Origin of the sequence: Micromonospora sp. NPDC049102, assembly GCF_043197485.1 — a bacterium.
Lineage (GTDB): Bacteria > Actinomycetota > Actinomycetes > Mycobacteriales > Micromonosporaceae > Micromonospora.
In genome coordinates this window covers 172695-227880 of the sequence record NZ_JBICTE010000002.1, presented here as the reverse complement: position 1 = coordinate 227880, position 55186 = coordinate 172695, and the positions used below count along the sequence as shown (strand labels likewise).

Here is a 55186-nt window from a genome sequence, read left to right as displayed (position 1 = left end):
CCGTCCCGAGGTGATTCGGCCGACTCGGCTTGCCGGCGGGAAGCCGGCGCAGCCCGTACGGTGGTGGGAGCCGTGCCCCGAGACCCCGGGAGGGACCATGGGTCAGCCCGATGAGGACTTCACCCCCGGCGACCACCTCGCCGCGGACGAACGCGATCCGGAGGTGGAGCCGGCCGACGCGGTCGAACAGGCCATGACGGTCGACCCGGTCCACGCCGACGTCGAGCCGCAGCGCGGCATGGAGGTCGACGACTGGGACGCCATGGAGCAGGCCCGGGTGGTCACCGGGGACGAGTACGACTACCGCTGACAGCTCACCGAGCGACGTCGACCAACGCCGGGTGACGGTCCGCCCACTCGCCGAGTCGATCCTCCCGGAGCGCTCGCAGGAACTCCGGGGCGAACGTCGGGTCGACGCGCAGGTGACGGTCCCTCGCCGTCGGCCCGACGACCGGCAGACCGAGCCCGACCGGCTCGACCGTTCGCAGCGTGGGAACGAGCCGCAGCAGGTTCAGCACGGCCGCCCGATCGGGTGACACCACGAGGTCCGGGCCGACGACGGTCAGCAGTTTCGCGAGGCGTACCGGATCGGTGAGTACGCCCCGGTCGGTGGCCTGGCGGACGAGACCGGCGGCGAAGAGCCGAGCGTTCCGGTCGCGGTCCTGACTGCCCTCGGGCAGACCGTAGCGTTGGCGGAGCAGGTCGACCGACGCGGCACCGTCGAGACGGTGACAGCCGGCCGGGAAGACCCGCCTGGTGTGGACGGAACGCACCTGGTCGGGCAGGCAGACCGGCACACCTCCCACGGCATCGGTAAGCGTGCTCAGGGCGCGGTACGTCAGCACCACGCCGGCATCCACCTGGATCCCGGTCAGTTCGGCCACCGTACGCCGGGTCAGGTCGTACCCCTTGGTCATCTCCGGCCGGGACGACCCGACGCCGGCCGGGAACGCGGAGTTCAGTTTGTCGGTGCCGTGGCCCGGGACCGACACCCCCAGGTCACGGGGCAGTGACACCAGGTAGGGGCGACTGCGGTCGGCCGGGATGTGTACCAACAGCACCGCGTCGGCCCGCGTCGCCGCCGGCCCGTCGCCGTCGAGGCCGAGCAGCAGGATGTTCAGGGCACCGGGCGGTACCGGCCGGGCGGACTCACCGAGCAGTTCGGCGTCCGGCGGCGGCCCTCCGCGCTCCGGGGTCAGCAGCGGCACCCCGAGCCCCAGCACCCCGAGCAGGGCCAGCGCGGTGCCGCCGGCCTGCCAGCGTCGGCGGCGGCGGCGACGTCGGATGGTCAGTCGGTCGATCGCGGCGCGCAGCGGACCGGTCGGCGGGGTCAGCGGCTCGTGCCGGGCGAAGGCGGCCCGCAGGTCATCCTCGATCATGAGCGAACCTCCACGTACTCGGCCCGGAGCGTGGCGAGGGCCCGGGAGATGGACGAACGGACGGTCCCGACGGCACAGCCGAGAATGTCGGCGATCTCGGCGTCGGGCAGGTCCTCGTAGTAGCGCAGCACGAGGGTGGCGCGCTGCCGACGCGGCAACCGGGACAGCCAGGTCCAGATCTGGTCCCGGTCCACGGCGGACTGGGCGTGGTCGACCGGTGCGGGCAGGGACTCGTCGGGTTCCCCGCGCAGCAGCACCCGGCGCATCCACGAGCCCCGTTTCCAGTCGACGTACTGGTTGGTGAGCATCCGGCGGACGTACCGCTCGGGCGAGTCCGCGCGGGCGACCCGCCGCCAGTTCAGCTGGACCCGGACCATCGTCTCCTGCACCAGATCCTGCGCCTGGTGTGGATCACCGGTGAGCATCACCGCGTACCGCAGCAGCGGGGCAAGTCGCGCGTCCGCGAACTCCTCGTACGTCACTGCACCTCCCGGGGTCCTGCCTCAGATGACGGGAGCGGACGCGCCGAACATTGCGGTGGCGGTGATCAGCCTTTCGGTTCGTCCTGGTCACCAGGCGGTGATCAGGGACGGCGGTGAACCTTAGCGGTTCCTTAAGATCCACGGGCTGCACCTGAATCCCCCTACTGGAGGAATCCCCCTCATGCTCACGCACTCCACCCGGCGCTGGCTCGCCGGACTGGGCGTCGTAGGCGCGTTCGTCGCCGCCTCCGCCAGCCCGGCCTTCGCCGCTCCGGCACCCGAGTTCGACATGTACTTCGAGGACGTCACCGTCGCCGTGGACACGCCTGGCGTCGTGCGGGCGCCGTCGCTGTACAGCAGCGAATCCACCGTGCTGAACGAGGTCACGGTCCGCTACGACTACCGCAGCCTCGCCGGCAAGGTAACCCTGACCGGCGAGCGCGCGGACGACTGCGCGGCGGACGGGGAGGACGTGCTGCTCTGCCGTGAGTCCTTCCCCGTCGCCGTCGACGAGATGTATGGCGGCTTCCCAGGCTCGGTCGTCATCGCGCCGACCGAGAAGGCCGCCAACGGCGACAGCGGCACGCTGAAGATCAGCATCAAGGCCGCCAACAAGGCCGTCGCGGACTACACCTCCCGTATCCGGATCGGCGAGGGCGTCGACCTGCAGGGCGGGCCGGACAGCAAGGCCTCGGCGGCGCCGGGCGGGAAGTTCCAGGCCCCGCTGACGGTGCTGAACGCCGGCACGACCGAGGTCGACGGCGTCGTGGCCCTGATCGACAACGACTACGGCATCCGGACCAAGGAGCGGTTCGACAACTGCCTCTACGTCGAGGACTTCCTGCTCGCCTGCGAGTTCGACCAGAAGATCCCGGCTGGCGGCGCCGTAACGGCGACCCTCAACTACGAGTTGGCAACGGACACCTATGCGCCGGGGAGCGAGGAAGGTTACACCCGGTTCATGACTCCGGCCGACTTCGAGGATCTCATCGGCGTTCGCGAGGAGGCCGGTGCCGAGAAGGCCAAGCGTGGCACCGGAAAGACGCTGGCTCTGACGGCGGTCCCGTCCAAGCAGAGGCGCGCCGTGCAGACCGACACCAACCCCGACAACAACTGGAGCACGCTGGACGTTCAGGTCACCGGAAAGAACGGGGCTGACCTGGCGGCCATCGGCGCCACGCTCGCAGGTAAGAAGGGTGCCGTCCTGACCGTCCCGCTGGGCTTCAAGAACAACGGCCCGGCGACGCTGGACCACCTCCACAGCGGCTCCGACGTGACCTTCGTCGACGTGACGGTCCCGAAGGGCACCACGGCAGTCGAGGTTCCCTTCGAGTGTGCTCCGAGTACCGGTAACGACGCCGAGTGGGACGAGGCGGGCACCCCGGGCGCCGCTGCCTACCGCTGCTACCCGGGCCCCTTCGCGCCGGCTGGCGAGGAGTTGACCGGCGAGTTCACGTTCCGAATCGACCAGGTCATCGCCAACGCCACCGGCACGGTGAAGGTCAACGTGCCCTGCGAGTGCGAGGGCGGCTTCCACGCGGACCTGAAGCCCGCCAACGACACCGCGAAGATCCTCGTGAATGCTGGTGGTCAGGGCGGCGGTGACGGCGGCACCCTGCCGATCACCGGTCAGTCGACCGGCCTGGTCGCCGGCCTCGGCGCGCTGCTGCTCGCCGCGGGCGTCGGCGGCTACCTGGTGGCCAAGCGCCGCCGGACCCGCTTCGTCGCCTGATCCATCCCAGCAGTACGGGTGCCCCGCCGACCACGCTGGCCGGCGGGGCACCGTCGTATACGGCCAGCGGGTGGTAAGCACCGGTCCGGCGCGGCACGGGCACCGGGCTTCGGTACCCTTTGTGGCCGTGGACACAGCTGAGAAGACCCGCGCTCTCACGGAGAGCGTCGCCCTGAACCCGCTCGATCCCAAGGAGCTGTTGCAGACCTTCGGGCTGGTCGGCGTGTGGGTGATCCTCTTCGCCGAGACCGGCCTGCTGGTGGGCTTCTTCTTCCCCGGTGACTCCCTGCTGTTCCTCGCCGGTGTGGCAGCCTCGCCGGTGGCGGACGCCATCTTCGGCGACGGCACCCGGCTCTCACTGGCCGGCCTGCTGATCGGGGGGCCCATCTGCGCGATCATCGGTGCGCAGCTGGGGCACTGGCTCGGCGCACGGTACGGCCGGCGGATGTTCGAGCGGCCCAATTCGCGGCTCTTCAAGAAGGAGTACGTGGAGAAGGCCGAGTACTACTTCCAGAAGTTCGGCCCGGCCAAGGCCGTCGTGCTGGCGCGCTTCATCCCGATCGTGCGGACGTTCCTCAACCCGGTTGCCGGGGCGCTGGGCATGCCGGCCCGACAGTTCCTGCTGTGGAACATCGTCGGCGCCGTGCTCTGGGTGGACGGCATCCTGCTGATCGGCTACCTGCTGGCCGATCGGATCTACCAGGCCATCGGCGACAAGATCGACCGCTACATCCTGCCGGTGGTCGCCCTGATCATCGCGATCTCGGTGTTGCCGATCTTCTTCGAGTTCCTCCGCGACCGGCGGGCCCGCAAGCGCGGCGAGGCGGTCGCTGTCGTCGCGGCGGCCAGCGCGGCGGGTGCGGTCGACGCGGTACGCGAGAAGTTCGACCACGACGAGCACCCGCACGACCGTCGGGGCCACGGCCAGGAGCACTGATCCGAGGTACGACGACGGCCGGCCCCCTGGTGAGGGGGTCGGCCGTCGGCATGTCGGACCCGACCTCCGGCGGTGCGGCCGAGGACGAGCAGGTGTCAGCTACCGGTGGCGCCACCCCTGGTTCGCCACCGGACACCGCCTCGGAACGAGACGGTGCGCAGCCTGCGTCAGCGAGCCTTCTTGGTGGCTCGCTTACGCGGCGGGGTCAGCAGGTCGGCGATCGTCGCGATCGCACTCGGGACCAGCCGGTAGTACGCCCAGACACCGCGCTTCTCCCGCTCCAGCAAGCCGGCCTCGGTGAGGATACGCAGGTGGTGACTGACCGTCGGCTGAGAGAGGCCGAGCGGCGCGGTCAGGTCACAGACGCACGCCTCGCCCTCGGGGGCCGACTGGATCAGGCTGAGCAGCCGCAACCGAGCAGGATCGGCGAGGGCCTTGAGGACCCCCGCGAGACGCTCGGCATCGGCACGTTCGATCGGCTCACCGGCAAGCGGCGAGATCTGAGGCATTGTCATTTCGGCCAACGCAGTTCCCACGTATTCCATCCTTCCACCAGCAGCATCGATCCGCCTGCATATCAGCAGATCCGAATCGGTAAACTTTTACGCCACAAGGCCGAGGTCAGCCAACGTATAGGCCGCCCTGTACGGCAATCCGGCGGCTCGCACCGCGTCGCCGGCGCCTCGATCAACAATAACCGCCACGCCCACGACTTCGGCTCCGGCCTCGCGCAGTGCCTCGACAGCGGTCAACACACTTCCGCCCGTTGTGGACGTATCTTCGACCGCCAACACCCGGCGGCCGGCCACCTCCGGTCCCTCGATCCGTCGCTGTAGACCGTGGGCCTTGCCCGCCTTGCGCACCACGAAGGCGTCCAGGGCACGGCCGGTCGGAGCGGCGGCGTGCAGCATCGAGAGCGCGACAGGGTCCGCGCCCAGGGTGAGGCCACCGACGGCCTCGTACTCCCAGTCGGCGGTGAGGTCGAGCAGCGCCCGACCGACCAACGGAGCGGCACGGTGATGGAGCGTGACACGTCGCAAATCGACGTACCAGTCTGCCTCGCGCCCCGATGAGAGCACCACCCGGCCGTGGACCACAGCCAGGTCGGTAATGAATTTACGCAGGTCGTCGTGGTCCCCCATGGCGATAGAGGTTACTGCGCAACTCTGAACGTCGTGTGGACGGCCCTACCCGATCGGCCCGGCGAGACACCGATGACTGGCGATGTTCGACTACGCTCCGCTACCGGCACGAGAGCGGTGCGCCAGCGTCCGACGGCGGCCTCCACGGCGCGGCGAGGCGCCGTCGGCTCAGCGCTCCTCGCGACCGATCCGGCCACGGGTGTCGCGGGAGACGACCTCGAGGAGCCGGCGGGGTGCGTGCCGCAGGCCGGCGACGGCCACCTTGTACTTCCACGCCGGAACGCTTACCAACTTGCCTTTACGCAGGTCACGCAGGGCTTCGTCGACGACGTCCTCGGCTTGCAGCCACATCCACTCGGGCGTCTTGGACATGTTGATGCCGGCCCGTTCGTGGAATTCGGTGCGCGTGTAACCGGGGCACAGGGCCATCACCCGGACGCCGAAAGGACGCGCCGACTGCCCCACGGACTCACTGAAATTGGTGACCCACGCCTTGCTGGCCGAGTAGGTCGAGCCAGGCATCACCGCGCCGAACCCGGCAACCGAAGAGACATTAATCACTGCCCCATCGCGGCGTTCGGTCATCGGGCGCAGCGCGGCCAGGGTCAATCGCATGACGGCGTGCACGTTGAGTCGCAGCAACCGCGCCTCGTCCTCCGCAGTGGAGCGCAGGAACGGCTTGCTCAGGCTGATGCCGGCGTTGTTGACCAGAAGGTGAATGGGACTGTCGGACGCCAGCCGCTGCTCGACGGTGGCGCAGCCGTCATCGGTCGACAGATCCGCTGACAGCGTCTCGACGTCGTGGCTGTGTCGGGTGCGCAGCTCCTCGGCAATCCCGGCCAGTCGATCCGCGTCCCGGGCGACGAGCACCAGGTGCCATCCGTCGGCCGCCAGCCGCCGGGCGAACGCCGCGCCGATACCGGAGGTCGCACCGGTGACCAGGGCCCGCCGCTCGAGGGTCGTGGATTCGAGCGTCACGGGCGGTCCTCACCTGGGTGGGTACGGGGGCGCGGCCGGCGCCTGCGGAAACGCGGGTGGGACGGACGGCGCGGTGGGTGTCGTGCGACGGTGTCGTCCGAACCAGGCGTTCGCCGCCGGCAGGGCCAGCAGCGTGGCTACCACAAGGTAACCGAGGGCCTGCCCGACCGAAAGTCCGGCATTCAGCGGTATCCACCAGGACGGGTACGCGTCCGAGATCAGGCCCAGCAGCTCGGCGGTGGCCCGCTCGTCCGCCCCCAGCCGGAGCGGCGCGGCACGTTCGCCGACGAGCACCGCCACACTGCAACAGCCCGCGAGCAGGCCGAGCCCGCAGATCACCCAGGTGGCCATTCGCGCGCCGCGTCTGCCCGTCAACAGTCCGAGGGCCAGCCCGGCGAGCACGGGTGCGGACAGCGCGGCCACCACCGCGGTCAGCGCCGCCGACGCGCGCAGCAGGGTCACGATGTCGTCGATCTGCTGCGGGCTGGCCGAGGTGTCCCGGGCGGCGGCGCGGAACGCGTCCACCGTCCGACCCAGCACCGTCAGGTCGACGACGGTGTACGCGAGCGCGCCGACCGCCATCAGCAGCAGCACGGCCGTGGCGAGCAGGACCACGGCGGGCCGGCGGGGCGGTGCCGATTCGGCGTACGACACGACGAATCCCTCCGGTAGGCGTCGGGTTGCAACCTACTCGGAGGGATCGTCGGCGTCGTGCCTATCGGTGGGTCAACTCGTCGACGGCGGGGTCGTGCCGGGGCGGTCCGCCGGCGGCGTGTCGTCCGGCCGGTCCGGGTTGGACGGGTTCGCCGGCGGCGTGGTCGGCGGCTCCGGCGCGGACGTCTGGTCGGGGGTCGACGGGTAGGCCGGCTCCCCGCCCGACGGCTGGCCGGGAGCCGGCGGGTAGCCGGGCTGGCCGGAGGCCTGCGGGTACGCCGGGTAGCTGGCGCCCGGGGTCGGCGGCTCCCAGGCCGCGGCGGGCTTGCGGAAGAACTCGTTCGACTTGGGCAGGGCCAGCAGGATCAGTGCAGCCAGCAGCGCCAGCAGGCTGATCACGCCGAGCAGGAGGCTGACCGGGGTGATCCAGCCGGGCAGCGCCTCGTCGAGGCGTCGCTGGACCTCGTCGGCGCTCGGCATGTCGCTGCCGCTGTTACCACCGGTGGTGAAGCCGCCGGCCGCACCGCTGAGCAGGGTGCCACCCGTGCAGCAGACCATGATGCCGCCGACGATCCAGGTGGTGATCCGGGCGCCGTTACGGCCCTGGTTGTTGAACATGGCCAGTACGCCCAGCACGACCGCCAGCAGGAGGACGAGGATCGCGCTGCCGAGGCCGAAGGCGAAGAAGAAGTCCGCGACCTGATCGGCCCCCTCGGCGGCGCTGCTCGCGTACGCGTCGCGCAGCACGTCTCGCGTCTTGCCGATGGTGGAGAGGGTGATGATGAGACTGATCACCTGGCACGCCAGGAACAGGTAGAGCAGGTAGCTGGAAATCGTCACGGTGGAGGGCCGTTGGCGGGCCGGCGTGCTCGGGGAGTCGACCACGATTCTCCTTTCCTAGAGCGGGCCCACACCGTATCGGCAACCGGCCACTCCGGCATGCCGTGACGAAAGCGGCGCGCCCGTCGGGTCGTTCAGCGAGCGTCGTCGGCGGGTCGGATCGCCAGGTCGGCCGGGTCGACCAGGTCACCGCGCGCGACCCGCCAACCCTCCTCGCCGTACGCCTCGAAGGAGAGCCGGGCGTTCCCACCCGACTGGTAGTCGTGGTAGCGCATCGTGCCCTCGGCCGGCAGGCCGGTCTCGCCGATGGCGGTGTAGCGCGCCTGGCCGGTCTCGGCCCAGGTGAACCGCAGGCCGCCGAGGTCGATTGTCGGCGCGCCGGGGGTGACGGTCGCTCCGGACTCGGCGGTCCAGAGCACCACCTCCAACTCGGGGCCACCGTCGCCCTCCACGGAGAGCCGGTGCGGTGTGCCGGAGGCGTCGTCGAGGAGATGCTGCACCCAGGTCCAGTCCCCCTCGACCAGACGGATGGTGCCGCTCACGACGTACTCAGATTGGTGGATCCGGACGCGATGACCCGGTGCCAGCTGGCGGGTCGGCGGCAGGTCGGTGGGCCGGGCCGCAGCCCGCCGCCGGGCGCGCACGACGACCACGAGCACGACCGCCATGAGTACGACGACGGCCCCCACCAGGAACGCCAGCGACCCGTCCACCCGACCACCTCCCCAGGTACGTCGGCGCAGACGGTAACAACCTGGCGCACCGAAATGAGTCGCGTCGTGACCGAAAGCTCAGCTACCGACGGCAGCCGGCGGATGGCCGGGTGCGGCCATCGACAGTTGCCAGTGTCCAGGAGGCGGGATCGTCAGGCCGCCGCGAGTCGCTGGGTGGCGTAGTCGCCGAGGGTGGAGCGGCCCATGACGCAGCCGACGAAGGTGGTGAACTCGGTGGGATCGTCGCGCAGCGACGCCCAGGCCGCCTGGGCGGCCGTCGGGTCGGCCCGTTCCAGCAGCGTCGCCGCGTACGCCCGGCCGGCGGGCGAGCCCTCGGCGAGCAGGCGATCGAGTTGCCGGCGTACCTCCTCGGGGTGGTCGTCGAGTGCGGTCTCGACGCGGCGGTACGCCTCGGTCACCGGCAGCACCTCACCGGCGAATCCCACGCCACCGAGGGCCAGCGTGTCGGCGGCCATCAACTCGTCCGCCGCGGCACGAAGGTCCCGCTCCCACCTGGACATCCCAAACATGTCCCCATCCTTTCCCCGTCGGCACGCCTCTCACCCTGTTGATCAAGAGGTTTGCGTCATCAGAAGACGTCCCGATGACGCGAACCTCTTGATCGTCAACGTCAGGCGGCCGTCACCGTCAGGGCGTTTCCGGCGGGGTCGAGGTCGACCTTGACCGTGTTGCCGTCCCGGATCGTTCCGGACAGCAGCGCCTTCGCCAGCTGGTCGCCGATGGCCGTCTGGACCAGGCGGCGCAGCGGGCGGGCACCGTAGATCGGGTCGTAGCCGTGCTCGGCCAGCCACCCACGGGCGGACTCGGTGATGTCCAGGCCGAGCCGACGATCCGCGAGACGACGTCGCATCCGGTCGAGCTGGATGTCCGCGATGGACCGCAGGTCGTCCCCGCGCAGCGCGGCGAACACCACGATGTCGTCGAGCCGGTTGAGGAACTCGGGCTTGAAGTGCGACCGGACGACGGCGAGGACACCCTCCCGGCGCTGCTCCTCGGAGAACGTCAGGTCACTGATCACCGACGATCCGAGGTTGGAGGTGAGGATCAGGATGGCGTTGCGGAAATCCACCGTGCGGCCCTGACCATCGGTGAGCCGACCGTCGTCGAGCACCTGGAGCAGCACGTCGAAGACGTCCGGGTGCGCCTTCTCCACCTCGTCCAGCAGGATCACCGAGTACGGCCGGCGGCGTACGGCCTCGGTGAGCTGGCCGCCCTCCTCGTAACCGACGTAGCCGGGCGGGGCACCGACGAGACGGGCGACGGAATGCTTCTCCCCGTACTCGCTCATGTCGATGCGGACCATCGCCCGCTCGTCGTCGAAGAGGAACTCGGCGAGCGCCTTGGCCAGCTCCGTCTTGCCGACACCGGTCGGGCCGAGGAAGAGGAAGCTGCCCGTCGGGCGGTCCGGGTCGGCGACACCGGCCCGAGCCCGGCGTACCGCGTCGGAAACCGCGCTCACGGCCTCGGCCTGGCCGACCACCCGGCCGCCGAGCGACTCCTCCATCCGCAGCAGCTTCGCCGTCTCGCCCTCCAGCAGGCGGCCCGCCGGAATGCCGGTCCAGGAGGCGACGACCGCGGCGATGTCGTCCGAGCCGACCTCCTCCTTGAGCATCGCGCCGTCGGCCTGGAGCTGCGCCAACTCCTCCTCGGCCTGCGTCAGCTCGACCTTGAGGGCGGGGATGCGGCCGTACCGCAGCTCGGCGGCGCGCTCCAGCTCGCCGTCGCGCTCGGCCCGCTCGGCCTCGCCGCCCAGGCGCTCCAACTCCTCCTTGGCAGTGGAGAGCTTGGTGATGTGGCTCTTCTCCGTCTGCCAACGTTCGGAGAGCACGGTGAGCTGCTCGCGCTTGTCGGCCAACTCCTGGCGCAACCGCGCCAGGCGCTCGGCGGAGGCGGCATCGGGCTCCTTGGCCAGCGCCATCTCCTCGATCTCCAGCCGGCGTACCGCCCGCTCGATCTCGTCCACCTCGACCGGCCGGGAGTCGATCTCCATCCGGAGCCGGGACGCAGACTCGTCGACCAGGTCGATCGCCTTGTCCGGCAGGAACCGGTCGGTGATGTACCGGTCGGAGAGCGTGGCGGCGGCGACCAGCGCGGCGTCGGTGATCCGGACGCCGTGGTGCACCTCGTAGCGCTCCTTGAGCCCGCGCAGGATGCCGATCGTGTCCTCGATGGTCGGCTCGCCGACCAGCACCGGCTGGAAGCGCCGCTCCAACGCCGGGTCCTTCTCGATGTGCTCGCGGTACTCGTCCAGCGTGGTCGCGCCGACCATCCGCAGCTCACCGCGGGCGAGCATCGGCTTGAGCATGTTGCCGGCGTCCATCGAGCCCTCGCCCTTGCCGGCGCCGACGACGGTGTGCAGCTCGTCGAGGAACGTGATGACCTGGCCGTTGGAGTTCTTGATCTCCTCCAGGACGGACTTCAGCCGCTCCTCGAACTGGCCCCGGTACTGCGCGCCGGCGACCATCGCGCCGAGGTCCAGCGAGACCAGCTTCTTGTCGCGCAGTGACTCGGGCACGTCACCGGCCACGATCCGCTGGGCCAGGCCCTCCACGATGGCGGTCTTGCCGACGCCGGGCTCACCGATCAGCACGGGGTTGTTCTTCGTACGCCGCGAGAGCACCTGGATGACGCGGCGGATCTCGGAGTCCCGGCCGATGACCGGGTCGATCTTGCCGTCCCGGGCGCTGGCGGTCAGGTCGACGCCATACTTCGTGAGCGCCTGGTAGGTCTGCTCCGGGTCGGCGGTGGTGACCCGCCGGTCTCCGCCCCGGACGGTCGGGAAGGCGGCGACCAGGGCTTCCTCGGTGGCCCCGACCGACTTCAGGGCGGCCGACACGGCACCGCCCACGCGGGCCAGACCGGCGAGCAGGTGTTCGGTGGAGGTGTACTCGTCGCCCAGCGGCCGGGCGATCTGCTCGGCGGCCCCGATGGCGTTGACGAATTCGCGGGCCAGCGTGGGCTCGGCGATGCTGGAGCCCCGCGCGGCTGGCAGGGCGTCGACCGCGCGCTCGGCGGCCCGGCGCAGCTCGGCGGGGTCGGCCCCGACGGCGCGCAGCAGGCCGGCGGCGGTCGAGCCGTCGGTGTCGAGCAGGGAGAGCAGCAGGTGCCAGGGCTCGACTGTCGCGTGGCCACGCTGGTTGGCCAGGGTGACAGCGCCGGTGATGGTCTCGCGGGTCTTGGTGGTGAGTTTCTCAGTGTTCATGGGCTCCCCCGGATCGGCGACGTCCATTGGGTTGGACACCACCAGAGTTGAGCGTATTCCACTCAACCTTAGCCTGTGACGCCCGTCACTCGCGACGTCGCCACCGCCAGTCGAACTCCCCGGCCGCCGGGGCCGGGCCGGGCAGCGGGTCAGCCTCCGACACCGTCGACAGGCCACCCACCAGCACCGCGAGCTGCCGGCGGCGCAGCTCACGCGTCCGCTCCCCATCGGGTACGCGCACCGCCGCGCACGCCTCCAACACCAACCCCAGATCCTGTACGACGACGTCGGGTCGCAGCCGCCCGCTGGCGTGCGCCCGCTCGACGAGCGTGGCGGCCAGCTCGCCGGCACGTACCGCGTCCCGGCCCATCTCCTCGGTCGGCGTGAAGGTGCCGGCCAGGTGCACGGTGAGCGAGTGCACGTCCGCGTCGACAACCCGGGCCAGGAACCCGGCGAACGCAGCCCAGTCGTCCGGCTCCGCGAGCGCCTCCTCGGCGACGGCGATGTAGCGGCGCAGCCCGTCGTGGCAGAGCTGGCGCAGCAGGGCCTCCTTGCCCGCGTACCGCCGGTAGAGCGCGCTGATGCCGACGCCGGCGCGGTCCGCGACGGCGGCGATCGGCGCCTTCGGGTCGTCGAGGAAGACCGCGCGGGCGGCTTCGAGAATCACCTCGTCGTTGCGGGCGGCCTGTGCCCGGCGACCAGCCAGGGGTTTCGTCGACATGACCTGAGACTAGCACTGGAACGGATCGTTCCGGTCTGCTACCGTCATGACAGAACGAAACATTCCGTTCCGGAGGAGTATCGAGATGAGCAGCACCGCGATCCGCCCGTTCCGCGTCGAGATCCCGCAGACCGCCCTCGACGACCTGGCCGCCCGCCTCGGCCGCACGATCTGGCCCGCCACCCTGCCCGGCGCCGGCGACGCGTACGGGATCAGCACCGACCGGGTCCGCGCGCTCGTCGACCACTGGCGGGACGGGTTCGACTGGCGGACCATCGAGGCCCGGCTCAACGCCCACCCGCAGTTCGTCACCGAGATCGACGGCGAGCAGATCCACTTCCTGCACGTCCGGTCGTCCCGGCCGGACGCGACCGCCCTGGTGCTCACCCACGGCTGGCCGGGCTCGGTGCTCGAATACCTGGACGTCATCGACCCACTCACCGAGCCGGACGACCCGGCCGCGCCGGCCTTCCACCTGGTCATCCCGTCGCTGCCCGGCTACGGCTTCTCCGGCCCCACGCGCAGCGCCGGCTGGAACCGGCACCGCACGGCCCGCGCCTGGGCCGAGCTGATGAGCCGACTGGGGTACGACACCTACGGCGCGGTCGGCAACGACGCCGGCTCGATGATCTCGCCGGAGTTGGGCCGGATCGACCGCAAGCACGTGCTCGGCGTGCACGTCACCCAACTCTTCTCGTTCCCGTCCGGCGACCCGGCCGAGTTCGCCGACCTGTCCGAGACGGACCAGGCGGCGCTGGGGCACCTCCAGTGGTTCTACGAGAACAAGTTCTCCTTCAACCAGGTACACAGCCAACAACCGCAGACCCTGGCGTACGCGCTGGCCGACTCGCCCGTCGGGCTGCTGGCCTGGAACGCCCAGCTCTTCGACGAGAGCCTGGACGCCGACTTCGTCCTGGCCAACGTGGCCCTCTACTGGTTCACCGGCACCGCCGCCTCGGCGCTCCGCCTCTACTGGGAGGACGCGCACGCCGGTCCGCAGCCGTCCGAGCCGACCACCGCGCCGACCGCGCTGGCCATGTTCCCCGGCGACTTCCAGTCCATCCGCCGCTTCGCGGAGCGGGATCACGCGAACATCGTCCGCTGGACCGCGTACGGGACGGACGTCGAGGGGCGCGGCGACGTCGGCGGCCACTACGCCGCCCACCAGGCGACCGACGTCCTGGTCGGCGACATCCGCCAGTTCTTCGCCGCCCTCTGATCGACTCGCTCGGCTTGATCGACTCGTGTCTCCGGCTTGATCGGCTCGTGTTCCCGAAAGTCGGGGTGTCCGGACCCCCGGGACACCCCGACTTGCGTGACGTCGAGTCGATCAGGCCCGGCGGGGTAGGCGGGCGGTGCAGGGCGTCTCGTGGTCGGCGCGGAGCACGCACCGCCGGCCACCGTCCAGCCGCCGGTCACAGAAGACCCAATGCCGTACGCCCTGGTTGTCCTCGGTCGAGACGGTGATCCCGCCGAGGTCGATCCGGGCCAGGAACGCCAGCGACCGACCGGCGGTCCGGCCCAGCATCTTGGCGCGAGCCAGATCCGGCGCCGAGATCGGCAGGTGAATGACGAAGCGCCCGGTCATGGGTGGTGCCACCGGTTCAGGCGTCGGTGATGGTCCTCCTCGCGGTCAGGAGCGCGGTGGAAGGGCAGAGCCGGGACGAACAACGGGGGAAGCTCGCCCCGGCTCGGTGAGCGCTCCAGTGCCATCCGGAAGCGTTCGTCCCGAACCTACAATTGGTAGCGGTTGTAGGTCACCGACCTTGCTCCGATTGCTTGAGGTTGTAGGTGGTCGCGTGATCGAATGGGCGTGCCATCCGGGGAGTGTGTATGCCCAAGCAGCAGTACCAGGTGCTCGCAGACGAGCTACGAACGAAGATCGAATCAGGCGCGTGGCCGCCCGGCACGAAGCTGCCGAGCCGATCACAGCTCTGCAAGGAATACGGCGTGTCGGACACCGTGGTCGGCAAGGCCATGATGATCCTCCGCGCGACCGGGCTGACCGAGACGCTGGACGGCGTCGGCGTATTCGTGGCGGAGAAGCCAATTACCTCCTGACGCGTCAACGGCTCTTTGATCGACACGAGATCGCCGATGTCGGGGTGTCCCACTGGTCTGGATACCGCCACATCGGCGATGTCGAGTCGATCAAGCCGGGCACCTGGATCAGCGTCCAAGATCTGCGCGCTGTTCACGTGGCGGTAGCCTTTGGCGGGTGCGAGTACGTGTCGAGCAGACCGCCCTACCCGGGATCGGGGTACGCCACGATCTGGTGACGGAGTCCGGACGCCGCCTAGGTGTCGTCTCCCACCGCAATGGCCGCCGTGATCTTGTCCTCTACGACCCCGACGATCCCGACGCCTGCCAGGCGGACATACCGCTGACGGACGACGAGGCGGAGGCGCTGGCCGACATCCTCGGCGCGTCGCTGATGCTCGGTCAGCTCTCCGGGCTGCGCGAGCAGGCCGCTGGGCTGCTCACCGAGCAGATCGCCATTTCGGCGGGGTCGCGGTACGTCAACCGGCCGCTCGCCGACACCAAGGCGCGTACCCGCACCAGTGCCTCCATCGTGGCGGTGCTGCGCGACGGCGAGGTCATCGTCTCGCCGCTCCCCTCGTTCCGCTTCGCCGCCGGTGACGTGGTGGTCGTCGTCGGGACCCGCAGAGGTCTCGACGGTGTGTCCGCCATCCTCGCCGACAGTGACCCGGACGGCTGAGGCGGATGCACGATTTCACCACTCTGCTCATCGAGGTCGGTGCGCTGCTGCTGCTCCTCGGGCTCCTGAGCCGGCTCAGTCGACGCTTCGGCCTCTCTCCCATCCCCCTCTACCTGCTCGCCGGGCTCGCGTTCGGGCACGGTGGGCTACTGCCGCTGGACGCCAGCGAGGAGTTCTTCGCGGTCGGCGCCGAGATCGGCGTGATCCTCCTGCTGGTGATGCTCGGCCTGGAGTACTCGGCCAACGAACTCGTCGGCAACCTGCGCTCGGCGGCGCCGGCCGGCCTGATCGACGGGGTGCTCAACGCGCTGCCCGGCGCGGGCTTCGCCCTGCTGCTCGGCTGGGACTGGGTGGCCGCCCTGGTGCTCGGCGGCATCACCTGGGTCTCCTCGTCCGGGGTGATCGCCAAGGTCCTCGCCGACCTGGGTCGGCTCGGTAACCGGGAAACCCCGGTGATCCTCTCGGTGCTCGTCATCGAGGACCTGGCGATGGCGCTCTACCTGCCCCTGGTCACCGCCGTACTGGCCGGCACCGGCCTGCTCGGCGGCGGGATCGCGCTCACCGTCGCGGTGGGCACGGTGCTGATCGTGCTGGTGGTCGCCATCCGCTACGGCCACCTGATCTCGTCCGCCCTGTCGGCGAAGGACCCGGAGGCGCTGCTGCTCGGCGTACTCGGCCTGACCTTGCTGATCGCGGGCATCGCGGCGTCGCTCCAGGTGTCGGCGGCGGTCGGCGCGTTCCTGGTCGGCATCGCGCTCTCCGGTCCGGTCGCCCACCACGCCACCGAGTTGCTGTCCCCACTGCGGGACCTGTTCGCGGCCGTGTTCTTCGTGTTCTTCGGCCTCACCACCAGCCCGCAGGACATCCCGCCGGTGCTGCTGCCGGCGCTCGCGCTGGCCGTGGTCACCATGGGCACGAAGACGCTCACCGGCTACCTGGCGGCCCGCCGGGTCGGCATCGCCGAACCCGGTCGCTGGCGGGCCGGCCTGGCGCTCGTACCCCGGGGCGAGTTCTCCATCGTCATCGCCGGGCTCGCCGTCGCCGCCGGCAGCGTCGAGCCGCGGTTGGCCGCGCTCGCCGCGACGTACGTCCTGATCACCGTGGTGACCGGCCCGATCCTGGCCCGGCTGCCCGACTTCCCGTGGTTCAAGCGGTGGTTGCGCACCCGCGCGCTGGCCCAGCGGCGGGAAGCTGTCCCGGTCAACGACTGACGCTCACCACCGTTGTCCTGCTGACGGGAGGCAGGGCAACGGTGGTGGCCAGGACACCCGAACGGCCGTTCGGGCTGGCCGGCCGACGGATGCCGAATTGCGCCCTGCGGGTACTACCGCCGTAACCGACGGCGGGTTACCGTTTCGCCCCAGCAGCCACGTTCCGCAGGCAGCGTTGCCACCCGCGGGCGAGAGCGGAAGGTTGGCCGGTGAGCGTGCAGGAGTCGACGTTCCACGGCTTCGCGAACCCCGTCGATCCGACGCCGGCGGAGTTGCGAGCTTGGGCGTACCAACCGGATTCGGTGCCGTTGGCGTCCATGCCACCCGACTGGGACCTGCTGGTCTCCGGTGACCGGCTGGTGCTGACGCTCTTCGAGTTGGCGATGGACCCGACCTGCCCGGCCCGACGCTTCGCGTTGCACTGCCTCTACATCTACGCCGCCGACGGCATCCGGACGAACTTCCGGGCTCACCCCAAGCGTCGCTTCCGCAAGCTCGTCGAGCAGGCGGAGCGCGACGGCGACGAGCCGATGAAGATCTGGGCGCACAACGGCCGCGTGCTGCTGGCCCGGCCGGATCTCTTCGTCTACCGGGACTGGTGCGAAGGCGGCTTGGTCCGCGAGAACCGCCGCCTCGGCTGAACCACGCCGCGCGTCACCCCGCCCCACGGTTGCGCCGATCTTGCACTTTCTGCGGTGACTGACTGCGTGAACTGGAACATTTCACCCTGCGAAAGTGCAAGATCGGCGGGGGGGGGGTAGGCGCTCGGCGCGGGGCCGTACAGCAGGGCGAACGGGCCGGGACCCCCCGTGGGTCCCGGCCCGCACGTCGGTCACCGGTCAGTCGCGCTTGCGGTCCGCTTCTGGTCGGGCCTGGTCGCTCTGGTCGACGAACCGTCCTTCCTTGATCCGGTCGCGGAAGGTTCCCTCGGTGACCTTGTCGAACTTCTCGCGGACGGTGTCGGCCAAGCCTTCCAGCCGTTCCTCCGTCTGCTGAGCGACTTTCTTCGCCGGCTCCGCCATCGCTCCCCCTCGCCATGCCGGTAGGCCCGAATTAAGCCGTTTGGACCCCGTATCGACAGGTTAACGGAAGCGGCCCGGTCCGCGCCGGAAAATCGGAGCGCGGGCCGGGCCGAGGGCGGTATGTGGGTCAGCGGTCGGTCGTACGGCGGGGACGCCAGACCACCAGCGCGGTGGACGTGCGGTTGGTCGGCACCAGATCCCGACCCGGGAAGCGGGCCAGCGACTCCAGCTCGGCCACCCGGCGGTACGCGGCGTCCAACTCCGCCTCCAACCGTGCGACCCGCTGCTGCGCCTGCTCCAGCAGCCGTTCCAGCCCGATGATCCGCTTGACGCCGGCCAGGTTGATCCCGTCGTCCTGGCTGAGCCGCTGCACCTCGCGCAGCAGCACCACGTCCCGGACGCTGTAGCGACGACCGCCGCCGGCCGCCCGGCCGGGCTGCACCAGCCCCAGCCGGTCGTACTGGCGCAGGGTCTGCGGGTGCATCCCCGCCATCCGCGCCGCCACCGAGATCATGAGCACCTTGGCCTCGTAGGCAGGGTCACCCGAACCGAGGAACTCGCCCGACATCCCGCTCACCTCCGCGTCCATCCCACCGGACTAACCGACCCGACGCACCCGTGCGTCGAGATGTTCCCGCGCCGCCGGAGGACTCTGCTCGGCGAACGCCTCAAGAGCGGCCCGCGCCTCGTCCGTCAACCGGGCGGGCACCACCACGTCCAGGGTGACCAGCAGATCGCCGGCCTGCCCGTCGCGACGGACCACGCCCTTGCCCCGGGCCCGCAGCACCCGGCCGCTGGGCGTGCCCGGCGGCACCCGCAGCGTCACGGCGCCGTCGAGCGTGGGCACCCGCAGGTCCGTGCCGAGCACGGCCTCCGCGAAGGTCACCGGCACGGTCAATGTCAGGTCGTCTCCGGTACGCCCGAACAACTCGTCCGGCCGGACCTTGACGTGCACGAACAGATCGCCGGCCGGGCCACCGCGCTCACCCGGCTCACCGCGCCCGGCCAACCGGATGCGTTGGCCGTCGGCCACCCCGGCCGGAAAGCGCACGTTCATCGTGCGGGTCTTGGTGACTCCGCCGCTGCCGTGGCACTCCGGGCACTTCTCCTCCACCACTGTTCCGACGCCCTGGCAGTTGCCGCACGGCTCGGAGAAGCTGAACGACCCCTGGTTGCGGTTCGTCACACCGGCCCCGTGGCAGACCGGGCAGGTACGTGGTTGGGTGCCGGGCTTGGCGCCGTTGCCGTGACAGGTGTCGCAGACACCGGGAGCGCGCAACGTCAGTGGCAGGGTCACCCCGCGCACCGCGTCGCCGAAGTCCAGTGCCACCTCGGTCTCGACGTCCCGGCCGCGGGCCGGACCGCGCGCTGCGGCCTGACCACCGGCCTGCCCGCCCGAGAAGATCGAGCTGAACAGGTCCTGGAAGCCGGCCCCACCGCCGAAACGACGGTCACCGCCACCGGCGCCACCGCCGAACAGGTCGGAGACGTCGAACGGCATCCCGCCCGGCTGACCGCCGGCCCGGGCGTTGCGCCGGAACGCGCCCGAACCGAACAGCGAACGCATCTCGTCGTACTCCCGGCGACGGCCGGCGTCCGACAGCACGTTGTACGCCTCGGACACGGCCTTGAACCGCTCCTCGGCCTTCGGGTCGCCCGGATTGTGATCCGGGTGCGATTCCCGCGCCAGCTTGCGGTAGGTCTTCTTGATGTCATCCGCGGAGGCGGCCTTGTCCACGCCGAGCACGGCGTAGAAGTCCTTCTCGAGCCAGTCCTTCGAACTCACCGGTCCACCTCCTTCCGACCGTCGTGGCCCGGCCGCCCCGTCCGCCCCTTGAGGGGGGACGGGACGGCCCGGTCACCGTCTCGCACTATTCCGGATCCGCGACCGCGACCAGCGCGGGGCGCAGCAGCCGCTCACCGAGCTGGTAGCCGCGCCGCATGACCTGCACGCAGGTCGGCTCGCTGACCTCGGCCGAGGTCTGGTGCGCGACGGCCTCGTGCCGGGTCGGGTCGAACGGGTCGCCCTGCTCGCCGAAGGCGGTCAGGCCGAACTTGCCCAGCGCGGCGGTGAGCTGGTCCGCCACCGTTCCGAACGGTCCGACCAGGTCGCCGTGTTCCCGCGCCCGGTCCAGGTCGTCGAGGATCGGCAGCAGCGCGGCCAGCACCGAACCGGTCGCCTGCTCCTGCACCAGGGCACGGTCGCGGTCGACCCGCTTGCGGTAGTTGGCGTACTCCGCCGACACCCGCTGCAGATCCCTGGTCCGCTCGTCGAGCTCGGCCCGGAGCGCCGCCAGCTCGGCACCGAGCGAGGTGCCGGTGCCGCCGCCGTCCACCGGCTGCGCCGGGGCGTCCACCACCGGCGGACCGGAGGGTTCCGGACCGTCGGTGGCGTTGACCTCGACCTCGATCTCGTCGACCACGACCTCGGCGTCCTCGACCAGACCCTCGGCCGGTACGCCGGTCTCCGCGTCGGCGGCGGTGCCCTCCGGCTCCGTCGCGTCACTGAGCTTGCGGTTGTTGCGGATGACGACCCGCTCCTCGGCGCCGGTGGTCGACTCCGTGGGCGCGGAGCCACCCGGCGTCGACCCGGTGTCGCCCGGGTCGGCGGCTCGTGGCTTCTGCGTCATGGGGCTACCTCATCCCTGCCGTGGACACGTGTCGGAGGTGGGCAGTCACTTCTTGCCGTCCTCGTCCACGATCTCCGCATCGACCACGTCGTCGGCCCCGCCGGCCTGCGCGCCACCCGGCGCACCGGTCGCACCGGTCGCACCCGGGCCGGCCTCGCCGCCGGGCTGACCCTGCTCGGCCTGCTGCGCGTAGAGCAGCGAGCCGGCCTGCTGGGAGACCTGCGCCAGCTTCTCGTGCGCCGACTTGATCTTCTCGATGTCCTGGCCGCCCAGGGCACCCCGCAGCTCGCCGAGCGCCTCGTTGAGCTGCTCGCGGTTCTCGCTGGGCAGCTTGTCACCGCTCTCGGCGAGGAACTTCTCGGTCTGCCACTGGAGCGCCTCGGCCACGTTGCGGGTCTCGGCGTCGTCGCGGCGGCGCTTGTCCTCCTCCGCGTGCTCCTCGGCGTCGCGGCGCATGCGCTCGATGTCGTCCTTCGGCAGCGAGGAGCCGCCGGTGATCGTCATCTTCTGTTCCTTGCCGGTGCCCAGGTCCTTGGCGTGCACGTTGACGATGCCGTTGGCGTCGATGTCGAAGGCGACCTCGATCTGCGGCACGCCGCGCGGCGCCGGCGGGAGGCCGGTCAGCTCGAAGGTGCCGAGCTTCTTGTTGTAGGCCGCGATCTCCCGCTCACCCTGGAACACCTGGATCAGCACCGACGGCTGGTTTTCGTCCGCGGTGGTGAAGACCTCGGAGCGCTTGGTCGGGATGGTGGTGTTGCGCTCGATGAGCTTGGTGAAGATGCCACCCTTGGTCTCGATGCCCAGGCTCAGCGGCGTCACGTCGAGCAGCAGGACGTCCTTGACCTCACCCTTGAGCACACCGGCCTGCAGGGCCGCGCCGACGGCGACGACCTCGTCCGGGTTGACGCCCTTGTTGGGGTCGCGACCGGTGAGCTGCTTGACCAGGTCGGTCACGGCGGGCATCCGGGTCGAACCGCCGACCAGGATGACGTGCTCGACGTCGGAGATCTTGATCCCGGCGTCCTTCACGGCCTGCTCGAACGGGCCCTTGCAACGGTCCAGCAGGTCCTGCGTCATCCGCTGGAACTCGGCGCGGCTGAGCGTCACGTCGAGGTGCAGCGGGCCGGCCGCGCCGGCGGTGATGTACGGCAGGTTGATGTTGGTGGTGGTGGCGGCGGACAGCTCGATCTTGGCCTTCTCGGCTGCCTCGCGGAGCCGCTGGAGGGCCATCTTGTCCTGACCGAGGTCGATGCCGTGCTCACCGCGGAACGTCTTGACCAGGTGGTCGATGATCCGCTGGTCCCAGTCGTCGCCACCGAGCTGGTTGTCACCGCTCGTCGACTTGACCTCGACGACGCCCTCGGCCAGCTCCAGCAGCGACACGTCGAAGGTGCCGCCGCCGAGGTCGAAGACCAGGACGGTCTGCTCCTTGGAGCCCTTGTCCAGCCCGTACGCCAGGGCGGCCGCGGTCGGCTCGTTGACGATCCGCAGCACGTTGAAGCCGGCGATCTCACCGGCCTCCTTGGTGGCCTGGCGCTGGCTGTCGTTGAAGTAGGCCGGGACGGTGATCACCGCGTCGGTGATCTGCTCACCCAGGTACGCCTCGGCGTCCCGCTTGAGCTTCATCAGGGTCCGGGCCGAGATCTCCTGCGGGGTGTACTTCTTGCCGTCGATGTCGACGGACCAGTTCGTGCCGACCTCACGCTTGACCGAACGGATCGTCCGGTCCGGGTTGGTCACCGCCTGGCGCTTCGCGACCTCACCGACGAGCACCTCGCCGTTGCGGGCGAACGCGACGATCGACGGGGTCGTCCGCGAGCCCTCAGCGTTGGCGATGACGGTGGGCTCACCGCCCTCGAGAACGCTGACGCAGGAGTTCGTCGTGCCGAGGTCGATACCGACCGCACGTGCCATCTTCGCTTCCTCGCTTCGTAAGGTTGTGCAGGTGACGGGCACCGCCCGCGGCTGCTCGGCGGGCACCGCCCGCAGCGGGCCCCACCACAAGTTGAGTGAACCTGACTCAATAATGCCACGCGCTCGCCAATCGTCAAGTCGAGTTGAGCCGACCCGACGCAACCCAGACGTTACTACCGTCCGGTTGTCTTCCCTTGCATCGGTCGGGCACGCTTTAGCGGTGACGACGCACGGCGATTCCGCCACCCGTTCCGGCGCGCCCGCCGTCGCCGCCCGCACCGTCCCTCCGGACGCCGCGGAGGAGCCGTCCGTCACGACCGGGGACGACAGCCTCCCCGGCGCGCTGTCGGGCCTGAGGGCCGCGATCGGTGCCACCCGCTATCCGCTCGCGCTGCCCTCGGCCAGCTCCGCCCGGCACGCCGCCGGCGCGCTCACCGACCAGCTCGACGACTACCTGCTGCCCCGACTGGCCCGGCTGGACGCCCCACTGCTCGTGGTGGTCGGCGGCTCCACCGGCGCGGGCAAGTCGACCCTGGTCAACAGCCTGGTCAAGGCCCGCGTCAGCGCCGCCGGCGTGTTGCGGCCCACCACCCGGTCCCCGGTGCTGGTGTGCAACCCGGCCGACGCGGCCTGGTTCCGGCAGGGCGACCTGCTGCCCGGGTTGACGCGTACCACCGAGCCGAGCGACGACCCGCGCTCCCTGCACCTGGTGACCGCCCCGGCGCTACCCCCGGGGCTGGCCTTCCTCGACGCACCGGACATCGACTCGGTGGTCGACGCCAACCGCGCACTCGCGAGCCAACTGCTCGCCGCCGCCGACCTGTGGCTCTTCGTCACCACCGCCGCCCGGTACGCCGACGCGGTGCCGTGGGAGCTGCTGCGCAGCGCGCGGAACCGGGGGGCCGTGATCGCCATGGTGCTCGACCGGGTCCCCGCCGAGGCCAGCGACGAGATCGCCGCGCACCTCGCCGAGATGCTCGCCGCCCAGGATCTGGGCCGCGCGCCGCTGTTCGTCCTGCCCGAGACCTGGGTCGACGGTCAGGGGCTGCTCCCCGAGGGGGCCACGGCTCCGCTGGCCGAATGGTTCGCCCGGCTGGCCGCCGACGCCGACGCCCGCGCCGCCGTGGTCCGCCAGACGCTCGACGGTGCGCTGGCCGCCCTGCACCCCGCCGTCGAGGAACTGGCCGACGCCGCCGACGAGCAGGTGACCGCCGCCGACGGGTTGGACGAACGGGTCCGAGCCGCGTACCGCGGAGCCGAGCGGACCGTCGAGCAGGGTCTGCGGGACGGGCGGCTGCTGCGCGGCGAGGTGCTGGCCCGCTGGCAGGAGTTCGTCGGCACCGGCGAGTTCTTCCGCACGCTGGAGGCCCGCATCGGGCGTCTCCGGGACCGGGTGGTGGCAGCCGTCACCGGCCGTCCCGCGCCCTCCTCCGAACTGCGCAATGCCATCGAGTCGCAGCTCGTCACCCTGCTGCGGGGTGTGGCGTCCGAGGCCGCCGAATCCGCGTACACCGGGTGGAAGGCGCACCCGGCGGGCGCGGACCTGCTCGAACCGGGGCTCGCCTATCCGAGCGACGACCTGCCCGAGCGCGCCGAACGGATGGTCCGGGACTGGCAACGCGCCGTGCTGGAGCTGGTCCGCGTCGAGGGCGCCGACAAGAGGTTCGTCGCCCGTACCGCCGCGTACGCGGTGAACGCCACCGGGCTGGCCGTCATGATCGCCGTGTTCGCCTCGACCGCGTTCATCCCCACCGGGCTGGAGGTGGCCACCGGGGCCGGCACGACAGTCGCCGCGCAGGCCGTACTCCAGGCGATCTTCGGCGACCAGGCGGTGCGTACCCTTGCCGCCAAGGCCCGGGTCGACCTCCTGGCACGGGTGCGGACGCTGCTGGACGCGGAGGCCGACCGCTTCCTGGCCCGCACCGCCGACGCCCGGCCCGCCGAGGCGGCCGGCGAGGCGCTGCGCCAGGCGGCCGGACGGGTCGAGCTGGCCCGGCACCGCAGCGGCCTGGCTACCGACGACACCCTGCCGGCCGGCGACGAGGAGGGTTCCCGGTGAGCAACATCGCCGGCCGGGTACGCGAGGTCTTCCGCGGTGACCAGCGGATCGACCCCGACGCGCTGATCGCCCGCCTGGACGCCGTACGCCGACTCCTCACCGCTGTCGACGGCCTGCTGCCCGACGCCGAGCTGGTGCCCACGCACACCCTGGTCGAGCGGGCCGGCACCCGGCTCGCGCTGTCCCGCGACCACACCGTCGTCGCCCTCGCCGGCGCGACCGGCAGCGGCAAGTCCAGCCTGTTCAACGCGCTGGCCCAACTGGAACTCTCGCCCGTCGGTGTCCGCCGACCGACCACCGGTGTGACGCACGCGTGCGTGTGGGGCCCGCTGGAGGACGCCAACCGCCTGCTCGACTGGATCGGCGTGCTGCCCCGGCACCGCTTCGTACGCGAGAGCGCGCTCGACGGCGACGACGAGACACCCCTGCACGGGCTGATCCTGCTCGACCTGCCGGACTTCGACTCGGTACAGCGGTCCCACCGCCTCGAGGTCGACCGGCTGCTCGGCCTGGTCGACCAGGTGGTCTGGGTGGTCGACCCGCAGAAGTACGCCGACCGGGTCATCCACGACAGCTACCTGCGCGAGTTCCACCGGCACCGGGACGTCACCCTCGTCGTGCTCAACCAGGCCGACCGACTGCCGGCGGCCGAGCTGCCCCGCGTCCTGGACGACCTGCGCCGACTGCTCGACTCCGACGGGCTGACCGGCGTGCCGCTGCTCGCCACCACCGCCATCGACCCGGCCGGGATGGTCGGGCTGCGCACCGCGCTGGAGCGTACGGTCGCCGAACGGCAGGCTGCCCTGCGCCGACTGGCCGGCGACGTCGACACGGTGGTCGCCGGGCTGGACGGAATGATCGGCTCGGCCCGGCCGGCGGGTGGTCCGGACGACGCGACCGTCGCCGCGCTGAAACGGGCATTGGCCGACACCGCCGGTGTACCGACGGTGAGCGAGGCGGTCGAGCGGGCGTACCGGCATCGGGCCGTAGCGGCCACCGGCTGGCCGGTGGTCCGGGGCTGGCGGCGGTTCCGGCCCGACCCGCTGCGCCGACTGCATCTGCCCGGTCCGGCCGGCGCGGACGCCGACCCGGCGGAGAGCCTGGTCGCGGCGACCTCGGTGCCCGACCCGACGGCCGCCCAACGATCCGCACTCGGCCTGGCGATCCGTGCGGTGGCCGACCGGGCCGCCGGCGACCTGCCCGCCGCCTGGCCGACGGCCGTGACCTCGGCGGCCCGGTCCCGCCTCGACGACCTGCCGGACGCGTTGGACCGGGCGATCGCCGGCACCGACCTCGGCCTGGACCGCCAGCCGGTGTGGTGGCGCGTCGTCGGCGGTGTGCAGTGGCTGGTCACCCTGGCTGCCGTGGTCGGCCTGGGCTGGCTGGCGCTCGGCTACGCCCTGCGGGCGCTCGGCCTGCCGGCGCTGGACAACCCGATGGTCGGGCAGGTGCCGATGCCGACCGTGCTGCTGCTCGGTGGTCTGCTGGCCGGGCTGCTGGTGGCGGCGCTGACCCGGCCGGTGGTGCGCTGGGCGGCCCGCCGGGCGCGGGCCCGCGCCCGGCAGCGGCTGACGGTCCGCGTCGCCGAGGTCGGCGAGGAGTACGTGCTCGCTCCGGTACGGGTCGTGCTCGCCTCGTACGCGCAGGCGCGCGACGCGCTCCGCGAGGCTGCCCGCCGCTGACGCCTCTGCGTACGCCCCGAGCGGCGTAGGGTCGAAGCATGGCCACGCCTCAGACCCCCTACGACGCGGTGCTGCACGCCGCACGCGACGTGACCAAGCTGGAGTCCGCCCTCGACGCCGAGATGCTCGGCAGCGCGCTGCTGGGCAGTGTCTACGCCATCGCGGAGACCGACCGCGACACCGCCGTGCGGGAGTTCGTCACCGGATTCCTCACCGCCACCGCCCGCCGGCGGATCGCGGCGGCGACCACCATCCGGCAGGTCTTCGCCACGCTCGTCCCGAATGCCGAGGGCGCCGATCGGGTACGCCCCGGCAGCCAGGCGCCCGCCTGGTCCGGTCAGCTCGGCCGGGTGCACCTCACCGGCAGTTGGGCCTACGGGGACGTGTACGGCGACCAGACCTCCTACCTCGCCACCTTCGCGTACGACGACGCGGCCGGGGGCTCGGAGCACGCACTGGTGGCCCTCATCGACCACAACATCGGGATCACCAAGGACATCTTCGTCGGCGGGCCCGCCGAGCGGATCCTGGACCAGGTCCGGCAGATGTGCGCCGACGACGAGCTGACCTGGTTCCGTACCGAGGACCCGGCCCGGCTGCGGGGCGAGGTGGCCCGTCACCTCTCCGTCACGGACGACCTGAGCGAGCTGCCCGGCGAGGGCTCGCTCGCCACCGACCGCGCGCTGGTGGGCGCCCGGCTCGCGGTGCTGCCCATGGCCGCCGTGCCGACCGGCCCGGCCGAGGTCGAACCGCTCACCGCCGCCGAGCGCACCGACCTGGTCCGGCGTTTCCTGGCGTCGCCGGAGGCCGCACGGTTCGGGCTCGACAGCGTCGACGGTCCCGAGCTCGCGTCGCTGCACTTCTGCCTGAGCCTGCTGCTGGACCACGCCGCGTCCTTCCCCGACGCGGACCCGATGCGGTGGAGCCCGGCGGTATCCGGCCTCTTCCTGCTCGACTGGGTGCACCGTCGTGCCGTGCTCGACATGGACGACGCGGCGATGCTGCCCCGGGTCCTGCGCGCCTGGGCCCGGTACGCGTCTCGCCAGCGAGGGCTTCCCGAGGCCGCCGCCGAGCGGACCGACGAGGCCATCGAGGAGATGGTCGCGGAGTTCGCCCGGCTCTACTCGACCGGCGAGCGGCGCAGCCCGGCCACCGCGGCGGTCGCTCAACTGATGGCCGACGGCGTGGACCCGGACGACCCGGCCGCGCTGGACGCCTGGATCGAGGCGAACCGGCACCGCCTCGCCGACGACGGCGCCTGACGGCAACCGGGCGGGTGGCGCAGAGCCGCCCGCCCGCCCGCCCGGTCCGGTGCTGTGCTGTGTGCGGTCCGCTGCTTTTGGCGCGGGGCGCAGCGGGGCGAGGTGGCGTCGCAGTCGGCGCGGTCGCTCAGCGCAGGAGGCCGAAGACGATCGCGGCGATCAACGCGCCGAGCACTCCGCCGGCGAGCACCTGAGAGATGGTGTGGTCCCGCAGACGTACGCGGGACCAGCCGACCACGCCCAACAGCGGCGCGGCGACCAGCAACCCACGCCCGAAGGTCAGCGCCAGGATGACCAGGGTGCCGGCGGACACCGCCGAGTGGATCGACATCTTCCACCAGTGGCTCACCGACACGGCGATCACCAGTCCGACCAGCCCCGCCACCGCCAGCGCCAGCAACGGCCGCGGCGCGCCGAGGACGAGGAGCAGCGCGAGGCCGGCGGCGACCGAGCCGAGACCGACCAGCAGGGGTACCCGGCGCTGCTCCCGACGACCGATGTGGTGGTCGGTGAGCCGTCCTCGACGAACCCCGCCGACGATGTAGGCGAACGGGATGCCGGTGACGAAGACCGTCGCGAGCAGGCCCCACACCAGGCCCCGGGCACTGCCCCGGGTGCTGTGCCAGCTCACCGTGACGATCAGCAGCGACACCAGCACGGCCGGGGCGGTCAGCTCGGTGACGAGTCGGGCGACCCGCAGCCCCGGTCCGGGGCGGGCAGCGACCGGGCGGGGTTCCGCACCGCCGCCCACGCCACCCCCTCTGGTACGCGCCCACCACCGACCAGCGCCGCCTCGGCGACACCTGCCCGTCACCGTACCGCCGGGAAGGCCCTCGAATGCACGGGTCCGGCCGCCGACCGACGGACCGTCACGCCACCCCAACGGTCGCCCCCACGACCCCCCGCGCACCGAACCCCTACGTTCACTCGCGGTGATCAAGAAGTTTGCGTCACCGCGACCACGATTCTTGACGCAAACCTCTTGATCACCGAAGGCCCGTGACTGCGCGGGGTTGGCGCCTGCCCGAGGAACCCTGGCGTCGTCGGTTCCGGGGGGCGGCCTCCACGATCGCGCCGATCTTGCGGTTTCTGTCGTCGTGGTGGGCGGATCGAACCTTATGTCTCGACAGACAGTGCAAGATCGCGGCGGACTCGGGGCTCGGCGGGCTCGGGCTCGGCGGTGGGGCTGGGCGCGAGCGTTGGTGGCGGCGCCGTTGTGGGCTCGGGCGGGCGTGGGGTGGGCGACTGGCGTGGGGTGGGCGACGGGGGCGGGGTGGCGGACGGGGGAGGGGTGCTTGCCGGCGCGGAGAGGGTGCTGGTGGGGACTGCGGTGGGTGTCGAAGGGTCGGTCGTGGTGGGTGCCGGGTCGGTCGTGGTGGGTGTCGCTGGATCGGTTGGCGACGGGCTCGGCGTGGACGACGTCTCGGTCGGGTCCGGCGGGCCGGTCGGCGACGGCACCGGCGACGGGCTGGGCGGTGGCGCGGCGGGCGGCGTGCTCCGCGTGGGTCGGGGGGCTGGCGGCGCGGAAACGACCCGACGGGTGGGCACCCGGTCGTCCAACCTCGGGCCGTACCACGAGTCGTCCGGGACACGCCGGGGCGCGGCGGGCAGCCAGTCGGCGGTCGCGGTCGGACCGGCACTGGGTGTGTCGGGTGTCGGGAGCACGGGCGGCGGCTGACTGGTCACCGGCATCGGGATGACCACCGGCCCGACCGACGGGGTCGGGATGAACGGGGTGCTGGTGTCCGGCAACGCGGAGGTACCCGGGGTGGCCGAGCCGGCGCTGATCGCCGCCAGGACAGGCATCGACGCGGTGCCGGCCAACAGCGCGACGGTGAGCAGGTAGCCCCGGGAGGAACCGCCCGCACCCGGTGCCCGGTGCGCACCGATCACCCGGCGGTAGCCGCCCGGCGAGCGGTGGCGGCCGAGCGCGGGTGTGCCGGGGCCGTCACCTGACTCGTCCACCACACACCCCTTGTCGTCGGCCCCTGCGGTCACTGTCGGAGGTCGTCGCACGGGGTGACGGCCGGGGGCTAATCCCGGCCAATCACCCGATCGGCACGATCCTGCGGCAATCAGCCTCGTCCAGTTACCGTCCGTCAGCCAACACCCACCGCGTGTCGACACGCGACACTGACCGAACGGTGACGAATCAGTACCGGAACTCCTGGTGGACGCGCTACGGCACGATGGCGACAAACGCCAGCAAACCGTCGACGGTCGGAATGCGGGCCGGGCGTACTGTGGGCGCGCTCACCTGCTCTGCGAATATGGAACACGACGGCAACGCAGCCGCGACCTCCGCGCACCCCTGCGGCAGACGCGGCCCGGCGCCGGCGCTCCCGATCCGGGTTCGGCCAGAACCCGGCTCACGCCGCGCGGCAACCCCCACCCGGGCTAGGCGCGGCCGCCAGGAACCGGTCCGGCAGCAGCCGGACAGGCGCACGAGTTGCGTGGCCGGGTGACCCCCCGGTGCCGACGCAGACACGACAGGGAGAGACCGATGGCAAAGGGCGACCCCGGGGGCACCACCCGCAGCAGGCGGGCAGCTCCCCGCTCCAAGAAGGGCGCGACCGGCGACCCCGAGCTGGTGCAGCTGCTCACCCCCGAAGGTGAGCGGATCGACAGCGCCACCGGGCCGGACGGCACCGAGTACCGCGTCGACTTCTCCGACGAGGAGTACCGCGGGCTCTACCGCGACCTGGTGCTGGTCCGCAAGCTGGACGCCGAGGCGACCGCGCTCCAGCGGCAGGGCGAGCTGGGCCTCTGGGCCAGCCTGCTCGGCCAGGAGGCCGCGCAGGTCGGCTCCGGACGCGCGCTGCGGACCCAGGACATGGCCTTCCCGACCTACCGGGAGCACGGGGTCCTCTACTGCCGGGGCATCGACCCGATCATGCCGCTCGGCCTGTTCCGCGGCGTCGACCAGGGCGGCTGGGACCCGAACGAGTTCAAGTTCAACATGTACACGATCGTCATCGGCGCGCAGACCCTGCACGCGACCGGGTACGCCATGGGCATCACCATGGACGGCAAGGTCGGCACCGACGACGGCGAGGCCGCGATCGCCTACTTCGGCGACGGGGCGACCAGCCAGGGCGACGTCAACGAGGCGTTCGTCTGGGCCAGCGTGTTCAACGCGCCGCTGGTCTTCTTCTGCCAGAACAACCAGTACGCGATCTCCGAGCCGCTGGCGCGGCAGACCCGCGTCCCGCTCTACCAGCGGGCCGCCGGCTTCGGCTTCCCCGGCGTACGGGTGGACGGCAACGACGTGCTGGCGTCGTACGCGGTCACCCGCACGGCGCTGGACAACGCCCGGCACGGGCAGGGCCCGAGCCTGATCGAGGCGTACACCTACCGGATGGGCGCGCACACCACCTCCGACGATCCGACCCGCTACCGGATCGCCAGCGAGGTGGAGTCGTGGCAGGCGAAGGACCCGATCCTCCGGGTCAGGACCTTCCTGGAGAAGCAGCAGATCGCCGACGCGGCCTTCTTCGCCGAAGTCGACGAGCAGGCCCGCCGCGAGGCGGTGCACCTGCGCGAGCGCGTGCTCACCATGCCCAACCCGGAGCCGGTGACGATGTTCGACCACGTCTACCCCAACGGGTCGCCGCTGCTCGACGAGCAGCGTGCGCAGTTCAACCGCTACATGGAGTCGTTCGAGGGGAGCGCCCACTGATGGCCACGGAGACGCTCACCCTCGGCAAGGCCCTCAACACCGGACTGCGCCGCGCCCTGGAGACCGATCCCAAGGTCGTCATCATGGGCGAGGACGTCGGCAAGCTCGGCGGCGTCTTCCGGATCACCGACGGGCTCCAGAAGGACTTCGGTGACCAGCGGGTGATCGACACCCCGTTGGCCGAGTCCGGCATCATCGGCACCGCCGTCGGCCTGGCCATCCGCGGCTACCGGCCGGTCTGCGAGATCCAGTTCGACGGCTTCGTCTACCCCGCGTACGACCAGATCGTGTCGCAGGTGGCGAAGATGCACTACCGCTCGGGCGGCAAGCTCAGCATCCCGATGGTCATCCGGATTCCGTTCGGTGGCGGCATCGGCGCGGTGGAGCACCACTCCGAGTCGCCGGAGGCGTACTTCGCGCACACCGCCGGCCTGAAGGTGGTGTCCTGCGCCAACCCGCAGGACGCGTACGTGATGATCCAGCAGGCCATCGCCTCGGACGACCCGATCGTCTTCCTGGAGCCCAAGCGGCGCTACTGGGAGAAGGGCCAGGTCGACCTTGACGCGCCGCTGTCCGACGCGTACCCCCTGCACTCGGCCCGGGTGGTGCGGCCTGGCACGGACGCGACGGTGCTGGCGTACGGCCCGATGGTGCGCACGTGCCTGGAGGCGGCGACGGCCGCCGCCGAGGACGGCCGGGAGTTGGAGGTCATCGACCTGCGCACGCTGTCGCCGCTGGACCTGGGCGCGGTGTACGAGTCGGTGAAGCGCACCGGGCGCGCGGTGGTGGTGCACGAAGCGCCGTCGAACATCGGTCTGGGCGCCGAGCTGGCCGCGCGGATCACCGAGGAGTGCTTCTACTCGCTGGAGTCGCCGGTGCTACGGGTGACCGGGTTCGACACCCCCTACCCCGCCGCCCGGGTGGAAGAGGAATACCTGCCCGACCTCGACCGGGTGCTCGACGCCGTCGACCGCACCTTCGGCTGGTGAGTGACATGTCCCGGATCAAGACGTTCAACCTGCCCGACCTGGGCGAGGGGCTGACCGAGGGCGAGATCCTGGCCTGGCTGGTCAAGGTCGGCGACACCATCGAGCTGAACCAGCCGATCGTCGAGGTCGAGACGGCCAAGGCGGCGGTGGAGATCCCGGCGAAGTGGGCCGGGCAGGTGCAGGCCATCCACCACCCGGAGGGCACCACGGTCGAGGTCGGTACGCCGATCATCGCGATCGACACCGACCCGGGCGCGGGCCCGCTGGACGCCCCGTCCACCACGGCCACGCCCGACGGTGACCTGCCCACTCCGTCGGCGGCGTCGCTGGCGGCGGTGGAGGTGGCACCGGCCGAGGGCATGATCGAGCCCGGCCTGATCGGCGGTGCGGCCCCGGGCGGGCGGACAGCGGTGCTGGTCGGCTACGGCCCGCGTACGACCAGCGCGAAGCGCCGCCCTCGCAAGGGCGCCGTTCCGGCGCAGACCGCGACCACCGTGGCCCCCGCTGGGGTCGATCATGGAGTTGTGGTGGGTGACAAGCCGGCTGGCGCTCCCACGATCCCGGCACCACACGTCCATGATCGACGCGGCGGGGCGGTCGGGGCAGGCGCGGCGGGGGTGTTGGCCAAGCCACCGGTGCGCAAACTTGCCAAGGATCTCGGGGTCGACCTGCGGACGCTGACCGGGTCGGGGCCGCTGGGCTCGATCACCCGGGAGGACGTACAGCAGGCGCTGAGCGGAGCCACGGCGGCGGCCGAGCCGATCATCGCCACCTCGACCGCGACGAGCGCCGCGAGCTTCGGCGCGGACCGTGAGCAGCGCATCCCGGTCAAGGGGGTCCGCAAGCTCACCGCCGAGAACATGTCCCGCTCGGCGTTCACCGCCCCACACGTGACGGAGTTCCTGACCGTCGACGTGACCCGGGCGATGAAGGCCCTGGAGCGCCTGCGGGGCCGACGGGAGTGGCGCGACGTACGGGTCTCACCGTTGCTCCTGGTGGCGAAGGCCGTGCTGCTGGCCGTCAAGCGTCACCCCATGGTCAACTCGACCTGGGCGGGCGACGAGATCGTGGTCAAGGAGTACGTGAACCTCGGCATCGCGGCGGCCACCGAGCGCGGTCTGATCGTGCCGAACGTCAAGGACGCCGGCCGGCTCTCCCTGCGGGAGTTGGCGGACGCGCTGAACAACCTGGTGCAGACGGCGAAGTCCGGCCGCACCTCGCCCGCGGACATGTCGGGCGGCACCCTGACCATCACCAACGTCGGGGTGTTCGGGGTGGACACCGGGACGCCGATCCTGCCGCCTGGTGAGTCGGCGATCCTCGCCCTCGGCGCGGTGCGGGAGATGCCCTGGGTGCACAAGGGCAAGGTCAAGCCCCGTCAGGTCACCACGCTGGGGCTGAGCTTCGACCACCGGATCATCGACGGTGAGCTGGGCTCGAAGTTCCTGCGCGACATCGGGGACTTCCTCGCCGACCCCGAGGCGGCGCTGCTCGCCTGGACCTGACCGGTCCGCAACGCCAGCCACGGCCGGTGTGCCACGGGTTAACGCCCGGCACACCGGCCGTGTCCGTTGGGCGACGGAACTGTCAGCCGCGAGCCCTGTTGACCTTTGATTGTTAGGCAAGTGTCTCAGCTCACCTAATAATCGATGGAAGTTGGCCGGCTTCTGCTGTTGAATAGACGCATCAGGGGCCGACAACCGAATAGCCAGGGGGACCCAGCAATGAGCAGCATGATCGAGCGAATCCGCAACCACCGCGACGCCAACCGCCGCGCGCGTGCCATCGAGCACGCGCTGCGCTCGGCGACTTCGCCGGCCGTTCGCGAGGAGCTTCTCGTCATCGCCCAGCGTCACATGAGCTGACGCTCCACGACTTTCCTCACCTCCTCCAGATCGATGGCCCACCCGGCTCACCGGGTGGGCCATCGGCATTCCGCCCGCAGTTCACACCGGGACGCCAGCACGTGACACCGGGATTCCGCCCTGCCGCAGCGCCCGGTACGGTGGGCTTCGGTCGCCGCCCGCCGGCCCGGCCGACGCCGAGCCGATAGAAGCTGCTCGACGCCAGCCGGCGACGGGCAGTGACGACCGGTGCTCCTTGGACGCCCCAAGGGGCCACCGGATACGGTGCGGGGAGCCGGCACGGCGGTACGCCGGCGACGCCGGCAGCCATGCCGAGGAGACGATCGGCACCGGCGGCCGACATGTAATGGAGGAGGCGCACCCATGACGTCCGAGGGCCCGCACCGTCCCGGCCAGGAGCCGGACGAGGTGTCGCCGGGCGCCGGCGGACCGGCGCCGTACGGCGACCGCCCGGCGCAGCCGGACAACGGCTACAACGCCGCCGGCCCCGACCTGGGCTGGGCACCACCCCCGCCACCCGCCCGGCCGAACCCGTCCTGGGCGACCCAGGCCGAGCAGCAGCCGAGCCCCGCGTGGGATGCGGCCGCCGCACCTCAGCCCAGCGATCCCGCGCAGCCCGCGTGGGCCTCCGGTGGTCCATCGGAGCCGGCCCAACCCGCTCAGTGGACTCCGCCGCAGCAGGGCTGGACGCCGCCCGAGCAGGCCGCCCCCGCCTGGCCCGCCGCCCCCGCCGAGCAGCAGCCCGACTGGGCGCAGGCCCAGCCGGCCGCGCGAGGCGCAGCCCAGGTGCCCCCGGCCACCACCGCGTGGCCCGCCCAGGACGACCCGTCCCGCTCCGGCGGATGGGCAGCCAGCTCAGGCCAGGCCAACCCCCCGGCCCCGGAGTGGCACGCCGAGCCGGCGCAGCCCGCCGGCCGCGCTGGCGTACCCGCCCAGCAGGACGACCCGTCGGGGTCGGGCGGCTGGGCCGTCGGAGCGGCCGCGGCTCGGGAGGACCAGCCCGTGTGGACGCCGGCCGAGCAGGCACCCCAGACCTGGGGCCAGCCCGCCGAGCAGGCGTCTCCTGGCTGGGCGCAGGCCGAGTCGGCCGGGGCGCGCGGCGCGGCCCAGGTCCCGGCCGCTAACTGGCCGGCGCAGGACGATGCCCCGCAGCCCACGACGTGGGGCGGCGCGGAGAGCCGTCCGCAGCAGCCGGACTGGGTGCTCCCGCCCCAGGACCAGCCCGCCGAGCGCCCGGAACCGACCGCATGGCCCCAGGCCGAGCAGTCCGGCTCCGCGTCCGCCCGGGCCAGCGTCAGCGTGCCTAGCAGCGACCCGACGCCCGGGTGGGCCGCCGCAGGCCCGGACAACCCACCGCAGGCCAGCCCTGGCGTCGCGGCAGTCGAGCCGTGGTCACCGGGCGAGGTGTGGGGCCGCGCCGAGGCGGAGGCCTCCGCACAGGCTCGCGGCGGCTGGGACGCCGGCCGGGGCGACGAGCCGCCGGTCTACCAGCCCGCACCCGCACCCGGCATCTCACCCGCCAACGCCGTGCCGCTGCCCCCGCAGGAGCAGCGCGTACCGGGTGCCAGCCTCGCCGCCGCCCCGCCGGCCGACTTCGTGCCCTCGACGCCGTACGCCCCGATCCCTGAGCAGCCGGCATACCCCGAGCGGGACACCCCGGACGCCGCCGGGCCCGCCGCCTGGGGCCGCGCCGAGGAGGCGTCAGCGGGTGCCGCCGTGGTGCCTTCTCCGCGTACGTCCCCGGAGGCCGGCGCGGGCCGCGCGGTCGTACCGGTGTCGGACGCCGAATCGGCCGCCGGAGCGGCGGGCCGTGCCTCCGCGAGCGCCTCGGTGCCGCTGGCCAGCCGGGTGATGCCCCCGACCGACCAGGCCATGCGGCCGGCCAGCGCCGGCACGCCCCAACCCCGGGTGTACGGCCGTCCGGCCCGGCCCGAGGACAACGAGCCGGAGCAGGCGGGCCCGGAGGCGTTCCAGGCCGACCCGAGCCCCGAGCAACCGGGCATGCCCGACTGGCAGCAGGACGCCGGCCGCCCCGCCGCACCCGACTGGCAGCAGGCACCGGAGCGCCCGAGCACCCCCGACTGGCAGCAGGACGCCGGCCGCCCGAGCGCACCGGACTGGCAGCAGGCGTCGGAGCGCCAGGGCCCGCCGGACTGGCAGAACGGGTCGGAGCGGCAGAACGGGTCGGAGCGGCAGGGCTTCCCCGGTTGGGGCGACGACTCGCCGTCCGACCGGTCGTCCGCGCCCAACGCCTTCGGTGAGCCCTCCGCGGCCGCCGCCGCGCCGCCGGCGTTCCCCGCCGCCGCGCCGCCGGCGTTCCCGCCCGGTGTGCCCTCCTTCGTCGACGCACCGGGCAACAACCGGCCGGTGAACGGGGTTCGACCGCAGTCCGGCGGTGAACGTCCGGCCGACCCGTTCGGCCCGGGTGCACCGGCCGCCGGGACCGCTGCGATGAGCGGCGCTGCCGGCTTCGGCGGGCCGGTCGGCGAGCAGGCACCGGGCGCGCAGTTCCCGGCCTTCCCGCCGCCGCAGTCCGCGCCGGCCTGGGGCCAGGAGGCCACCGGATCGGACCAGGGCCGGTTCGACGCGTTCAAGCCGGACGCGGAGGAGGAGCCCAAGGCGGAGCCGCCCGCGCCGAAGGTGCGCAACGGACGGGTTCTGGCCGCGGTGCTGATCGCCGCCGTGCTCATCCTGGCGGTGCCGCTCGGCCTGCTGATGCTGCTCGGCAAGTTCGGTGGGGCGGACAAAACACCGGCCTTCGACCCTGCGGTCGGCACCTGCGTCAAGCAGGTCGGCCAGGGCGCCTCGGCGGTGAACTGCACCGAGGCGGGAGCGTTCACGATCGTCTCCAAGGTGGACGCGAAGGACAAGTGCGCCGACCCTGCTCAGCCCCATGTGGTGCTGCCCGGCGAGGGCACCAACCGGGTGCTCTGCCTCAAGCCGGCCACCAAGTAGGACCTCCGACGGCGGGGTCACGGGCAACCGTGGCCTCGCCGCTCCGCGTCCGGGGGCCGGCGCATGATCCGGTGGCGCTGAGCGGTTTGGGGCGGTGCCCGTGGACGGGGCTGCGGGGCGTGGCAGGCTGCAGGCATGGGAACGACAGCGCGCGTACGGGCACCTGAGCTTCGGGGCCGGCAGTGGCTCAACACCGGCGGCAAGGACCTGACCCTGCAGGACCTGCGCGGCAAGATCGTCCTTGCCGATTTTTGGACCTTCTGTTGCATCAACTGCCTGCACGTACTCGACGAGCTCCGCCCGCTGGAGGAGAAGTACGGCGACGTGCTCGTCGTGATCGGCGTGCACTCGCCGAAGTTCGAGCACGAGAAGGACGCCGACGCGCTGGTCGCCGCCGTCGAGCGGTACGGCGTGCACCACCCCGTACTCGACGATCCCGACCTGGACATGTGGCAGCAGTACGCGGCCCGCGCCTGGCCGACCCTCTCCGTGATCGACCCCGAGGGGTACGTGGTGGCCACGATGGCCGGCGAGGGTCACGCCGAGGGTCTGGCCCGGCTGATCGACGAGCTGATCGCGACCCACGAGGCCAAGGGCACCCTGCACCGGGGTGACGGGCCGTACGTACCGCCGCCGGCACCGGAGACGGCGCTGCGCTTCCCGGGCAAGGCGGCGCTGCTGCCGGACGGCAACCTGCTGGTTTCCGACTCGGCGCGGCACTCGCTGGTCGAGGTGGCCCCGGACGGCGAGACGCTGGTGCGTCGGATCGGCTCGGGCGAGCGGGGTCGGGTGGATGGGCCGGCCGGCTCGGCGACCTTCTCCGAGCCACAGGGCCTGTGCCTGCTGCCCACGCACGTCGCCGAGGTGGCCGGTTACGACCTGGTGGTCGCCGACACCGTCAACCACCTCCTGCGCGGCGTACGGCTGGAGTCCGGCGAGGTGGTCACCGTGGCCGGCAGCGGGCGGCAGTGGCGCGCCTCGGTCGACGACCACGCCCACGACGCGCTCGCGGTGGACCTCTCGTCCCCGTGGGACCTGGCCTGGTACGACGACAAACTGATCATCGCGATGGCGGGTGTCCATCAGCTCTGGTGGTTCGACCCGATCAAGCGGACCGCCGGCATGTACGCGGGCACCACCGTCGAGGCGCTGCGGGACGGGCCGCTGGCCGAGGCGTGGATGGCGCAGCCGTCGGGGCTCTCCGTCTCGGCCGACGGCTCCCGGCTCTGGGTGGCCGACAGCGAGACCAGCGCGATCCGGTACGTCCAGAACGGGGTGCTGGGAACCGCCGTCGGGCAGGGCCTGTTCGACTTCGGGCACGTGGACGGGCCGGCCGAGTCGGCACTGCTCCAGCACCCGCTGGGCGTCTGTGCGCTGCCGGACGGCTCGGTGCTGATCGCGGACACGTACAACGGCGCGGTGCGCCGCTTCGACCCGGCCAGCAACCAGGTGTCCACGGTCGCGGACGGGTTGGCCGAGCCGAGCGACCTGGTGCTCACCCCGTCCGGGGAGGTGCTGGTGGTGGAGTCGGCCGCGCACCGGCTGACCCGACTCGCGCCCGGCGCGCTGTCTGCGGCTGGTGCGAGCACGGTGGACGGCCCTCGGCACCGTACCGAGCGCAAGCCGACCGACGTGGCGGCGGGCGAGGTCACGCTGGACATCGTCTTCACCCCCGCGCCGGGGCAGAAGCTCGACGAGACGTTCGGGCCGTCGACCCGGCTGGTGGTGTCGGCGTCCCCGCCGGAGCTGCTGCTCGACGGCGGTGGCACGGGCACCGAGCTGTCCCGCCGGCTGGTGCTCAACGGCGACGTGACCGCCGGGGTACTCCAGGTCACGGCCCAGGCGGCGACCTGCGACGCGGACGTCGAGCACGCGGCCTGCCATCTGACCCGGCAGGACTGGGGAGTTCCGGTACGCGTGGTCGACGGTGCCGCGACCCGGCTGCCCCTGGTGCTGCGCGGCCTCGACGCGTAGGGCAGCGGGCTCGACGCCCGGCGCTCAGGCGAACGGCGCCACCGTGACGCCGGCGTCGATCAGGCTGGCGCGTACCAGCTCGGTGGCGGAGACCGCGCCCGGAGTGTCGCCGTGGACGCAGATCGACTCGACCGGGCAGGGGATCACGGTGCCGTCCACTGCCACGACGGTCCGTTCGGTGGCCATCCGTACCGCCCGGGTGGCCACCTCCTCCGGGTCGCTGATCAGCGCCCCGGGCGTGCCGCGCGGCACCAGCGACCCGTTGGGCAGGTAACCGCGGTCGGCGAAGGCTTCGGCGACCACCGGCAGGCCCGCGCCGACGGCGAGTTGGGCGAGTGTCGAGCCGGGCAGGCACAGCACCGGCAGGTCGGGATTGTGGCCGCTGACGGCGGCGACCACCGCCGCCGCCTGGGACTCGTCGGTGGCGGCGGCGTGGTACAGCGCGCCGTGCGGCTTGAGGTATCGCACCCGGGTGCGAAAGAGCCGGCAGAACGCGTCCAGGGCGCCCAGCTGGTAGGTGATCTCGTCGCGTAGCTCGGCGAAGTCGTACGCGATCCGCCGCCGGCCGAAGCCGGCGAGGTCCCGGTAGCCGACCTGCGCGCCCACCGCGACGCCGTGCCGTACCGCGCCCTCGCAGACCCGCCGCATCGTCGACGGGTCACCGCCGTGGAAACCGCAGGCCACGTTGGCGCTGGTCACCAGGGCCAGCAGCGCGTCGTCGTCGCCGAGCCGCCAGATGCCGAATCCTTCGCCCAGGTCAGCGTTGAGGTCCATGAAACCTGACGGTAGTACCTGGCCGGGCCTGCGCGAGCGGGGTCACGTCGGTGACCACCCCGATGACCGGGTATCCGCCGGTGGTCGGATGATCAGCGAGGAAGATCAGCGGTTGGCCGTCCGCCGGCACCTGCACCGCGCCGAGCACGATGCCCTCGCTGGGCAACTCGCCGGCCACCGCGCGGGGCAGGGCCGCGCCGGCGAGCCGCGCGCCGACCCGGTTGCTGACCGGGCTCACGGTGTACGCGCTGCCGAACAGCCGGTCGAGCGCGGTCGGAGTGAACCAGTCGTCGCGGGGACCGAGGCGTACGGCCAGGCGCAGTTCCGGCGCGGGTGGCACGCCGATGGTCACGTCCACCGGCGCGGGCTCTCCGGTCGGTGAGCCGAGCGGAAGACGGTCGCCGTCGCGCAGCGGGGCTGGGCCGAGCCCGGAGAGGGTGTCGGTGGCCCGGCTGCCGAGCACCGCTGGTACGTCGATGCCACCGGCCACGGCCAGCCAACTCCGTACGCCCCGACGTGCCGGACCGACGCGCAGCACCGTGCCGGCGGGCACGCTGAGCGGGCGTCCGGTGTCGCCCGCCCGCTCCCCGGCCCGGACGGTCACCTCCGCGCCGGTGATGGCGACGGTGGTTGCGCGGGTCAGCCGCAGCGCGCAGCCGGTCAGGGTGATCTCCAGGCCGGCGGCCTCCTCGGTGTTGCCGACCAGCCGGTTGGCGAGCCGCAGGGCGGCCGGGTCGAGAGCGCCGGACCGAGGTACGCCGAGGTGCGCCCAGCCGGGCCGGCCGAGGTCCTGCACAGTGGTGAGCGCCCCGGCACGCAGCACCTCGATCTCGGCGTCACCTGTCATGCCGCCACCATCCGCACGCGCGTGCCGGGACTGAGCCGGGCGGGCGGGTCCTCGTCGATGTCGAAGAGGGCCAGGTCGGTCCGGCCGACCAGCAGCCAGCCGCCGGGGGACGGGTTGGGATAGATGCCGGCGTACGGGCCGGCCAGGGCGACCGAGCCGGCCGGCACCCGGGGACGCGGGGTGGGCAGCCGGGGCAGCGCCAGCTCGGCGGGGAGCCCGGTCAGGTAGGGGAAGCCGGGGGCGAAGCCGCAGAACGCGACCCGGAACGGGGTGCCGGTCAGGCGGCGCAGCATCGCCGGCACGTCGACACCCCAGTGCTCGGCCACGACAGACAGGTCCGGCCCGTCGAACGCAACCTCCACGACGACCTCCGCGCCTGCCCCGTGCGTCGATCTTGCAGTTTCTGCCGTCGACATGACCCGATCAGGCCGTTCTGTCGGGACAGAAAGTGCAAGATCGACGGAGTGGGCGCGGGTGGTTTCGCACGCGGCGGCGGTGACCGTGGGTGCCCAACGGGACAGCAGGGTGGCGGTGGCGGCTGGGTTTGGTAGCCCGTCGAGCAGGACGGTGTTGGCCGCCGGGACGATCTCGACCGCCGTCAGGTCTCCGCGTTCGCGGCGCTGCCACAACTCGGCCCGCCAGGCCTCGACCAGGTGAGCTGCGGGCAGTCCGGTGGAGGCGTCGCACTCGATCAGAAGGGCGTGCTTCCCAACGGGCCGAATCCGCATCGCCTCATCTTCACCGACAGACGTCGTTTCCACCCCTCGCGATCTTGCACTTTCTGTGGCGGCGATACGGTGCCGTAACCTGAGGTCGTGACGACTTCCGCCCCGCTTCGCCTGAAGCCGGTCGACATCGGCAAGCCCCGGATGCGCGGCTGGCTGCACACGTACGCCTTCTTCGTCGCCCTGGTGGCCGGCATCGTGCTCTGCTCGATCGCTGCCAGCCGACCGGGCTGGGCACCCCTCGTGAGCTGCGGCATCTACAGCCTGACGGTCTGCGGGCTGTTCGGCACCAGCGCCCTCTACCACCGTCGGGTGTGGTCGGAGCGCGGCTACCAGGTGATGCGTCGGATGGACCACTGCATGATCTTCGTGTTCATCGCCGGCACGTACACCCCGCTCTGCACCATGCTGCTCTCGACCCGGCAGGCCACCGTCATGCTGGCCCTGGTCTGGGGTGGGGCCCTGGGCGGTGTGGCGTTGAAGCTCGTCTGGCCGCACGCGCCGCGCTGGGTGTCCGCGCCGCTCTACCTGGCGCTCGGGTGGGTCGCGGTGGCCATGCTGCCGGACATCCTGCACGGCGGCGGCGTCACGGCGTTGGTCCTGCTGATCGTCGGTGGTGCCATCTACAGCGTCGGCGCGGTGTTCTACGCCCTCCGCCGACCCAACCCGTGGCCGGCGGTGTTCGGCCACCACGAGTTCTTCCACGCGTGCACGCTGCTGGCCGCGCTGTGCCACCACGTAGCGATCTACTTCGCGCTGTTCGCCTGAGCCAGTCCGTTCCGGCGAGCCGTCGACCAGCGAAGACCCAACTGCGCCCGGCGGCCGGGGCGCCGCAGGGTGGTTGGTGCGTCCTTTGCTCTGCTTCAGTAGAGCAAAGGACGCCTGCGGCAGTGTCGCCCTGCCACCCGACCCGCCCGACCCGCCCGACGCGCCCAACGTGCCCGACGCGCCGCTGCTGCCACCGATGCGGCGACTCTGTCGCGCCGCGCAGACGCGAGAGCCGGGGCACCGCCACGCTGCGGACCCCGGCTCTCGCGCGGTACGGGTCAGACCGGGCGACCCGGCCGACGCACCTCGCGGTACTCCTGCACGACCCGGTCGCTCTGGACCGGCACCACCCGGTCGACCACCACGGCGTCCTCGCGGACCGGCGGGGCGACCACGGGACGACGCCGGCTGTTCCAGAAGTAGAGGGTGGTGAGCAGGCCGGCGACACCGGCGAGCATCAGCACCCAGCCGACCACGGCCAGGTTCAGCCATCCCAGGTCGGCCTCCACGGCGAATGCGAAGATCGCGCCCAGCGCGATCAGGAAGATGCTGGCACCAATACCCACGTCTCGCTCCTCGGCTCTCAACCTGGCGTACGGCCCGCCGCGGCCGTTGGTAGCGGGTGCGCCACCTTTGACTTGCCCGGGCAGGAAGATCTCCAATCGGGCAAGCTGGGGGCATGACGGACAGCCACGCCGAGACACGGACACTGGTGTTGCTCCGGCACGCGAAGGCCGAGCCGGGCAGCGAGGGTACGGACGACGCGCAGCGCCCGCTCAGTGCCCGTGGGGAGGCCGACGCGGCGGCCGCAGGTGCCTGGCTGGCGCACCACGACCTGCTGCCCGACGTGGTGCTCTGCTCGACCGCCCGGCGTACCCGCCAGACCTGGCACGGCGTGGCGATGGGGATGGCCGGTACGCCGCCGGAGGGCGGGCCGACCGGTCCGCGCCCGACCGTGCGCTACGAACCCGGCGCGTACGACGCCCAACCTGAGGAGTTGTTGGCGCTGGTCCGGACGGCCGATCCGGCGGCTCGGGTCGTACTGCTGATCGCCCACAATCCGGGCGTCTCGCTGCTGTCCGCGTTCCTCGACCCGGAGACGGCCGACGAGGAGGGACTGCGGACCGCCGAACTGGCGGTACACCGCGGCGCGACCACCTGGAGCCAGTGGGGCCGGGACGGGGCACCGATCGCCCAGCGGCACACGGCACGCGGCTGAGCCACCCGCCGGACGGCGACGGGTGGCTCAGGCGTACCTGCTCAGGACGGTGGCGCGGTCGGCGGCGGAGGGTCCGGCGGCGGAGGCATCATCGCCGTGGGATGGGACAGCCGGTTCTCCTCGACGATGAGGGTCCGGGCCCGCTTGCGCCGGTCCTGCCAGAACCAGAGGGTGGTCAGCAGCACGGCCAGCCCGGCCAGGATGAACACCCAGCCGACCGCGCGCAGATCGATCCACCAGACGTTGGCCCGGATCGCAAAGGTCATGATCGCGCCGAGCGCGATGAGAAAGATGCCGCTTCCTACACCCATGTGCGCTGCACTCCCCCGTGCGGTGGCTCTGGGCGTTCCCCTTCGTGGTCGAGGCGGGTTACCCGCCACGGCGGCGGCATACCCGACCGGGGCTGCTGAATACCGCTGACCGTGAGAGCCCGCAGACGTGACGACGGCCGGCGCGGGCGCAAACCCTCGCCGGCCGTCGAGAGGGTGCCGGGTGGTGCGACCCGGAACCGCTCAGGCGTGCCGTGGCACGGTCAGAAGGCCTCCTCCGGGAGGTCCATGATGTCGAGGTCGGCACCCTCGATGATCCGCCGGTCGGCGCCGATGCGCGGCAGCACCTCACGGGCGAAGAACCGGGCAGCGGCCACCTTGCCGGTGTAGAACGCCTTGTCGGTGGCGGAGACCTCGCCGGCGAGGGCCTTGAGTGCGACGTCGGCCTGCTTCTGCAGCAGCCAGCCGACCACTAGGTCACCGATCGCCAGCAGGAACCGCCGGCTGCTCAGGCCGACCTTGTAGACCGCACGAGCGTCACCGGCCTGCGCCTCGCCCAGCCAGCCGGTCAACACGTCGAGGATGTTCTGGATCTCGGCCAGCGCCTTCCCGAGCGCCTGCCGCTCCTCCTTGAGCTGGCCGTTGCCCGCCTCGCTGGAGATGAACTCCTGGATCTCGCCGGACACCGCCATCAGCGCCTTGCCGTTGTCCCGCACGATCTTGCGGAAGATCAGGTCCAGGCTCTGGATGGCGGTCGTGCCCTCGTACAGGGTGTCGATCTTGGCATCCCGGACGTACTGCTCCAGCGGGTAGTCCTGGAGGAAGCCGGAGCCGCCGAAGGTCTGCAGAGCCTCGTGCCCGAGCAGCTCGTACGCCCGCTCCGAGCCGACGCCCTTGACCAGCGGCAGCAGCAGGTCGTTGACCCGCTTGGCCAGCTTGGTGGCCTTCTCGTCGCCGGCCGCCTCGGCGATGGCGACCCGGTCCTGCCAACTGGCCGTGTAGAGGACGAGCGCGCGAAGACCCTCGGCGTACGACTTCTGCAGCAGCAGCGAGCGCCGTACGTCCGGGTGGTGGGTGATGGTGACCCGCGGGGCGGTCTTGTCGGCCTGCTGGACCAGGTCGGCGCCCTGCACCCGGTTCTTCGCGTACTCCAGGGCGTTGAGGTAGCCGGTGGAGAGCGTGGCGATCGCCTTGGTGCCGACCATCATCCGGGCGTACTCGATGATCATGAACATCTGCCGGATGCCGTCGTGCCGGTCGCCCAGCAGCCAGCCCTTGGCCGGTACGCCGTGCTCGCCGAAGGTCACCTCGCAGGTGTTGGAGACCTTCAGGCCCATCTTGTGCTCGACGTTGGTCGCGTAGACGCCGTTGCGCTCGCCCAGTTCGCCGGTGGTCTCGTCAAAGTGGAACTTCGGCACCACGAAGAGGGACAGGCCCTTGGTGCCGGGACCGCCCACGCCCTCCACACCCACCGGGCGGGCCAGCACGTAGTGCACGATGTTGTCGCTGAGGTCGTGCTCGGCCGAGGTGATGAAGCGCTTGACGCCCTCGATGTGCCAGGTGCCGTCCGGCTGCTGGATCGCCCGGGCGCGGCCGGCGCCCACGTCCGAGCCGGCGTCCGGCTCGGTGAGCACCATCGTGGAGCCCCACTGCTTGTCGATGAAGAGCTTGGCCCAGCCCCTCTGCCGCTCATTGCCCTCGACGTGCAGCACGTGCGCGAAGGAGGGGCCGGAGGAGTACATCCAGACCGGCGCGTTCGCGCCGAGCACCAACTCGGCGAGCGCCCACCAGAGGGCACGCGGGGCGTTGGTGCCACCCAGGGCCGGCGGCAGGTCCAGCCGCCAGAACTCGGAGTCCATGAATGCCTGGTAGGACTTCTTGAACGACTCCGGCAGCGGCGCGGTGTGCGTGGCCGGGTCGAAGACCGGAGGATTGCGGTCACTGTCCGTGTAGCTGGCGGCCAGGTCCTCGCGGGCGAGGCGGTCCACCTCGGCGAGGAAGCTCCGGGCCGTGTCGGTGTCGAGTTCCGAGTACGGCTCCTGGCCGAACGCCCGGTCCGCCCCGAAGACCTCGAACAGGTTGAACTCGAGGTCGCGAAGGTTGCTCTTGTAGTGGGTCATGCTCGCTGGCCCCGCTTCCGGACAGGTGTTACCGATCAGTAACCCCGACTGTATTACTCGCGGGTAGCCAGCGACAAGCCGATCACCCGAGTGACGGCGATTACACAGTTTCCGGGCGCTGGCCCCGCTCAGCTCTCGGCGGTGCCGACTTCCCAGCTCGGCACGGCCGGTGTCACTCCCGTACGGGAACCGACGTACTCCATGAGGACCAGCGCGATGTCGTCGTCCAGGCGTCCGTGCACCCACTCGACGAGGGCCGTTTCGAGCGAGGCGAGCCCGTCGGCGACCGTGCCGTGCCCGAGCAGCCGCCACGCCCGGTCGGCGGTGGGGAAGAACTCGCCGTCCCGCCGGGCCTCACCGAGACCGTCGGTGAACAGCAACAGCCGGTCGCCGGGCTCCAGGCGCTCGACCCGGGGACGGACCGCCGGCATGAACCCGAGCGGCGGGGCCGGCGCGGGCGGCTCCAGCGGGATCACCGCGCCCCGGCGCAGCAGCAGCGGCGACGGGTGGCCGCAGTTGACGATCGTGAGCGTCCCGCCCCGTTCCTCGACCAGCGCGGCGGTCACGAAGTCCTCGTCGCCGACGTTGCGGGCCACCGCGCGGTCCAGGTCGGCGACGATGGCGCGCAGGTCGGCCCGCTCGTAGGCCACGTGCCGGTACGAGCCCAGGACGATGCTGGCCAGGCGGACCGCGTCCAACCCCTTGCCGCGGACGTCACCGATGATCATGCGGACGCCGTACGGGGTGTCGATCGCCTCGTACAGGTCGCCGCCGATCTCGGCCGTGGCGGTGGAGGAGATGTAGCGCCCGGCCACCGAGAGCATGCCGACCTGCGGCCCGAGCGGACGCAGCACCGCCTGTTGGGCAACCGACGCGAGTTTGGTCAGCTCGGCGATCTGCTCCGCCTGCCGCTGTCGTACCGAGGCCACCGCCACGGCCAGCCCGCTCGCCAGCCCGACGGCGACCACGTTGACCGAGGTCACCAGCACCATCCTCGGGTCGGCCAGGGCGAAGCCGATCCCGATGAGGGTCGCCGCGGCACCTACACCCAGCACCACCCGCCAGGCGGCCAGGGCAGCGGCGAGGAGCGGGGCGGCCACCAGGAGCGCGACGTAGTGGGCACGGCGGCCGTCGGCCAGCTCCAGCATCGAGACGATCGCGAGCAGGACGACGGCCGCGCCGAGGCCGGCGCGGGATCCGGGGCTCAGCGGGCTACGGCCCGACTGGAGGAGTCGCGTGGGTACGAGGGACAGCATGCCTGATCGACGTGAACGGGTGAATGAACCTGGCCCGTCGTCCGAGGATGTTCTGTCCGGCCGGCCCACGCTTCCGGCCGGATCGGCGTTCCCGAATGTACTCAGCCAAGCACCTCGTAGCGAACGGTGAGCGCGCCGACGTCCACCGAGGCGATGGTCGCGAACGCGGCACGGGAGAGGTCGAGGCAGCGGCCGTCGATGAACGGGCCACGGTCGTTGATCCGCACGACGACCGACTTGCCGTTGCTCGGGTTGGTCACCCGGACCTTGGTGTTGAACGGCAGGGTCTTGTGCGCCGCGGTCAGCTCGTTCGGGTTGAACGACTCGCCGTTGGCGGTGAGCTGCCCGTCGGAGTAGAAGGACGCGCCGCACGAGCCGCTGTCGAGGACCTTCACCGCGGGCGTGGTCTTCTTCGCCCTGGTGGGGCTCGGCTTCGGCGACGCGGTACGGGTCTTGCCCCGGGAGGCGGCCTGCGGCGAGCGACTGGCGGACGGGCTGGCCGTCGCGGTGGCACTGGCGCTCGGGGAGGCGGTCGGGGAACTCGGGGTGAGGCTGCCGGCAGTGGTCGGGGTGAAGTCCAGGGCCGCCTGCCCCGACTGTCCGGAGCCGGACGTGAGCTGGACGGCACCGACCGTGCCACCGACGGCCAGGGCGACGCCGACCGCCGCGGTGGCCGCGATGCCCGCCGGAGAGGAGAAGAAGCGGGTACGGGAGTGCCTACCTGTCACCGGTCCGGTTCCTTTCGTCGACTGAACAAACCGGTCGGACCGTAACGAGAGAAGCACTTCCGAAGTCAACGTGATCATGGTGGTATGCCAGTATTTGCCCCGGTAGCTATAGCCGATCATCCGAGGTGGGGTAGGTCGAGCGGCCCAGGTGCGAACGCGCCGAGCGCCCGTGCCGCACGATGGACGAATGCCCGCTGAGCTGACCGGCCGCCTGGCCGCCCTGTTCCGCTGGATCGACCCCGGACCGGGCGCCAGCCACCTCGTCAGCGACATCTCCGGTTGGTGGCGCGACCCGGGCGTGCTGGCCGAACTGGGACCGGCCCTGGTGGCTCCGTACCGAGAAGCCGAGCCGACGGTGGTACTCGCCCCGGCGGTCACCGGCCTGCTGCTCGGACCACTGGCCGCGACCGCCCTCGGGGTCGGCTTCGTGGCCGCACACAAGCCCGGCGACGGTAGGTTGCCGGCCGGCCCGCTGACCTGGGCACAGAGCCCGCCGGACTACCGGGGCCGACAGGTCGACCTGGCCGTACGGGACCGGCACCTCGGCCCCGAGGACCGGGTCCTCGTGGTAGACGACTGGGTACGCACCGGCGCCCAGATCCACGCCCTCTACGACATCTGCGCCAGGCGCGGCGCACAGGTTCTCGGTGCCGCGGTGGTGGCCGTCGACTGCCCGCCCGAAACCACCACCGCGCTGCGGATCACCGGACTGATCACGGGGACGGATCTGCCGGGTTGACCTGAAGTTCACTTCATCTTCGACGATCGACGGATGAGCGACGGGATCCTCGACGAGGCGTACGAACGGCTCCACCGCACCGGCCCCGAATACGAGGGCTGGCTCTCCAACCACGGCCCGATGGCGGTCGAGGCGCTGGCCCGGCACGGACACGAGCGACAGGTCCACCGCTGGCTGGACGACTACCTCGGCCGGCTCGACGAACTTCCCCGCGGGCTGCGCCCGATCGACGACTGGCGGGCGGCGCTGGGCGACGAGAAGCGGACCGGAGACTGGCTGACGTACTTCGACCAGCACCTGCGCGAGCAGCCGTGGCGGGACGTGCTCGGCACCTGGTGGCCCCGACTGCTGCCCGGCATCGCCGCCGGGGCCACCCACGGGGTGATCCGGGTCGGGCATGCCGTACACGCCCTGCACCTGCACGATGGGAACCCGCCCCGACTCACCGAACTGGGCCAGGCCCTCGGGTACTGGGCGGCCCGTTGGCAGCAGGTACCCGGCGCGGACCGACTGCTCGCCCCGGCCCCGTCGGTCACCGACGCTGATCACGACGCCCCGGACGTGGTGGCCGCGCTGGCCGGGCTGCCCCGGATCGACGACCGGACCGGGGGCATCCGGGAGCGGCTGGGCCGGCTGGTGGGCGTACCCCGGTGGGAACCGGCGCTCGCGGCGCTGCGCCCCGCGCGGACGCCGACCGAGGCGGAGCGTGGGCTCCACACACTCGTGCACCACGCCGGCCTCGACTACCTGCGCTTCGGGCACGCCGAGCCGGTCATGCTGGTGCACGCGGTAACGGCGCCGACCGCCGTGCTGCGTACCCTGCCGGCACTTGACCGGGCGCTCTGGGCGCCGAGCCTCGCCGCGGCCTGGGCCGCGACGGCGGCCGTGACCTCGGTGTACGCCCCGACTGACGCGGTGGCGCCGCCGTCGGTGACCGATGCGACGCCGGAGGAGGTCTTCGCCCGGGCGGCACGGCACGGCGACGAGCACGTGGTCAAGCTGGCCGACGCGGTCCTCGACGCCCACGCGGTGACCGGTGACCGACGGCTGCTCGACGCCGCTGGCTACGCCGTGCAGCTGATCTGAGCCACGGCGGACGAATTACTGCGGCGCGCCCAGCCGCGCTGGCCTAGCCTCGGCAGGATGTGGCCTCGGATCGGTGACCTGCGCACGCTCGCCCTCGGCACACCGGGCGAACTGCGGACGACCCTGAACACGCTGGTGCTGGCCGGTGTGAAGACCGCGACCGCCGGTCGGCTTGCCGAGTACGCGCAGGAGGGCGAGGAGTTGGAGCGGGTCGGCGAACGGCTGGCGCTCGTCGACGACGACGACGCGCTGGCCGGCGTCGTGGAGATCACCGGCGTGGAGGTGGTCCGCTTCGGCGACGTGCCCTGGGATTTCGCCCGGGCCGAGGGCGAGGGCGACCGCTCGATCGAGGAGTGGCGGGCCGGACACTCGGCCTACTGGGCGCGGCTGGGCACACCCGTCGACGACGACACCCCGATCGTCTGCCTGCGCCTGCGACTGGTGTCCGGCGGCGCGGGCGGCGTGGCCACCGGCGACCTGGGCACCTGAGCCGGCGTCATCCGCGCAGCTCGGGCAGCAGCCGGGTCGCCACGTCGGCCAGGACGGTCTCGTCACCGGCGTACCAACTGCTCGCGCGCGGCCAGTGCGTCACCACGTCGGTGAAGCCCAGCTCCGCGGCCCGGCCGACCTGGTCGGCGAAGAACTGCGCGCTGCTCAGCGAGAACACCGGCGCGGAGTCCAGCGAGAGGTAGCGGTCCAGCGTCGCCGGGTCACGGCCAGCCTCGGCCAGCGTCCGGTCCATCCGCGCCGACAGCGTCGACACGCTGGCCCACCAGCTCGCCAGGTCGTTGTCGTCGCCGGTGCCGGTGGTCACCCAGCCCTGCCCGAAGCGGGCCACCAGCCGCATCGAGCGCGGCCCGTTGGCGGCCACCACGAACGGCACCCGGGGCTGCTGCACACAGCCGGGGTCGTTGCGGGCGTCCACCGCGGCGAACCAGTCACCACGCCAGGTGGTGCCGTCCTCGCGCAGGATCAGGTCGAGTAGTTCGGTGAACTCGGCGAACCGGTCGACCCGCTGACGCGGCGGCAGCGTCTCGCCGCCCAGCACCGCCGAGTCGAAGCCGATGCCCCCCGCGCCCAGGCCGAGCAGCAACCGACCTCCCGAGACGTCGTCCACCGTGGTGACCTGGCGGACGAACGCCGCCGGATGCCGGAAGTTGGGCGACGCCACGAGCGTGCCCAGCCGAATCCGGCTGGTCACCGTGGCAGCGGCGGTCAGTGTGGACATGGAGTCGAACCAGGGGCCGTCGACCAGGTCCCGCCAGCCCAGGTGGTCGTACGTCCACGCGTGGTCGAAGCCCCACTCGTCGACCTGCCGCCAGCGGTGCTGCGACTCCGCCCAGCGCTGGTCCGGCAGGATCACGATGCCAATCCGCATGATCGCGAGCCTAGTCTGCATCGCTGTGTGAGTCAGGTCACAGCTGGACACGGTAGGGGCGTCCTGATCGACTCCGACCTCGTTGCGAGCAGGCACCCGGTGGGTGCCGCCCGAGAGAGGGAAGAAGCGACATGACGAAGGTGACCACACAGTTGTCCGTCTCGATGGACGGCTTCTACGCCGGACCGCAGTTCGACGGCCGCGGCGACAAGGAGGCGATCGAGCTGACGCCGACCCGGGTCATCCACACACCGCAGGTCACCCACATCCGGTACAGGGTCAACGGTCGCGCCCCGCTCGTGCTCGACGACCGGGGCAGCGGCGGCGGCCCGACGACGACGACCACGAACTGAAGGAGACGCCATGCCTCAGCTTTTGCGGGTGCAGTGCTTCAACGTTTCACGCGACGGGTTCGGCACCGGCGAGGGGCAGAGCCTGGAACGACCCTTCGGCCACGCGGACCCCGCCGCGTTTTTCTCCTGGCGTTCCGCCACCGCCAGCTTCGTGTACCGCACCGAGCCGGGCGGCACCCGCGGCCTGGACGACTACCTGACCCGCGACGCCGAGCACAACATCGGCGCGGAGATCATGGGACGCAACAAGTTCGGCCCCCAGCGCGGCCCCTGGGAGAATCACGAGTGGCAGGGCTGGTGGGGCGACAACCCGCCGTTCCACACGCCGGTCTTCGTGCTCACCCACCACGTACGGCCGTCGTTCGCCCTCGCCGACACCACGTTCCACTTCCTCGACGCCAGCCCGGCCGAGGCGCTGGCCCGGGCGAAGGAGGCAGCCGACGGCCGGGACGTACGCCTGGGCGGAGGGGTGGCGACCATCCGCGCGTTCCTCGACGCCGACCTGGTCGACACCATGCACATCGCCGTCGCGCCAGTCGACCTGCACCGGGGCGAACGGTTGTGGGAGAGCCCTGACGAACTGCTCGACCGCTTCCACCTGGAGTCGGTGCCCAGCCCCAGCGGAGTCACGCACCTGCTGTTCTGGAGACGGTGACGCAGACGCCGGGCTTCTAGCAGGCTGCACGTGAGGCCCCGGCAAATCGATCACCTTGAGTCGCAATTCCGTCACATGGAGTTGCGCACCCCTGCGTCTGGGTACTGCCAGTAGAAAGAAACTCACCCCTGCAGGGGAGGAACGATGACGCGGGACAAGACCACCCAGGACAAGACCACCAGGGCCAAGACCATCAGGGACAACAAGGCCGCGATGATCGGGCTTGTCGGCGTGGTCGCCGCTGCTGTCATCGGGGCACTGATCGCCGGAATCTTCGCACTGTTCGAGCCGGACAAGGGCAGTGGGGACACGGTCAACAACAGCCCGTGCGGCGTGATCAAGGGCAACCAGATCAACTGCAACAATCCGCAGGGCGAGCCGCTGCCCACGACGAATCAGGCTCCCACCGGAACCGGGCCGTGGCCGTTTCGGACCGTCAACACCTGGGGCGAGAGCGGCGTCGACATGGGAGCTGTGGTGCGCCCCTGCAAGGAACAGGACTGCGGTTGTGACCCTGCGGTCAAGTGCCGGCTGGGCGTGGCGAAGGGAAATACCACCGTGTACGCCCGATGCCTGGCTCACTCCGACTTCACCGGGGTGCCGGGCGAGGTTCAGGACACGGTCTGGTTCAAGATCGCCTGGCCCAACAACAAGCTGAAGGCGACCCAGGTGTTCACCTCCACCGCTCACGACCAGTACTCCGGGTGGATGAAGGGCTCGACGCTGGAGCCCGAGGGGCACAACGGCAACATCCCCGCGTGCCCCGCCGAGCCGCGTGTCGAGCCCTTCAACTAGAAAGACGGAAGCCCTGGCGGGACCATCGGTCCTGACCAGGGCTTCCGTGCGTGGAGCGGGTGACGGGAATCGAACCCGCACTGTCAGCTTGGGAAGCTGATGTTCTGCCATTGAACTACACCCGCGAGCGGCACCACTGTACCCGAGCCGTCGCGCCCGTGCACCCAGCCACCCCCGCGCGCCAGCTGACCACGCTCACCGCGAAAAAGTTTCCAGACGGCAACATATAGTCACTCTTGAATGCATCGATGAGTTGTAACGTCTGCCACACGATGCCAGCCACGGCGTGACACACCCCCTGCCGCGCCGCCAGAAAGAGGTGGGCCCATGGGACTCCGTCCCAACCTGCTGACCCGGCGTGTCGCCGGTGTCGCGTCGACGACCCTCGCGCTGCTGCTCAGCACTGCTGCGGTGGGCGTCGTTCCGGCTGCTTCGGCCTTCTCCGCAGCGCCGGGCGGCGCCTGTTCGGAGCCGGCCGGCAGCCAGGCCAACGCCCGGGCGAAGCCCGGCGCCGCAGCCCTGCACGAACCGAACGAGCTGACCGCCAAGCAGGTCCGCGAGCGGGACGCCGACCTTGCGGCGGCGTTGCGTGAACGGGCCAACTACCGGGCCGGCGCCGGCGCGACGACGCTGGCCACCGTCACCATCCCGGTGGCGGTGCACGTGATCCAGGAGAACAGCAACCGGGCCGGCGGCAACATCCCGGAATCGATGATCACCTCGCAGATCAGCGTGCTCAACCAGGCCTACGCGGGCGGGACCGGCGGCGCGACCACCGCTTTCGCGTTCCGACTCGACAAGATCAATCGGGCGACGAACACGTCCTGGTACCCGATCGTCGATGGCTCGTCCGCCGAGCGGTCGATGAAGTCGTCGCTGCGCACCAACTTCATGGCCTACACCTACGACTCGTGCATGTACCAGTTCACCCCCGGGCAGGCGAGCCGCATGCTGACCGCGTGGAACGCGTACCGCGCGGCGTAGCTCTCCTCGCGTACACCAGGTGCCGGCTCCGTCACGACGGAGCCGGCACCGGCGTTTGTGCCGGATCGGGCCGTGGTCAGGCGGCCGTGCACTGGACGTCACGGTTGCGCCGGGTCGAGCGCGTCTGCGGTACGGCGACAGGCGCGGCCGGTGCGGGCGGGGCTTGCGGATCCAGCCAGACCCGCACGGCCGGACGACTCGGGGTGACGCCGGGAACGCCTGCGGCGTGCTGCTCGCGACGGGTCAACATCGCCACGTCGACTGTGAACTCGAACAGCCGCCAGTCGACCTGCGGCTCGGCACGGGAGCTCTGCGCCAGCCGGGCCACCCGGACCGGATCGGTGATCGGCCAGGCGCGGCCCGCCACGTACGCCTCGTCGTCGCTCTCCTCCGGAGGGAACGAGTGCAGCGCGTACCGCCCGTCCCGTTCGAGGTCGCGGCGCTTCGGCGAGTCGATGATGAAGCAGAAGAGACCCTCGTCGGTGATGACCGGGGAGACCGGGTGGACCCGGGGCCCACCGTCGGCGCGGACCGTGGCCAGGTAGCCGAAGCCCGGCCCGTACTGCTGCAGGAGAACGCGAATCCCATCGGCGAGGCGGGGCTCGTCGGCGGCGAAATCGGACCAGGAAGCCATGCGGGCATTCTATCGAACAAATGTACGAGGAGCGACCTCGACACGCTGGTCACCGCCCACCTCGCTAAGGTGGTCCGATGCTGCTCTCCGACCGCGACCTGGTCTCCGAGATCAAGGCCGGCACGCTGGGCCTGGAGCCGTTCGAGCCCACCCTGGTCCAACCCTCCAGCATCGACGTACGACTCGATCGGCTGTTCCGGGTCTTCAACAACCATCTCTACACCCACATCGACCCGGCGATGCAGCAGGACGACCTGACCTCGGTGGTCGAGGTGCCCGACGGCGAGCCGTTCGTGCTGCACCCGGGAGAGTTCGTGCTCGCCTCGACACTGGAGGTGATCTCGCTCGGCGACCAGCTCGCCGGCCGGCTGGAGGGTAAGTCCAGCCTGGGCCGCCTCGGCCTGCTCACCCACTCCACCGCCGGGTTCATCGACCCGGGCTTCTCCGGGCACGTGACGCTGGAGCTGTCCAACGTGGCGAACCTGCCGATCACCCTCTGGCCGGGCATGAAGATCGGCCAGCTCTGCATCTTCCGGCTGTCCTCGCCGGCCGAACACCCGTACGGCTCGGTGGTCTACGGGTCGCGTTACCAGGGTCAGCGGGGGCCGACGCCGAGTCGTTCCTGGCAGAGCTGGCGCGCCTGGCCGACGCGGTAGGCGACGACGAGGGCCCGCCGCGAGCGGATCGCGACGGGCCCTGACTGCTTCCCGCGTCTCTCAGCCGGGACGGCCGTAGCTGTGGATGGGCCCGTCGTCGGCCTTCTTCATCTTGACGGGCACCCCGGCCTGGGAGGCGTGCACCACCCAGCCGTTGCCGACGTACATGCCGACGTGGTGGATGTCGCTGTAGTAGAGGACCAGGTCACCGGGGCGCAGGTCGCCCTTGCTGACGTTCCTGGTCACCCGGCTCTGCGCGGCGGCGTTGTGCGGCAGCGACACACCGGCCTTCGCCCAGGCGGCCAGCATCAGCCCGGAGCAGTCGTACGACTCCGGCCCCTCGGCGCCCCACACGTACGGCTTGCCGATCTGGGCACAGGCGAACTTGACCGCGATGCCGGCAGCGCCACCCGGATAGCTGGCCGGGCAGGGCGCCGG

The 55186-nt window shown here is 71.6% G+C and carries 58 protein-coding genes and 1 tRNA gene (1 of these 59 running past the window's edge); 29 read left to right on the top strand and 30 right to left on the bottom strand.

Going from position 1 to position 55186, the window contains the following annotated elements:
- Positions 1 to 97 precede the first annotated feature (97 nt).
- Positions 98 to 310, top strand: coding sequence for a hypothetical protein (locus ACGFH9_RS03650; RefSeq protein WP_393214746.1), 213 nt, complete (start codon positions 98 to 100; stop codon positions 308 to 310).
- Positions 311 to 314: 4 nt separating this feature from the next.
- Here ACGFH9_RS03650 and ACGFH9_RS03645 read toward each other — a convergent pair whose 3' ends face one another.
- Positions 315 to 1379 carry an LCP family protein gene (locus ACGFH9_RS03645; RefSeq protein ID WP_393214743.1) on the bottom strand — a complete coding sequence of 355 codons (1065 nt, stop codon included), beginning with the start codon at positions 1377 to 1379 and terminating at the stop codon, positions 315 to 317.
- Positions 1376 to 1861, bottom strand: coding sequence for a SigE family RNA polymerase sigma factor (locus ACGFH9_RS03640; RefSeq protein ID WP_393214740.1), 486 nt, complete (start codon positions 1859 to 1861; stop codon positions 1376 to 1378). The genes ACGFH9_RS03645 and ACGFH9_RS03640 overlap by 4 nt, the downstream gene beginning before the upstream one ends.
- A 181-nt stretch (positions 1862 to 2042) precedes the next feature.
- On the opposite strand from ACGFH9_RS03640, the gene ACGFH9_RS03635 reads away from it, so the two are divergent.
- The gene (locus ACGFH9_RS03635) at positions 2043 to 3593 is read left to right on the top strand and encodes an LPXTG cell wall anchor domain-containing protein (protein WP_393214737.1); all 1551 of its coding nucleotides are present in this window, start codon (positions 2043 to 2045) and stop codon (positions 3591 to 3593) included.
- 121 nt (positions 3594 to 3714) lie between these two features.
- The gene (locus tag ACGFH9_RS03630) at positions 3715 to 4530 is read left to right on the top strand and encodes a DedA family protein (protein WP_393214734.1); all 816 of its coding nucleotides are present in this window, start codon (positions 3715 to 3717) and stop codon (positions 4528 to 4530) included.
- 167 nt (positions 4531 to 4697) lie between these two features.
- On the opposite strand, the gene ACGFH9_RS03625 is transcribed toward ACGFH9_RS03630, so the two are convergent.
- The 9 genes from ACGFH9_RS03625 to ACGFH9_RS03585 form a co-directional block, all read right to left on the bottom strand.
- Complete coding sequence (locus tag ACGFH9_RS03625; RefSeq protein WP_007454255.1) at positions 4698 to 5075, bottom strand: helix-turn-helix transcriptional regulator; 378 nt, start codon at positions 5073 to 5075, stop codon at positions 4698 to 4700.
- Between the two features lie 57 nt (positions 5076 to 5132).
- Positions 5133 to 5672: an orotate phosphoribosyltransferase gene (gene pyrE / locus ACGFH9_RS03620; RefSeq protein WP_355245502.1), complete on the bottom strand. Its 540-nt coding sequence runs from the start codon at positions 5670 to 5672 to the stop codon at positions 5133 to 5135.
- 168 nt (positions 5673 to 5840) lie between these two features.
- Positions 5841 to 6650 (bottom strand): SDR family NAD(P)-dependent oxidoreductase, encoded by an 810-nt coding sequence (locus tag ACGFH9_RS03615; RefSeq protein ID WP_393214731.1) that lies wholly within the window; start codon positions 6648 to 6650, stop codon positions 5841 to 5843.
- 9 nt (positions 6651 to 6659) lie between these two features.
- On the bottom strand, positions 6660 to 7304 hold the full coding sequence (locus tag ACGFH9_RS03610) for a hypothetical protein (RefSeq protein ID WP_393214728.1): 645 nt from the start codon (positions 7302 to 7304) through the stop codon (positions 6660 to 6662).
- 72 nt (positions 7305 to 7376) lie between these two features.
- On the bottom strand, positions 7377 to 8189 hold the full coding sequence (locus tag ACGFH9_RS03605) for a hypothetical protein (RefSeq protein ID WP_393214725.1): 813 nt from the start codon (positions 8187 to 8189) through the stop codon (positions 7377 to 7379).
- Between the two features lie 89 nt (positions 8190 to 8278).
- The gene (locus tag ACGFH9_RS03600) at positions 8279 to 8857 is read right to left on the bottom strand and encodes a DUF4178 domain-containing protein (protein WP_393214722.1); all 579 of its coding nucleotides are present in this window, start codon (positions 8855 to 8857) and stop codon (positions 8279 to 8281) included.
- A 152-nt stretch (positions 8858 to 9009) separates the two neighbouring features.
- Positions 9010 to 9387, bottom strand: a complete 378-nt coding sequence (locus ACGFH9_RS03595) for a hypothetical protein (protein WP_393214719.1) — start codon at positions 9385 to 9387, stop codon at positions 9010 to 9012.
- Between the two features lie 101 nt (positions 9388 to 9488).
- Positions 9489 to 12080, bottom strand: a complete 2592-nt coding sequence (gene clpB, locus ACGFH9_RS03590; protein WP_393214717.1) for an ATP-dependent chaperone ClpB — start codon at positions 12078 to 12080, stop codon at positions 9489 to 9491.
- An 85-nt stretch (positions 12081 to 12165) separates the two neighbouring features.
- Complete coding sequence (locus tag ACGFH9_RS03585) at positions 12166 to 12801, bottom strand: TetR/AcrR family transcriptional regulator (protein WP_393214714.1); 636 nt, start codon at positions 12799 to 12801, stop codon at positions 12166 to 12168.
- An 85-nt stretch (positions 12802 to 12886) separates the two neighbouring features.
- Between ACGFH9_RS03585 and ACGFH9_RS03580 the strand changes: the two genes are divergently transcribed.
- Positions 12887 to 14020, top strand: coding sequence for an epoxide hydrolase family protein (locus tag ACGFH9_RS03580; protein ID WP_393214711.1), 1134 nt, complete (start codon positions 12887 to 12889; stop codon positions 14018 to 14020).
- A gap of 111 nt (positions 14021 to 14131) precedes the next feature.
- On the opposite strand, the gene ACGFH9_RS03575 is transcribed toward ACGFH9_RS03580, so the two are convergent.
- On the bottom strand, positions 14132 to 14389 hold the full coding sequence (locus ACGFH9_RS03575) for a hypothetical protein (RefSeq protein ID WP_393214708.1): 258 nt from the start codon (positions 14387 to 14389) through the stop codon (positions 14132 to 14134).
- 245 nt (positions 14390 to 14634) lie between these two features.
- Here ACGFH9_RS03575 and ACGFH9_RS03570 point away from each other — a divergent pair, with 245 nt between their 5' ends.
- From ACGFH9_RS03570 to ACGFH9_RS03555, 4 genes are all read left to right on the top strand, one after another.
- Positions 14635 to 14862, top strand: a complete 228-nt coding sequence (locus ACGFH9_RS03570) for a GntR family transcriptional regulator (protein ID WP_393214705.1) — start codon at positions 14635 to 14637, stop codon at positions 14860 to 14862.
- A gap of 157 nt (positions 14863 to 15019) precedes the next feature.
- Positions 15020 to 15520 (top strand): TrkA C-terminal domain-containing protein, encoded by a 501-nt coding sequence (locus tag ACGFH9_RS03565; RefSeq protein WP_355617853.1) that lies wholly within the window; start codon positions 15020 to 15022, stop codon positions 15518 to 15520.
- 5 nt (positions 15521 to 15525) lie between these two features.
- On the top strand, positions 15526 to 16731 hold the full coding sequence (locus tag ACGFH9_RS03560) for a cation:proton antiporter (RefSeq protein ID WP_393214701.1): 1206 nt from the start codon (positions 15526 to 15528) through the stop codon (positions 16729 to 16731).
- Between the two features lie 209 nt (positions 16732 to 16940).
- Positions 16941 to 17372, top strand: coding sequence for a hypothetical protein (locus ACGFH9_RS03555; RefSeq protein WP_393214698.1), 432 nt, complete (start codon positions 16941 to 16943; stop codon positions 17370 to 17372).
- A gap of 198 nt (positions 17373 to 17570) precedes the next feature.
- On the opposite strand, the gene ACGFH9_RS03550 is transcribed toward ACGFH9_RS03555, so the two are convergent.
- The 5 genes from ACGFH9_RS03550 to dnaK all read right to left on the bottom strand — a co-directional run bounded on the left by ACGFH9_RS03550 (position 17571) and on the right by dnaK (position 22297).
- Positions 17571 to 17753: a hypothetical protein gene (locus ACGFH9_RS03550; protein ID WP_393214696.1), complete on the bottom strand. Its 183-nt coding sequence runs from the start codon at positions 17751 to 17753 to the stop codon at positions 17571 to 17573.
- 127 nt (positions 17754 to 17880) lie between these two features.
- A complete protein-coding gene (locus tag ACGFH9_RS03545) occupies positions 17881 to 18321 on the bottom strand; it encodes a heat shock protein transcriptional repressor HspR (protein ID WP_007454237.1) in 441 nt (146 codons plus the stop codon).
- A gap of 30 nt (positions 18322 to 18351) precedes the next feature.
- A complete protein-coding gene (gene dnaJ, locus ACGFH9_RS03540; RefSeq protein WP_393214693.1) occupies positions 18352 to 19539 on the bottom strand; it encodes a molecular chaperone DnaJ in 1188 nt (395 codons plus the stop codon).
- A gap of 85 nt (positions 19540 to 19624) precedes the next feature.
- Positions 19625 to 20383 (bottom strand): nucleotide exchange factor GrpE, encoded by a 759-nt coding sequence (gene grpE, locus ACGFH9_RS03535; protein WP_393214690.1) that lies wholly within the window; start codon positions 20381 to 20383, stop codon positions 19625 to 19627.
- A 45-nt stretch (positions 20384 to 20428) separates the two neighbouring features.
- Entirely contained in the window at positions 20429 to 22297 is a 1869-nt protein-coding gene (dnaK, locus tag ACGFH9_RS03530; protein WP_393214687.1) for a molecular chaperone DnaK, read from the bottom strand.
- Between the two features lie 220 nt (positions 22298 to 22517).
- Here dnaK and ACGFH9_RS03525 point away from each other — a divergent pair, with 220 nt between their 5' ends.
- From ACGFH9_RS03525 to ACGFH9_RS03515, 3 genes are read left to right on the top strand one after another with little or no spacing between them, the layout of a single operon-like run.
- Complete coding sequence (locus tag ACGFH9_RS03525; RefSeq protein ID WP_393214684.1) at positions 22518 to 24356, top strand: ABC transporter; 1839 nt, start codon at positions 22518 to 22520, stop codon at positions 24354 to 24356.
- Entirely contained in the window at positions 24353 to 26038 is a 1686-nt protein-coding gene (locus ACGFH9_RS03520) for a GTPase (RefSeq protein WP_393214681.1), read from the top strand. Before ACGFH9_RS03525 ends, ACGFH9_RS03520 begins: the two co-directional genes overlap by 4 nt.
- Before the next feature lie 38 nt (positions 26039 to 26076).
- Positions 26077 to 27300: a hypothetical protein gene (locus ACGFH9_RS03515; RefSeq protein ID WP_393214678.1), complete on the top strand. Its 1224-nt coding sequence runs from the start codon at positions 26077 to 26079 to the stop codon at positions 27298 to 27300.
- Positions 27301 to 27427: 127 nt separating this feature from the next.
- On the opposite strand, the gene ACGFH9_RS03510 is transcribed toward ACGFH9_RS03515, so the two are convergent.
- On the bottom strand, positions 27428 to 28051 hold the full coding sequence (locus ACGFH9_RS03510; protein ID WP_393214675.1) for a phosphoesterase PA-phosphatase: 624 nt from the start codon (positions 28049 to 28051) through the stop codon (positions 27428 to 27430).
- Positions 28052 to 28573: 522 nt separating this feature from the next.
- On the opposite strand from ACGFH9_RS03510, the gene ACGFH9_RS03505 reads away from it, so the two are divergent.
- From ACGFH9_RS03505 to ACGFH9_RS03470, 8 genes are all read left to right on the top strand, one after another.
- Positions 28574 to 28978, top strand: coding sequence for a hypothetical protein (locus tag ACGFH9_RS03505; protein WP_393214672.1), 405 nt, complete (start codon positions 28574 to 28576; stop codon positions 28976 to 28978).
- 18 nt (positions 28979 to 28996) lie between these two features.
- A complete protein-coding gene (locus ACGFH9_RS03500) occupies positions 28997 to 29146 on the top strand; it encodes a hypothetical protein (protein WP_393214669.1) in 150 nt (49 codons plus the stop codon).
- Positions 29147 to 29803: 657 nt separating this feature from the next.
- Entirely contained in the window at positions 29804 to 30979 is a 1176-nt protein-coding gene (pdhA, locus tag ACGFH9_RS03495) for a pyruvate dehydrogenase (acetyl-transferring) E1 component subunit alpha (protein ID WP_393214666.1), read from the top strand.
- Positions 30979 to 31968 (top strand): alpha-ketoacid dehydrogenase subunit beta, encoded by a 990-nt coding sequence (locus ACGFH9_RS03490; RefSeq protein WP_393214662.1) that lies wholly within the window; start codon positions 30979 to 30981, stop codon positions 31966 to 31968. The genes pdhA and ACGFH9_RS03490 overlap by 1 nt, the downstream gene beginning before the upstream one ends.
- Positions 31965 to 33473 (top strand): dihydrolipoamide acetyltransferase family protein, encoded by a 1509-nt coding sequence (locus ACGFH9_RS03485; RefSeq protein WP_393214659.1) that lies wholly within the window; start codon positions 31965 to 31967, stop codon positions 33471 to 33473. The genes ACGFH9_RS03490 and ACGFH9_RS03485 overlap by 4 nt, the downstream gene beginning before the upstream one ends.
- Before the next feature lie 219 nt (positions 33474 to 33692).
- On the top strand, positions 33693 to 33833 hold the full coding sequence (locus ACGFH9_RS03480) for a hypothetical protein (protein ID WP_355245438.1): 141 nt from the start codon (positions 33693 to 33695) through the stop codon (positions 33831 to 33833).
- A 363-nt stretch (positions 33834 to 34196) separates the two neighbouring features.
- On the top strand, positions 34197 to 36788 hold the full coding sequence (locus ACGFH9_RS03475; RefSeq protein WP_393214656.1) for a hypothetical protein: 2592 nt from the start codon (positions 34197 to 34199) through the stop codon (positions 36786 to 36788).
- Between the two features lie 135 nt (positions 36789 to 36923).
- A complete protein-coding gene (locus ACGFH9_RS03470) occupies positions 36924 to 38762 on the top strand; it encodes an NHL domain-containing thioredoxin family protein (RefSeq protein ID WP_393214653.1) in 1839 nt (612 codons plus the stop codon).
- A gap of 24 nt (positions 38763 to 38786) precedes the next feature.
- On the opposite strand, the gene ACGFH9_RS03465 is transcribed toward ACGFH9_RS03470, so the two are convergent.
- From ACGFH9_RS03465 to ACGFH9_RS03455, 3 genes are read right to left on the bottom strand one after another with little or no spacing between them, the layout of a single operon-like run.
- Positions 38787 to 39536: a 5-oxoprolinase subunit PxpA gene (locus ACGFH9_RS03465; RefSeq protein WP_355245429.1), complete on the bottom strand. Its 750-nt coding sequence runs from the start codon at positions 39534 to 39536 to the stop codon at positions 38787 to 38789.
- Positions 39520 to 40383, bottom strand: a complete 864-nt coding sequence (locus ACGFH9_RS03460; RefSeq protein ID WP_393214650.1) for a biotin-dependent carboxyltransferase family protein — start codon at positions 40381 to 40383, stop codon at positions 39520 to 39522. The genes ACGFH9_RS03465 and ACGFH9_RS03460 overlap by 17 nt, the downstream gene beginning before the upstream one ends.
- Positions 40380 to 41111: an allophanate hydrolase subunit 1 gene (locus ACGFH9_RS03455; RefSeq protein ID WP_393214647.1), complete on the bottom strand. Its 732-nt coding sequence runs from the start codon at positions 41109 to 41111 to the stop codon at positions 40380 to 40382. The genes ACGFH9_RS03460 and ACGFH9_RS03455 overlap by 4 nt, the downstream gene beginning before the upstream one ends.
- Before the next feature lie 87 nt (positions 41112 to 41198).
- Between ACGFH9_RS03455 and ACGFH9_RS03450 the strand changes: the two genes are divergently transcribed.
- The gene (locus tag ACGFH9_RS03450; protein WP_393214644.1) at positions 41199 to 41876 is read left to right on the top strand and encodes a hemolysin III family protein; all 678 of its coding nucleotides are present in this window, start codon (positions 41199 to 41201) and stop codon (positions 41874 to 41876) included.
- A gap of 278 nt (positions 41877 to 42154) precedes the next feature.
- Here the strand turns inward: ACGFH9_RS03450 and ACGFH9_RS03445 are convergent, their stop codons facing one another.
- A complete protein-coding gene (locus ACGFH9_RS03445; protein ID WP_393214641.1) occupies positions 42155 to 42442 on the bottom strand; it encodes a DUF6458 family protein in 288 nt (95 codons plus the stop codon).
- A gap of 113 nt (positions 42443 to 42555) precedes the next feature.
- On the opposite strand from ACGFH9_RS03445, the gene ACGFH9_RS03440 reads away from it, so the two are divergent.
- Positions 42556 to 43095, top strand: coding sequence for a SixA phosphatase family protein (locus ACGFH9_RS03440; protein WP_393214638.1), 540 nt, complete (start codon positions 42556 to 42558; stop codon positions 43093 to 43095).
- A gap of 41 nt (positions 43096 to 43136) precedes the next feature.
- Here ACGFH9_RS03440 and ACGFH9_RS03435 read toward each other — a convergent pair whose 3' ends face one another.
- The 4 genes from ACGFH9_RS03435 to ACGFH9_RS03420 all read right to left on the bottom strand — a co-directional run bounded on the left by ACGFH9_RS03435 (position 43137) and on the right by ACGFH9_RS03420 (position 47468).
- Positions 43137 to 43406 (bottom strand): DUF6458 family protein, encoded by a 270-nt coding sequence (locus tag ACGFH9_RS03435; protein ID WP_007454197.1) that lies wholly within the window; start codon positions 43404 to 43406, stop codon positions 43137 to 43139.
- 221 nt (positions 43407 to 43627) lie between these two features.
- Positions 43628 to 45484 (bottom strand): acyl-CoA dehydrogenase, encoded by a 1857-nt coding sequence (locus ACGFH9_RS03430; protein WP_393214635.1) that lies wholly within the window; start codon positions 45482 to 45484, stop codon positions 43628 to 43630.
- A gap of 128 nt (positions 45485 to 45612) precedes the next feature.
- Positions 45613 to 46740 (bottom strand): PP2C family protein-serine/threonine phosphatase, encoded by a 1128-nt coding sequence (locus ACGFH9_RS03425; RefSeq protein WP_393214632.1) that lies wholly within the window; start codon positions 46738 to 46740, stop codon positions 45613 to 45615.
- A gap of 101 nt (positions 46741 to 46841) precedes the next feature.
- Positions 46842 to 47468, bottom strand: a complete 627-nt coding sequence (locus tag ACGFH9_RS03420; protein ID WP_393214629.1) for a septal ring lytic transglycosylase RlpA family protein — start codon at positions 47466 to 47468, stop codon at positions 46842 to 46844.
- A 187-nt stretch (positions 47469 to 47655) separates the two neighbouring features.
- Here ACGFH9_RS03420 and ACGFH9_RS03415 point away from each other — a divergent pair, with 187 nt between their 5' ends.
- From ACGFH9_RS03415 to ACGFH9_RS03405, 3 genes are read left to right on the top strand one after another with little or no spacing between them, the layout of a single operon-like run.
- Positions 47656 to 48207, top strand: a complete 552-nt coding sequence (locus ACGFH9_RS03415) for a phosphoribosyltransferase family protein (RefSeq protein ID WP_393214626.1) — start codon at positions 47656 to 47658, stop codon at positions 48205 to 48207.
- A gap of 33 nt (positions 48208 to 48240) precedes the next feature.
- Positions 48241 to 49293, top strand: a complete 1053-nt coding sequence (locus ACGFH9_RS03410; protein WP_393214623.1) for a questin oxidase family protein — start codon at positions 48241 to 48243, stop codon at positions 49291 to 49293.
- Positions 49294 to 49350: 57 nt separating this feature from the next.
- Positions 49351 to 49782 carry an ASCH domain-containing protein gene (locus ACGFH9_RS03405; RefSeq protein WP_393214620.1) on the top strand — a complete coding sequence of 144 codons (432 nt, stop codon included), beginning with the start codon at positions 49351 to 49353 and terminating at the stop codon, positions 49780 to 49782.
- 7 nt (positions 49783 to 49789) lie between these two features.
- Here the strand turns inward: ACGFH9_RS03405 and ACGFH9_RS03400 are convergent, their stop codons facing one another.
- Positions 49790 to 50692 (bottom strand): LLM class flavin-dependent oxidoreductase, encoded by a 903-nt coding sequence (locus ACGFH9_RS03400; RefSeq protein ID WP_393214617.1) that lies wholly within the window; start codon positions 50690 to 50692, stop codon positions 49790 to 49792.
- A gap of 110 nt (positions 50693 to 50802) precedes the next feature.
- Here ACGFH9_RS03400 and ACGFH9_RS03395 point away from each other — a divergent pair, with 110 nt between their 5' ends.
- The 3 genes from ACGFH9_RS03395 to ACGFH9_RS03385 all read left to right on the top strand — a co-directional run bounded on the left by ACGFH9_RS03395 (position 50803) and on the right by ACGFH9_RS03385 (position 52474).
- Positions 50803 to 51024, top strand: a complete 222-nt coding sequence (locus tag ACGFH9_RS03395) for a hypothetical protein (protein WP_393214614.1) — start codon at positions 50803 to 50805, stop codon at positions 51022 to 51024.
- A gap of 10 nt (positions 51025 to 51034) precedes the next feature.
- On the top strand, positions 51035 to 51679 hold the full coding sequence (locus tag ACGFH9_RS03390; RefSeq protein WP_393214611.1) for a dihydrofolate reductase family protein: 645 nt from the start codon (positions 51035 to 51037) through the stop codon (positions 51677 to 51679).
- 144 nt (positions 51680 to 51823) lie between these two features.
- Positions 51824 to 52474, top strand: a complete 651-nt coding sequence (locus ACGFH9_RS03385; RefSeq protein WP_393214608.1) for a hypothetical protein — start codon at positions 51824 to 51826, stop codon at positions 52472 to 52474.
- Between the two features lie 51 nt (positions 52475 to 52525).
- Here ACGFH9_RS03385 and ACGFH9_RS03380 read toward each other — a convergent pair.
- Positions 52526 to 52599: transfer RNA gene (locus ACGFH9_RS03380), tRNA-Gly, on the bottom strand.
- A 202-nt stretch (positions 52600 to 52801) separates the two neighbouring features.
- Between ACGFH9_RS03380 and ACGFH9_RS03375 the strand changes: the two genes are divergently transcribed.
- Positions 52802 to 53458 carry a hypothetical protein gene (locus tag ACGFH9_RS03375; RefSeq protein WP_393214606.1) on the top strand — a complete coding sequence of 219 codons (657 nt, stop codon included), beginning with the start codon at positions 52802 to 52804 and terminating at the stop codon, positions 53456 to 53458.
- Positions 53459 to 53534: 76 nt separating this feature from the next.
- Here the strand turns inward: ACGFH9_RS03375 and ACGFH9_RS03370 are convergent, their stop codons facing one another.
- A complete protein-coding gene (locus ACGFH9_RS03370; protein ID WP_393214603.1) occupies positions 53535 to 54092 on the bottom strand; it encodes a pyridoxamine 5'-phosphate oxidase family protein in 558 nt (185 codons plus the stop codon).
- 77 nt (positions 54093 to 54169) lie between these two features.
- Here ACGFH9_RS03370 and dcd point away from each other — a divergent pair, with 77 nt between their 5' ends.
- Complete coding sequence (gene dcd, locus ACGFH9_RS03365; protein WP_393214600.1) at positions 54170 to 54748, top strand: dCTP deaminase; 579 nt, start codon at positions 54170 to 54172, stop codon at positions 54746 to 54748.
- Between the two features lie 60 nt (positions 54749 to 54808).
- Here the strand turns inward: dcd and ACGFH9_RS03360 are convergent, their stop codons facing one another.
- Positions 54809 to 55186, bottom strand: partial view of an NlpC/P60 family protein gene (locus tag ACGFH9_RS03360; protein ID WP_393214597.1) — the 3' portion only. 663 nt of this gene lie beyond the right edge of the window; the window shows 378 of its 1041 coding nt (coding positions 664-1041); its start codon lies beyond the right edge, outside the window; it ends in the stop codon at positions 54809 to 54811.

Coding starts and splice junctions, on each gene's coding strand:
- ACGFH9_RS03650 (WP_393214746.1), top strand. CDS start 98: ATGGGTCAGCCCGATGAGGACTTCACCCCCGGCGACCACCTCGCCGCG.
- ACGFH9_RS03645 (WP_393214743.1), bottom strand. CDS start 1,379: ATGATCGAGGATGACCTGCGGGCCGCCTTCGCCCGGCACGAGCCGCTG.
- ACGFH9_RS03635 (WP_393214737.1), top strand. CDS start 2,043: ATGCTCACGCACTCCACCCGGCGCTGGCTCGCCGGACTGGGCGTCGTA.
- ACGFH9_RS03625 (WP_007454255.1), bottom strand. CDS start 5,075: ATGGAATACGTGGGAACTGCGTTGGCCGAAATGACAATGCCTCAGATC.
- pyrE (WP_355245502.1), bottom strand. CDS start 5,672: ATGGGGGACCACGACGACCTGCGTAAATTCATTACCGACCTGGCTGTG.
- ACGFH9_RS03595 (WP_393214719.1), bottom strand. CDS start 9,387: ATGTTTGGGATGTCCAGGTGGGAGCGGGACCTTCGTGCCGCGGCGGAC.
- clpB (WP_393214717.1), bottom strand. CDS start 12,080: ATGAACACTGAGAAACTCACCACCAAGACCCGCGAGACCATCACCGGC.
- ACGFH9_RS03585 (WP_393214714.1), bottom strand. CDS start 12,801: ATGTCGACGAAACCCCTGGCTGGTCGCCGGGCACAGGCCGCCCGCAAC.
- ACGFH9_RS03580 (WP_393214711.1), top strand. CDS start 12,887: ATGAGCAGCACCGCGATCCGCCCGTTCCGCGTCGAGATCCCGCAGACC.
- ACGFH9_RS03575 (WP_393214708.1), bottom strand. CDS start 14,389: ATGACCGGGCGCTTCGTCATTCACCTGCCGATCTCGGCGCCGGATCTG.
- ACGFH9_RS03570 (WP_393214705.1), top strand. CDS start 14,635: ATGCCCAAGCAGCAGTACCAGGTGCTCGCAGACGAGCTACGAACGAAG.
- ACGFH9_RS03560 (WP_393214701.1), top strand. CDS start 15,526: ATGCACGATTTCACCACTCTGCTCATCGAGGTCGGTGCGCTGCTGCTG.
- ACGFH9_RS03550 (WP_393214696.1), bottom strand. CDS start 17,753: ATGGCGGAGCCGGCGAAGAAAGTCGCTCAGCAGACGGAGGAACGGCTG.
- ACGFH9_RS03545 (WP_007454237.1), bottom strand. CDS start 18,321: ATGTCGGGCGAGTTCCTCGGTTCGGGTGACCCTGCCTACGAGGCCAAG.
- grpE (WP_393214690.1), bottom strand. CDS start 20,383: ATGACGCAGAAGCCACGAGCCGCCGACCCGGGCGACACCGGGTCGACG.
- dnaK (WP_393214687.1), bottom strand. CDS start 22,297: ATGGCACGTGCGGTCGGTATCGACCTCGGCACGACGAACTCCTGCGTC.
- ACGFH9_RS03515 (WP_393214678.1), top strand. CDS start 26,077: ATGGCCACGCCTCAGACCCCCTACGACGCGGTGCTGCACGCCGCACGC.
- ACGFH9_RS03500 (WP_393214669.1), top strand. CDS start 28,997: ATGACCACCGGCCCGACCGACGGGGTCGGGATGAACGGGGTGCTGGTG.
- pdhA (WP_393214666.1), top strand. CDS start 29,804: ATGGCAAAGGGCGACCCCGGGGGCACCACCCGCAGCAGGCGGGCAGCT.
- ACGFH9_RS03490 (WP_393214662.1), top strand. CDS start 30,979: ATGGCCACGGAGACGCTCACCCTCGGCAAGGCCCTCAACACCGGACTG.
- ACGFH9_RS03480 (WP_355245438.1), top strand. CDS start 33,693: ATGAGCAGCATGATCGAGCGAATCCGCAACCACCGCGACGCCAACCGC.
- ACGFH9_RS03475 (WP_393214656.1), top strand. CDS start 34,197: ATGACGTCCGAGGGCCCGCACCGTCCCGGCCAGGAGCCGGACGAGGTG.
- ACGFH9_RS03470 (WP_393214653.1), top strand. CDS start 36,924: ATGGGAACGACAGCGCGCGTACGGGCACCTGAGCTTCGGGGCCGGCAG.
- ACGFH9_RS03465 (WP_355245429.1), bottom strand. CDS start 39,536: ATGGACCTCAACGCTGACCTGGGCGAAGGATTCGGCATCTGGCGGCTC.
- ACGFH9_RS03460 (WP_393214650.1), bottom strand. CDS start 40,383: ATGACAGGTGACGCCGAGATCGAGGTGCTGCGTGCCGGGGCGCTCACC.
- ACGFH9_RS03455 (WP_393214647.1), bottom strand. CDS start 41,111: ATGCGGATTCGGCCCGTTGGGAAGCACGCCCTTCTGATCGAGTGCGAC.
- ACGFH9_RS03440 (WP_393214638.1), top strand. CDS start 42,556: ATGACGGACAGCCACGCCGAGACACGGACACTGGTGTTGCTCCGGCAC.
- ACGFH9_RS03435 (WP_007454197.1), bottom strand. CDS start 43,406: ATGGGTGTAGGAAGCGGCATCTTTCTCATCGCGCTCGGCGCGATCATG.
- ACGFH9_RS03430 (WP_393214635.1), bottom strand. CDS start 45,484: ATGACCCACTACAAGAGCAACCTTCGCGACCTCGAGTTCAACCTGTTC.
- ACGFH9_RS03425 (WP_393214632.1), bottom strand. CDS start 46,740: ATGCTGTCCCTCGTACCCACGCGACTCCTCCAGTCGGGCCGTAGCCCG.
- ACGFH9_RS03415 (WP_393214626.1), top strand. CDS start 47,656: ATGCCCGCTGAGCTGACCGGCCGCCTGGCCGCCCTGTTCCGCTGGATC.
- ACGFH9_RS03410 (WP_393214623.1), top strand. CDS start 48,241: ATGAGCGACGGGATCCTCGACGAGGCGTACGAACGGCTCCACCGCACC.
- ACGFH9_RS03405 (WP_393214620.1), top strand. CDS start 49,351: ATGTGGCCTCGGATCGGTGACCTGCGCACGCTCGCCCTCGGCACACCG.
- ACGFH9_RS03400 (WP_393214617.1), bottom strand. CDS start 50,692: ATGCAGACTAGGCTCGCGATCATGCGGATTGGCATCGTGATCCTGCCG.
- ACGFH9_RS03395 (WP_393214614.1), top strand. CDS start 50,803: ATGACGAAGGTGACCACACAGTTGTCCGTCTCGATGGACGGCTTCTAC.
- ACGFH9_RS03390 (WP_393214611.1), top strand. CDS start 51,035: ATGCCTCAGCTTTTGCGGGTGCAGTGCTTCAACGTTTCACGCGACGGG.
- ACGFH9_RS03385 (WP_393214608.1), top strand. CDS start 51,824: ATGACGCGGGACAAGACCACCCAGGACAAGACCACCAGGGCCAAGACC.
- ACGFH9_RS03375 (WP_393214606.1), top strand. CDS start 52,802: ATGGGACTCCGTCCCAACCTGCTGACCCGGCGTGTCGCCGGTGTCGCG.
- ACGFH9_RS03370 (WP_393214603.1), bottom strand. CDS start 54,092: ATGGCTTCCTGGTCCGATTTCGCCGCCGACGAGCCCCGCCTCGCCGAT.
- dcd (WP_393214600.1), top strand. CDS start 54,170: ATGCTGCTCTCCGACCGCGACCTGGTCTCCGAGATCAAGGCCGGCACG.